Here is a 57,338-nt window from a genome sequence, read left to right as displayed (position 1 = left end):
ATCCAATGTGATACAGCTGGCAATACTGCTGTATTTTGCGATTATTTTTGCGATGACTGCTAAGTCGCCTTGTTGACCAGTTGATGCGATCGTCAACACATAGCTTCCTTGCTCAACACTCCATGACTGTGACAACATGTTCAACAAAGAACTGTGTGTCAAGATGCCATAAAATTGATTGTTTTCATCTAATACAGCAATATAAGGCAATTCTTTGATCGTAAAGAAAACGTTAAAGAAAGAAGAATTGACATAAATAAATTTGGTCGCATTTTTTAGTAGATAAGTGACTGGCAAAGTCATGTCGCCGCCGTTTGCTTTGTGGCGATAAATGTGCATTTTATAAATATTTCCTCTGAAAATCTTGCCTGATTCATCTAGGATAGGCACACAACGATAACCAGATTCTTCCAAAATTGCCAGCGCTTCTTCTAAAGTAGCTGTTTCTTTTACCGTTGTTAAATCGCGTTTTTTGTAAACCATTGTTTTTAATAACATAATTTTCCCTCCCAAATACCCATTTAACACCATTATCATACCACAAAATTAGAAGAAACTATATTTTTACGACAGAAAATCAAAAATTGACACATTCTTAAATAAATGGTATTTTTAGTGTTGGAAAACTTTATAAAAAGGGGGAGGACACTAAGATGGCAACAAAAAAAGCTGCTTTGGCTTGTTCTGTCTGCGGATCCCGCAACTATTCAAAATCAGTCAGTGAAGGTAAAAAAGGCGAACGCCTTGAAATCAACAAATTTTGCAAGTATTGTAATCAATATACGTTGCATCGTGAAACGAAGTAAGGAGGGAATCAAATGAAATTTTTGAAAAATGTTGTTGAAGAAATGAAAAACGTTTCTTGGCCATCGAAAAAGCAATTACGTAAAGATACCTTTGTGGTGATTCAAACAACCATTATTTTTGCATTGATGTTCTTTGTGATGGACACACTGATTCAAACAGTCTTCAATTGGATCCTAAAGTAAGACTTCTTACTGATAGCGCTAGTCATTTATCGCAAATCATGCTATAATCGCTTTGAGGAAAAACTTCGGTGCAGCTGAGGTTTTTTTATTTTACAAAAAGATGGGGAGTCCGAAAAAAATGGAATCTTTTGAAAAAAATTGGTATGTACTGCATACGTATTCTGGCTATGAAAACAAAGTAAAAGCGAACCTAGAGTCACGTGCACAAAGCATGGGTATGGGTGATTATATTTTCCGTGTCGTCGTTCCCGAAGAAGTAGAAACAGAAGAAAAAAACGGCAAAACCAAAGAAATCGTTCATAAAACATTTCCTGGCTATGTATTAGTTGAAATGGTCATGACGGATGAATCTTGGTACGTTGTACGTAATACTCCTGGGGTAACAGGTTTCGTTGGTTCCCATGGTGCAGGAAGCAAGCCAGCGCCTTTATTACAAGAAGAAATCAATTCAATTTTACGTTCGATCGGTATGAGCACTCGGACAGTTGAACTGGAAGTAGAAATTGGCGAAACCGTCAAAATCATCGAAGGTGCGTTTTCTGGTCTAGAAGGACAAGTAGCAGAAATCGATGAAGAAAAACAAAAACTAAAAGTGAACATCGATATGTTCGGTCGTGAAACGAGTACAGAACTTGATTTTGAGCAAGTAGATAAGATTTAACTACTGGACTCACTAGCAAGAATGACTCTTTTACGGTAAAATAACAGTAATGAGAATAAAGTGGACCAATTCGTTGGCCCACTTTTTTTCTCAAAATCAGTAAGCGCTTTATAAGAGGAAGGGGTCCTATGTCAAAACTAGTCACTTTTTTTAGAGTAAAGTTTCACAATGATTTTCATCCCCATGGTAAAGGGATGATCTCTGTACATAATGGATATAGCTTGTTATTTCTTTTCAATTTGCTGCTATTTTTCTTTGCTATGTTGTTTTTTGATCCAATGGTGGCAATCGAAGAGCTCAAGTTGATTTTGTTTTCGGAAAGTCATTTAGTCACCGATTATATTGCCATGACCTCGGTAGGGACGGCTTTGTTAAATAGCAGTCTGATGACCTTTGTAGGGATCTCGATTTGCTATCACTATCGGGTACCGATCACGGGCGGTGCCGTCTCTGCGATCTTCATGGTGACTGGCTATGGCTTTTTTGGGAAAAATCTCCTGAATTTTATCCCAATATTTTTAGGCGTTCGACTGTATTCGTATTTTATGAACGAACCATTGAAAAAATTTTTGTTGATCGCCCTCTATGGGTCATCGGTTTCCCCAATCGTCAGCTATTTTGCTTTCAATGATTCCTTGCCACCATATTTTAGTCTTGTGATGGGGTATGGCATTGGGATCTTCACCGGTTTTTTGATGGTTCCTATGGCTTTATACTTTCAAGCGCTGTTTCAAAGTGTCAGTCTATACAGTGCGGGATTTACTTCAGGGATGCTATGCACACTGGTCGCTGCCATCTGCCGAATGTTTGGCTTAACGATCGAGCTAAGAACATTAGTATCTCAAGAACAGCAACCTCGATTGATTTTTATGATGCTGGTTTTAGGAGGGGTATTCGTCGGCTATGGTTTGTTGATGGCGATTAAGAAAAAACGATTGAATATGCGAGCGATTTGGTCGCATAGTGGCAAAATCGAGCGCGATATTTTAAGGGATACCGGCGTTTACAATACCATGATCAATATGGGGTTAATGACATTCTTGTTAGTGGCTTACGTTGTCAGTATTGGTGCGGTTTTAAATGGACCAGTTATCGGTGCGATCTTTTGTGTCATCGGCTTTTCTGCTTGTGGCTCTCATGTGTTTAACTCGCTGCCTTTATTGGCAGGGGTGACGATCGCCAATCTATTGAGCGTATACACCATCAACGAGACGGTTACAGTCACGTCAGCGATTTTTGCGATGATGCTCTGTGCAGTAACAAATGCCTATGGCTGGAAAGGCGGCTTGGTGGTCGGTTTTGTCCACGCCTCAATGGTACTGAATATTGATTTCTTACATGGTGGCTTGAACTTGTATAACAATGGTTTTTCTGGCGGGCTCGTCGCCATGATGATCATTCCCTTATTGGATCTCAGCAAACAGCTCTGGCAAAAATCAGCCGATCAGGCACAAGCTACCCAGGAAGAAAAACCACAAATGGACTTGAAAGCACAAGAAAGCGAGCAGCCATTGGTCACGTTGGATCAAACAGAAGGGAAACCTAAATTTTCCGAGCCTGTGAAGGTATTAAAACCCGTTGCCCAAAAGAAACACTATGGAGTAGGCGAGTGGGAGTAGAAAAACCGCCAATGTCGTTTGTTACTTGTTTAACAAGTGTGGATTACTTGTCTTTTCGTCGCTGGAAATCATGGGAAAATGAAAACCAACCAAGAACAAGCAACGATTGGTTGTTCTTGGTTGGTTTTTATTCGTGTTCGTTTCTAAAAAAATCAACGATTGGCTTCTAAGATTTCTGCCTGCAAGCGTTGGGCAGTCGGTGTCATGGCTAGACCGCCTTCAGCCGTTTCCTTGAAAATGCTAGGCATTTGGCGACCGACTTGATACATCGCTAAGACCACTTCATCAGGTGGGATAACACTTTCGATTCCTGCCAGTGCCATGTCGGCAGAGATAAAGGCTTGGGAAGATCCCAGGGCATTGCGCTTCACGCATGGGACTTCGACTAAGCCCGCGACAGGGTCACAAATCAAGCCCATCATATTTTTGAGGGTGATCGCCACCGCTTGAGCCGCTTGGTGAGGGGTGCCACCTTTTGCACAAACCAAAGCTGCCGCTGCCATTGCGCTAGCAGAACCGATCTCCGCTTGACAACCGCCTTCGGCTCCAGAAATCGAGGCATTGTTGGCAATCACTAGACCAAAGGCGCCGGCTGTAAACAAAAAGTCGACTTGTTGCGCTCGAGTCAGTGCCAAACGTTCACGTACGGCCATCAAGACACCAGAAACAACACCCGCACTACCGGCGGTCGGTGTTGCACAGATCAAGCCCATTTTCGCATTGACTTCGTTGACTGCAATGGCATTTTGGACCGCTTGTAGAATGGTTTCTCCGCTTAAAAAATCACCGGCAGCAAGGTAGTCGTTCATGCGTGTCGCATCGCCGCCGGTCAATCCCGTCACCGATTTTACACCAGCGACACCTTCAGCGACTGATTGTTCCATAACAACTAAATTCTTTTCCATGATTGCAAGGATCTGTTCGCGACTACGGCCAGTATTTTCAGCTTCGATCGCAATCATCATCTCTGCAACGGAAGGATAATTTTTACTCTCTGTTACTAATTCTTCTATTGTATAGAACATGTGCCTTTTCTCCTTTAATCAAAATACGCAGCGCTGTAAACGTGTGGCAAAACTTTGATTTGTTGCGCCAGCTGATCATTGCGCTGATCGACTTCGATGATCATGATTGCTTTATCACCGACAGCTTCTCTTGTTACGGTCATCGTACCGATATTGATTTGAGCCTCTGATAGTAAATTGGTTACTTTTGCAATCATTCCTGGAACATCTTGATGAACGATCACATAAGTTGGCGTACCCAGCGTCAGAGAAATTTTGAAGCCGTTAAGCTCTGAGATTTGAATATTACCACCACCGATCGAGATACCAGTGACAGAAAGTTTGTGGCTACCTTTTGTCAAAATCATCTTGACCATATTTGGATGTTCCGCTTTTTCTTTTTTAGGAACGAATAGGACTTCGATCCCTTTCTCATAAGCGATTTTTAAAGAGTCTGCTAGGCGAGCATCATCTGGCTCCATGCCTAAAAGACCGCCAACTAACGCAATATCGGTTCCATGACCGCGATAGGTTTTGGCAAACGATTCATACAAAAGGATATCAACACTGTCTGGCTGTTCACCAAAAATACTGCGAACGATTTTTCCGATCCGAGCCGCACCGGCTGTATGAGAACTGCTGGGACCCACCATGATGGGACCGATTATATCAAATACACTGCGGTATTTTAATTGTTCCATTTTTTTCACCTCGATAGTAGTAAACGAATAGGGAAGAATTCCAGTAGTAGTGTAGCATAAAAAAATGAGAGAATGAAAAAAGCAGACCAAAAGCAAGAGATTTTTATTTATTTTTTTATCAAAGGAAGGATGAAAAGCGTTGGTGAGTATTTTTTCAAAAAAAAAACAGCTGAAAAACCTTGAATTATTCCTTAAAGATGCTATAATATTCCAGTGTGCTTTCGTCACACGTTTTTTGTGTGTGCACATGAATCACCAAAGTGGGAGGAGAAATTTGGATCTCCAATTAACCACATCACGGACTCAAGGAGGTATGTCTCGTGGCAAAAAAAGTAGAAAAAATCGTTAAATTGCAAATTCCTGCAGGTAAAGCAACACCAGCTCCGCCGGTAGGTCCTGCGCTAGGTCAAGCGGGTATCAACATCATGGGATTCACTAAAGAATTCAATGCTCGTACAGCTGATCAAGCAGGTTTGATCATTCCAGTAGTGATCTCTGTATACGAAGACCGTTCATTTACTTTCGTTACAAAAACACCACCAGCAGCAGTATTGTTGAAAAAAGCAGCAAACGTTGAAAAAGGTTCAGGCGAACCAAACAAAACAAAAGTTGCAAAAGTTTCACGCGATCAAGTAAAAGAAATCGCTGAATTGAAAATGGAAGACCTAAACGCAGCTGACGTTGAAGCAGCAATGCGCATGGTTGAAGGAACTGCACGAAGCATGGGGATCACTGTAGAATAATTACAGCCCTAAGGAAGTAGCTTCTCAGTCGGCTTCATATTGAAAAATATGGGACACGTGGGAGGTTCTACCGTTATAACCACATCAAGGAGGAAACAAAATGGCTAAAAAAAGCAAAAAAATGCAAGAAGCATTGAAAAAAGTTGATGCTACAAAAGCTTATTCAGTTGAAGAAGCAGTAGCTTTGGCAAAAGAAACAAATATTGCAAAATTCGACGCAACGGTTGAAGTTGCTTACAAATTAAACGTAGACCCTAAAAAAGCGGATCAACAAATCCGTGGCGCGGTTGTATTACCAAACGGTACTGGTAAAACACAAACAGTTTTAGTTTTTGCTAAAGGCGATAAAGCCAAAGAAGCAGAAGCAGCTGGTGCTGATTTCGTTGGTGACGACGATATGGTTCAAAAAATCCAAGGTGGCTGGTTCGATTTTGACGTTGTTGTTGCAACGCCTGACATGATGGCTACTGTTGGTAAATTAGGTCGTGTGTTAGGCCCTAAAGGTTTGATGCCTAACCCTAAAACTGGTACAGTAACAATGGACGTAACAAAAGCAGTTAACGAAGTTAAAGCTGGTAAAGTAACTTACCGTGTTGACAAAGCTGGAAACATCCACGTACCAATCGGAAAAGTTTCATTTGAAGATGACAAATTAATCGAAAACTTCAAAACAATCCATGAAACATTGTTGAAAGCTAAACCTTCAGCAGCAAAAGGTCAATACATGAAAAATATCTCAGTTACAACAACATTTGGACCTGGGATCCATGTAGAACAAGCTTCTTTCTAATCTAATACAAAAATTTAAAACTTTTATTGACTTGACTGCCTTATCTATGGTAAGGTAGTCAAGGTTAAAAGTTTAACTGTACCGAAGACAGTAGGTGGCATTTGCCTTAATTCCCTACCGAGGACGTTTATTGAGAACCTTCAATAGTCCCTCTATGTCTACGGTGGCATAGAGTTTTTTATTGTCTTTTTTTAAGACAAAGGAACCGTTCGTTTCGAAGAAACTCTTCCATCAAAATCAGGAGGTGAAATATAAATGAGTGAAGCAGCTATCGCAAAAAAATCCGCGATCGTTGATGAAGTGAGTGAAAAATTCTCTGCAGCCGCATCTGTAGTCGTTGTTGACTACCGTGGACTAACTGTTGATGAAGTAACTCGCTTACGTAAACAATTGCGTGATGCAAACGTTGAGATGAAAGTTATCAAAAACTCAATTCTTTCTCGTGCTGCTGAAAAAGCTGGTCTAGAAGGTTTAGGTGAAGTATTCACTGGTCCTACTGCCGTAGCATTCAGTAACGAAGACGTTGTTGCACCTGCAAAAATCATTAACGATTTCGCAAAAGACGCAAAAGCTTTAGAAATCAAAGGCGGTATCATCGAAGGCAAAGTTTCTTCATTGGAAGAAATTACTGCATTGGCGAAATTGCCAAACCGCGAAGGACTTCTTTCTATGTTGCTATCTGTGCTACAAGCACCTATCCGCAACGTGGCTTACGCTGTCAAAGCAGTGGCAGAAAAAGAAGAAGATGCAGCATAATTGCCGCATGATTTTTCAGTATTAAAAAACTAAACTACTTACTTAAATGGAGGAAAACAAAATGGCATTGAACATTGAAAACATTGTCGAAGAGCTAAAAGGCGCGACAATCTTAGAATTAAACGATTTAATTAAAGCTATCGAAGAAGAATTTGGCGTATCTGCTGCAGCTCCTGTAGCTGTAGCTGGTGGAGCTGGCGATGCTGGTGCTGCTGAAGAACAAACTGAATTCACTGTAGAATTGACTGCAGCTGGCGATCAAAAAGTTAAAGTTATCAAAGCAGTTCGTGAAGCAACTGGCTTAGGCTTGAAAGAAGCGAAAGCAGTCGTTGACGGAGCTCCTTCAGCAGTTAAAGAAGGCATCTCTAAAGACGAAGCTGAAGCATTGAAAGCAGCTTTAGAAGAAGTTGGCGCTTCAGTAACAGTTAAATAATTTTTCTTAGTGTCAAATCCTTTTGTATGAAGGGATTTGGCGCTTTTTTTTTGTAAATGAAATTCCTGCAAAAGGAATAAGCAGCAATCCCCGTTTCTTACTAGCGAGGATCACTGCTTATTTTTTTCGGAATTGTTGGAATAGGAACACAAAAATAAAAAAGAAAAATGCTTCCCACAATGTTGTGGTCCAGCTAAAGCTGCGGTTGATACCAAAAACGAGATTACCGATATTGGAAACCACCAAATACAATGCTGTTGCAAGCAAAGAATAGCCGAGTCGTTTACCCATCATTACGCCTCCCTTTGCTATGATTGTAACAAGTCGAAAGAGTTGTGGCAATCAATTCTCTCCTGATGGAAAGGAATTGGTTGGCGGAAAGAGAATAAAACGAACGATCACAGTGGACCGTTCGTTTTATGATGGTCTATGGGTGTGGCTATTTCAATGGGACATCAAAGATCCAACCTGTTGGGGCCGCAATATCTCCAAATTGAATGCCGGTCAATTGATCATACAATGCTTTTGTTTGTGGACCAACTTCCGTTTCACTATAGAACACATGAAAATCCTCACCGTTTTGGATCCCGCCGATTGGGGAGATAACAGCAGCTGTTCCGCAGGCACCCGCTTCGACAAACCGATCCAGCTCATTGAGATAAACATCGCCTTCAACAGGGGTCAATCCTAATGAGTGTTGCGCTAGATGCAGCAATGAATATTTTGTGATACTTGGCAAAATAGAAGGAGATTTTGGTGTCACAAATTCATTGTCAGCCGTGATTCCGAAAAAGTTAGCAGAACCGACTTCTTCGATTTTGGTATGCGTTTCTGGATCCAGATAGATGCAGTCGGAAAATTTCCGCTGATGGGCTTCGTATCCAGGCAACAAACTCGCAGCATAATTTCCACCAACTTTGGCTGCGCCAGTACCATTTGGTGCCGCGCGATCATAATCAGAAACAATGAAATTGGTCGGTGTCAATCCGCCCTTAAAGTAAGGACCGACAGGCATACAAAAAACCGTAAAAATATACTCTGGTGCTGGACTGACACCGATGTTTTCTCCGACCCCAATCAATAGAGGACGAATATACAAGGTGGCGCCGCTGCCATAAGGTGGAACATATTCCTGATTTGCTTTTACTACTTGTTTTACCGCATCTAAGAAAAAGTCCTCAGGAACCTCTGGCATGCGCAGGCGATAGGCACTGCGATTCATCCGTTTGCTATTTTCGTCTGGACGGAACAAATTGATGCCGCCATCTTTTCTTCGGTAGGCTTTTAGTCCTTCAAAACATTGTTGTCCATAATGAAGAGCGGTTGATCCCTCGTGGATATGCAGATAATTATCCTCGGTAAGTTCGCCTTCATTCCAAGAACCGTCTTTCCATGTTGCCAAAAAACGCCATGGCGTCTTCATATAAGAAAACCCTAAATTTGACCAATCGATTGTCATTCGTTCACACCCTTTTTTAATTTTTCTAAGTATAGCACTTCAGAAAAGAAATGTCATTATTTTCTGAAAATTCTTCTGTAAGAATAGTTGGTGACATTGACGTGTAAAGGATTGGGAAGTGCTCTTTGCTTGTACGAGTTCCCCAGTTTGTTTTTCTACAAGTTCTGTGCTTCAATGAGAGTATAAAAAAACAAAAAAGGGGGAACGTTTGTGATTGAGGAAGTGTTGACGGACAGTCTGGGGATCGCTGCTGCGTATCGACGATTGAAACCAATCATGATCCATACACCACTTGCACCAAGTAATATTTTAGGCAAAGAAAAAGAGGGCACGATATTTTTGAAATTAGAAAATCTACAGCGTACCGGCTCCTTTAAAGCGCGGGGGGCGTATAACAAGCTCGCTTCATTGACTGATGCAGAAAAACTTCGCGGTGTCATCGCCTGTTCTGCAGGAAATCATGCGCAAGGTGTTGCTCTCGCAGGATCGTTACTGGGGATCAATGTCCGAATCTTTATGCCATTAACGGCTGCTAAAACAAAAATAGAGGCGACAAGAAGCTATGGCGCACAAGTCGTTTTAGCAGGAGAGACGTTTGATGAAACCAAACAACTGACAGTAGACGCCATGAAAGACAGTGGCGAAGTTTTTGTCTCTCCCTTTGATGATCGTGCAGTAATGGAGGGGCAAGGAACGATTGCGATCGAACTGTTGGAGGATCTTCCAGATGTTGATAATGTCATTATTCCCATTGGCGGTGGTGGGTTGATCGCTGGGATGGCTTTAGCCTTAAAAGAACTTCGTCCAGAAGTCAAAATCATCGGCGTTCAATCCTATGGCGTTTATGGTATGATCGCATCGATCTGGCAGCAAAAGCTGGTAGCCAATCGCCGCAGTAGAACGATCGCCGATGGCTGTGATGTTGCTTTAGCAGGGGAGCTGACCTATGATGTTTTGAAGACCCGTATCGATGAAACGGTCTTAGTTGAAGAATCCGACATCGAACAAGCGATCCATTACTTGGCTTTGAAGGAAAAAGTCATTGCAGAAGGTGCTGGTGCATTAAGTACAGCGGCGATTTTAAGCGGACAGATCGATCATTTACTTCGAGGAAAGAAAACTGTGGCTTTGGTCTCCGGCGGCAATATTGATTTCTCTGTGTTTAAGGAAATGATTTGAATAAAAAGCATACTCAAGTAAAATCGATGAGGTGCATTTGAAATTATCAAAAGGATCTCTATATCTTTACCTGCGATAGGGTCAAAATCATTGTGACGATAGCTAAAGGATCTTGTCGATTCATGGTATGAATAGCAGCAAAAAAAAGAGTTCCCGTTTGAAGGAACTCTTTTTTACATTCAAAACAACTATTTAACGATTAGAAACTGCGTCCGCCGCCGCCGAAAGTACCGCCACCAGAAGAGTGGGTCGTACTGCCGCCGCCACCGCCGCCACCGCCATTATTCGAAGGACGGGGGATGCGTCTGGTTGTGACAAAGGAGTTGACTAAGCGATCTTCTTTTTGGGTCAGATCAATACTTGATTTTTCTAGATAGTTAAATTTGTAGCCGCCCATTTTTAATTGGTAACGGGATTTAACAATGATGAAAAAGGCGATACTGATCACTGCTGCGATTGCTAAGCAAATAGCAATTTCTAGTGGCGTCATCACTTTGTAATAAGTAATTTTTCCAGTATCACGATCGATACGATAGTGATCGGCAGGAACACCTGCTTCCACAAAACCAGCCGCTTTTTGCAGATAGACCAATGCCGCTTGGTAATAATTTCCCTCTGCCATCTGGTCAAATACTGCATCAAGTAGCTTGTCTAGACGTGAGTCAGTGAGGTAATCGATCATATTTCCAGAAGTCGAAACGTGAAATTTACGTTGCGACATATCGATCACCAAAGCGGATCCATTGTTGTCGTTGCCGATCCGTCTTGAAAGATATCGATTAGTATACAACTCGATATCTCCCGTGTTGCTGTTCGTTGTTTGAATAAACACTTCGCCTTTGATTTTCGCATTCAGCGCTTCTGCTTCTTCATTCAACTTCTGGATTTCTTGTTCGGTAAAAAGTCCAGCGTGGTCTGCGACTGTCTCTTCGGCTGCGAAGGCGGGCAGGGTGGTGAAGAAAAAGCCAACCAGCAGAAGCAACAAATAGGATAGTTTTTTCATAAGAAATACGCTCCAATCAATGCGAGGATGGTCGTTGCCGCGAAAATTGCGCCACTGACGATTCCCAAGCGTTTGTAACTGATTGGTAAAACACCGCTGACTTTTCCTGTTTGCCCATTCATCGCATAATAAAAGGCACTCTTGTTTTCATCATCGGCTCGATAGGTCACTAGCCATACAGGAAGCAAAACGTAATTGTTTTCTTCTTTTGTTAGATTGATGGATCGATTGTTGCGTTTAAAACTAGTATAGCCATTGACGGTACCTGCTAACAGGTTTTCAGCATACCCCGATAATTCGTTTTTGACTTCGTCGGAAAGATCAATGTATTCAATGTCTCTTTTTTCTGCTTGGAAGCCGGCTAAATACTGACTGCGAAAATTAACAGCTTTTTCAAGGGGAAACGGCTGAACGCCAGTTACCATTTTTTGTTGGACGTTTTTTGACAGCGCATGCTTGAGCAATTCATTCACCTTGATTTTTCCTCGTCGCAAGACATCGTATTGTTTGTGTTCAGTATATTCAATATCACCAACGCGCCAAATTCGCAAGGAGGTACCCATTCCTGAGAGGGAGCCGTTCATCTCGGCATCGACGACCCAATAAGGGAAGTATACGCCAGTCAATTTCTCTACTTGTGCTTGGTCGAAGAAATCCCGTGGGACGAATTTTTTCTTTTGCGCCCATTCTAAAAACTTTTGCGTTGCTTCTTCTTTTTCGATCGCAAAGGGAAGGACTTTGTTTGGCAAAAATTCTCCCGAAAGCCGTCCAGATAAAACGACCGGGTTATGGCAAAAGTAGCAATAGGTTGCAGCTGTAGTCGCATCCGTCACGATTTCAGCACCGCAGCTGGGGCAGGTGAAAAGGTCCATCTGTCCCGCTTGTGCATTGGCTTGTTGCTGCACTTCTTCTTCAAGGCTCGGCTCCGTCACTGAGGTAGCCGTGGCATCTACAGAAGAATCAGCGGCCATTTGCGCTTCTTTTTGCTTTTCTTCAAAGGCAGTGACTTCGTCTTCAGTAAAAATACTCAGACAAAATGGACAATGAAATTTTTGATCGCCAGGATCAAAGGTTAAAGCGCCCCCGCAATTGGGGCACTTATGTGTGATAACATCCATCAGCAATCCTCCTCAATTAGTCTACTGGGACACCTTTGAAAGGTTTGCCGCAATTCGGACAGAATTTTGGAATGCCGTTGGCTAAATCGATCACTTCACCACAATCGCTGCATTTCATTTTCAGACTTGGTCCATCGCTCGTTGGTTTAGGCGTGCCGCAATTGCTGCAGAATTTACCAGTATTAGATGTGCCGCATTGTGGGCAGTCCCAATGATCTGCGTTGCTTTGTGCAGGTGCTTGTTGCTGCTGCATCTGCTGTTGGTTATTTTGTGACGCTTGGTTCAAATAACCGCCACCAGCGTTCATCCCCATGCCCATGCCAACAAACCCAGTCGTAGCGCCAGCGGCATTGCTACCGGCAGATTCCATACCACGAGCTACCGAACCTTGAACATAGCCTTCACGAATCGAAGGGTCACCTAACATTGCCCCTTGGTTCCGCATGTTGATCAATTTTACGGAATCATCCGTATAAGAGATGCTTGCGACGGCAACCGAAACGATTTCCATTCCTCGGAGTTCTCGCCAGCTGTCATCAAGAACTGTTCCCATATATTTGCTTAATTCCATGCTCTTAGATGGAACGTAAGAAATTCGTTCGCCATCAGCGGACATTTTGTTGATCGCTGTTTGTAGGGCGGTCAAAAATTCAGCTAAGTACTGCTCGTTGATGTCGTTGATATCGACTTGACTTTTGTTTTTTGGGATCGCATTCGTATAGAACAAAATTGGATCGGTAATTCGTAAGGAATAGTTTCCGTGCGCCCGCAAGAAAAGTTCTGCGTTGTAAAAGTTGTCAAAATAATTCAAAGGCGAGGAAGTACCGAAGCGAATCCCTTTGATTTCTTGTAGATTGATATAAAAAACTTGTTGTTTTTGCGGTGTAACGCCACCAAACTTAAAGCGGTCAAACGTTTCAGAAATCGCATCTTTCAATGAACCGTTTAACATTGAAGGCGCTAATTCGTTTTTCACTGTATAGTAGCCTTCTTCGGCGGTATAATCGATGATTCGCCCGCCATCAACCAATAACATCATCATATTCGGATAGACATGGATCACTGAGCCATCAGTGATGACATCTTCCGTGCCTTTTCTGTTGGAACCGCGTTTGTCATTACGCCGCACTTTGACACCTTTTGTCATTACTGTCGAATCGCTCATATTGTCAGGCTCGATCACCTCTAGCCATTGATCTGCTAATCCGCCGCCAATTGCGCTTGTTGCCGCTTTGATAATACCCATTTTCAGTCCTCCTTTAAATTGTTTTCATCACAATAGATGAACATAGATTCATTATACCATAGGAGGTGAGATTTACGTTATCAGTCTAAAGTTGGAGAGGATTTTTTCGCAAAATCCATCAATAAACGGTTCGTTCGCAGGTGGATTTGAATAAAAGAGACAAATGGTAGGTTGCGGATTAAATTTCCATTTCTTTTGAGATTCCCCCACGCAAACGGTGGTTTTTTTGGCTGATATTACGTATAATAGAAGGTAGCGAATTTTGAAATGAGTGTGGAAAACTATGGCTTATCAAGCATTATATCGTGTTTGGCGTTCTCAGCGTTTTGATGATGTTGTCGGACAAAAAGCAATTACCCAAACCTTAAAAAATGCAATCGATCAAAACCAGATCTCGCATGCCTATTTATTTACGGGTCCTCGAGGAACCGGGAAAACAAGTGCAGCGAAAATTTTTGCCAAAGCCATCAATTGTCCGAACCAGGTCAACGGTGAGCCTTGCAATGAGTGCGACATGTGTCGCTCAATCACAGCAGGGACGCAAGAAGACGTGATCGAAATCGATGCGGCAAGCAACAACGGTGTAGAAGAAATTCGCTTTATTCGTGATCGTGCGAACTATGCACCGACTCAAGCTGAATACAAAGTTTATATCATTGATGAAGTGCACATGTTGTCAACAGGCGCATTCAACGCTTTACTAAAAACATTGGAAGAACCACGGAAAAATGTTGTCTTTATTTTGGCAACAACAGAGCCCCATAAGATTCCAGCAACGATCATTTCCCGAACCCAACGCTTTGATTTCAAACGGATCAATACGCAAGATATCGTGGGTCATTTAGAAACGGTCCTTACTACTAGTGAGATCAATTATGAAGCAGAAGCTTTACAGATCATTGCGCGAGCCGCAGAAGGCGGTATGCGGGATGCCTTGAGTATCACCGACCAGGCGATCGCTTTTAGTGATGGAACCGTAACGACCCAAGATGCTCTTGAAGTGACGGGCAGCTTGTCCTATGAAATGATGGACCGTCTGATGCAGGCTTGCGGGGAAAAAGAAGTTGCCGATGCGTTAGCGACCTTGCGGGAGTTATTAGACTCTGGTAAAGAAGCCCGACGTTTATTGGAAAACTTGTTGGTTTATTGTCGAGACTTGCTGATGTATCAACAAGCGCCGCAGCTGCTATCTGAAAAGTCGCTGCAGTTGACTGAAGCGTTTCAAACACTGGCAAAAAATACCCCGCCAGCAAAAATCTATCACTGGATCACGGTCTTAAACGATACGCAAAATGAAGTACGATTTACGAACAATCCTACGATTTATTTGGAAGTGGCTGTGGTCAAATTAGCCAATGATCCAGAAAGTGCTGCTGTTGCTAGCAATTCAGCTGATAATAGTCAAGAAGTGGCGCAGTTACGGCAAGCATTGCAAAAACTTCAGGCAGAGGTGCAACGACTGCAGGAGAATCGACCGGCAGGTGCCGTTGCGGAAACCACTGCGCCAGTGAAGAAAGCCAAGGCGACCACTACGTTCCGTTTACCAAAGGAACGCGTGTTCCAAGTACTGAAAAGTGCAACGAAGAAAGACTTGGCAAACGTTCGCAATGTTTGGGACGATCTTTTGATGTCTCTTTCCGTGACGCAAAGAGCGATGCTGCATTCCAGTGAAGCAAAAGCTGCCAGCGAATCGGGCGTCGTGATCGCTTTTGACTATGAGATCTTATGCCAGCGAGCAAGTAACGACCAAGAGTTTCAATTGATGATCCATAATCAATTGTCTCGCATGATCAAAGACTACGCCCCCCAGGCTGTCTTTATCACAAAAGAAAGTTGGCCAGCACTACGGCAAGAGTTTTTGGCCGGCGGTCAAGCAACGGCAGATACGGAAATTGAAGTAGACCAAGAAGAGACCGAAGCCGCTCCTGTCGAACCTGAAAATGACGACTTAGTAACAAAAGCGCAAGAGTTATTTGGTGAATTAACCAGCATTGAAGAAAATTAATGAAAATGGAGTGATTGATAATGATGCGAGGCATGGGAAATATGCAAGGCATGATGAAACAAATGCAAAAAATGCAAAAAGAAATGATGAAAGAACAAGAAGCGCTGAACAGCAAACAATTTATCGGCGAATCGACAAATGGCTATGTCAAAGCGACCTATACTGGCGATAAGACGTTACAAGACATTACTATCAATGAAGCGATCGTTGATGCTGACGATGTGGAAATGCTGCAAGATATGATCATTTTAGCTGTCAATGACGGATTGAAGAAAATTGAAAAAGAATCGGAACAAACGATGGGCAAATACACAAGAAACATTCCGGGTCTATAAAAGGAGAAATGACGGTGCAATATCCTGAACCGATCGCCCGATTGATCGACAGTTACATGAAACTGCCGGGAATCGGACAAAAAACCGCGACACGTTTGGCATTTTATACGATCGATATGAAAGAAGAAGTCGTCAATGAGTTTGCCAAATCGTTGCTTAGTGTCAAACGAGATTTGCACTTTTGCAGTATTTGCGGAAATATAACTGAAGAAGATCCTTGTGAGATCTGTAGTGATCCAACAAGAGACAAAGAAACGATTTTAGTGGTTGAAGAGCCTAAAGATGTCATGGCACTAGAAAAAGTCCGGGAGTATCATGGACTTTATCATGTGCTGCATGGCGTGTTATCCCCGATGGAAGGGACAGGTCCAGAAGATATCAACATTGCATCGCTGATACAGCGGCTGCATGATGATCAGGTCAAAGAAGTGATTATTGCGACCAATGCGACCACGGAAGGTGAAGCAACGGCGATGTATATGTCACGTTTGATCAAGCCTGCTGGTATTAAAGTCACGCGTTTGGCTCATGGCTTATCTGTGGGCAGCGATATTGAATACGCGGATGAAGTGACCTTGCTAAAAGCAGTAGAAGGTCGCCGAGAATTATAAAGATATTGGAGGCAATTAGGGTGAATGGATTGTTTATAACCATCGAAGGACCGGATGGTGCTGGAAAAACCAGTGTGATCGAAGAGTTGTATCCTCGGTTACAGCTTGAAGCAACAAGAAAAATCGTGAAAACAAGAGAACCTGGCGGAGTTAAAATCGCTGAAAAGATTCGTAAAATTATTTTAGATCCGCGAAATGAAGAAATGGATGAGCGGACGGAAGCCTTACTTTATGCAGCGGCCCGCCGCCAACACTTGATTGAGGTTGTCCTGCCGGCATTAAATGCTGGACACATCGTGATTTGTGACCGCTTTGTTGACAGTTCGCTTGCCTATCAAGGAGCTGGACGCCGCATCGGGATTCCTGAGATCGCACGGATCAACGAGTTTGCGACGGAAGGAACGACGCCTGATTTTACCTTGTATCTAGATGTTGACTCTGATACTGGCTTGCGTCGCATCCAAGAAAACCGCGCACATCAATATGACCGCTTAGATTCGGAAGGATTGGAGTTTCACCAACGGGTTCGTCATGCGTATCTTAAGCTGGCGGAAGAAAATCCTGTACGCATTCATAAGATTGATGCTAGAATGGGGTTACAAGAAGTTGTTGAATCCAGCTATTCAGCAATCGTTGAATCGTATCCTGCTTACTTCAAGTCAATCTAGAGTAGGTTGGATAACACAAAGGAGATGGTCCCATGAAATTAATTATGGCAATCGTACAAGACAAAGACAGTAATCGTTTGGCAAATGAGTTTATTGATGCCAATATCCGTGCTACAAAATTGTCCTCAACGGGTGGGTTTTTAAAGGCTGGCAACAGTACGTTTATCATTGGTATTGAAGACGATCGGGTACAAGATGCATTAGAATTGATCAAAAAAACCTGTCAATCAAGAAAACAATATGTCTCGACACCGATGTCTTTAGACATTTCCTTAGACGGTCAAGTTCCTTATCCAGTCGAAGTCGAAGTCGGCGGAGCAACTGTGTTCGTGCTACCGGTTGACGGATTCCATCAATATTAAAAAAGGAGCTTTTCATGGAGGAGTTATTTCTACAAGAATATCAGCCTCTTGTTTTTGCCCAACTAAAAAAAAGTATCAAGCATGGGCGCATTGCTCATGCTTATCTTTTTGAAGGGGACAAGGGGACTGGCAAGCACGAATTAAGTCTGTGGCTCGCAAAACGCCTTTTTTGTACCAATGTGCAAGAAGAAGCCCCGTGCGGCACATGCAGCAATTGTCTGCGGATCGCCCAAGGAGAGCATCCTGACGTCATCCAAATCGAGCCGGATGGGCAGATGATCAAAGTCGACCAGATTCGGCAGCTGCAAGAGGAGTTCTCAAAAAGCGGCTTTGAAAGTCGTCTGAAAATCTTTATTTTGTCTCAAGCAGACAAAATGAACAACAGCGCTGCCAACAGCCTATTAAAGTTTTTAGAAGAACCGGTGGGAAACTTTTTGGCGATTTTAGAAACCGAGAGTTTAGGACGTATTTTGCCGACGATTCAGTCTCGCTGTCAGATCATTCATTTTTCGCCGCTGTCAAAAGAAAAACTACAGGAGAAGCTGCAAGAAGAAGGACTTTCCAAAGAGACGAGTCGACTTCTGAGCCACTTGACTAATAGTTATCATAAAGCAGTTGAAATCTCGCAGGATGAATGGTTTAATGAAACTAAGGATGCTGTTAAGCGTTGGGTGAATTACCTTTTGAAGAAAGACCCGCAAGCATTTATTTTTGTTCAGAAAAAATTATTGGGTCTAGCAAAAGAAAAAAATCAGCAATCAGAAATCTTTTTGCTCTTGTTATTTTACTTTCAAGAGGAACGAGATCGATTGTTGGCACAAGGTTTATGGGGAAAAGAGATCAATCGTGCCATTGAAGCCGCATTGCAAGCACAAAAAAAATTGCAAGCCAATGTGTCTTTCCAAGGAGTGGCAGAACAATTTTCCGTGAAAATCATCTATGGATAAAACGCAGCAGCCGGAAAAGGAGACCAGAGATGATCGAAGTTGTCGGAGTGCGTTATCATGACGTAGGCCAGATTTATTTTTACACACCAAAAAAACAGACCTATACCATAAATGAACAAGTCATCGTGGAATCACAAGATGCCAAATGTCTTGCCACGGTGGTTACCAAAAGCAGAAAAATGAATGAGAGCGATTTGCCTCAAGCAGTCAAACCGATCCTGCGTCGAGCGACGAAAAAAGATTTGGAGCAAGCTGCCGCCAATCAAAAAGCAGCAGACGAAGCGTTGAAAATTGGGAAAGAAAAAATCCGAGCACACCAGCTGCCAATGAAGCTGATTCGGGTGGCATATACCTTTGAGCGCACAAAACTGATTTTTTCGTTCACGGCAGAAAGCCGCGTTGATTTTCGTGAGTTGGTCAAAGACTTGGCAAGTGAATTTCATACACGGATCGAACTGCGCCAAATTGGTGTCAGGGATGAAGCAAAGGCGCTAGGCGGAGTTGGACCCTGCGGTCGCAAACTATGCTGTGCGACGTTTTTAGGCGATTTTATCCCAGTGTCCATCAAGATGGCTAAGGATCAAGGACTCTCCTTAAATCCTGCAAAAATTTCAGGGTTATGTGGTCGTTTGATGTGTTGTCTTAAGTACGAAAGTGAAGAGTATGAGCGTGCAAAAAAAGAATTGCCGGATCGCGGCAAGGAAGTTGAAACGCCAGATGGCAAAGGACGTGTGGTTGGGCTGGATCTGTTGAGCCGAGTGATCAAAGTCCGTTTGCATGATCGGCAAACACCAATCGAGTATGATTATGAAGAACTAGTGACAAAATAAGTAGGTGACCATAATGAGCATGGACAAACGATCAATATATGACGGATTGAATCAGTTAGAAGTGGAGTTGCAAAATTCCTTGAATAATCTAGCGGAAATGAAGCAGTCTTTGCAAGAAATCGTCGAAAAAAATACGACATTAGAATTGGAAAATCAACGCTTACGTGAACACATTCGTGAGTTGAACCAAGTGGCAGATGCACCCGCTGAATCGGTCAAACAAGAGCTTTCTAAATCACGGATGAATTTAGAAAAGATTTACGAAGAAGGATTTCATGTTTGTTATGACTTATACGGTTCTCGCAGAGAACATGACGAACCTTGTGCGTTTTGTCTAGAAGTGATCTATCGTGAAAGCGGCAAATAGCTGACAGACGAAGCGGTTCGTTAGAAAAAAGATCAGTTTCTGCTGGTCTTTTTTTCGAAAGGAGCAGTACATGCAAAAGCAGCAAAGTTATAAACATGACACTGGAAAACTGTATCTTGTTCCAACACCGATCGGTAACTTGGAAGATATGACGTTCCGATGTGTCAAAATTTTAAAAGAAGCGGACCTGATCGCAAGTGAAGATACTCGAAATACCCAGAAATTGTTAAATCATTTTGAGATTGCGACACCGCAAAAAAGCTTACATGAACACAATTATAAAGAACGGGTGCCACAGCTGATAGAACAGCTGCAAATGGGCAAGACTATTGCCCAATGCAGTGATGCTGGTATGCCCTCCATTAGTGATCCAGGTCATGAATTAGTCAAGGCGTGCTTGGTCGAAGGAATCGCAGTGATTGCGCTCCCAGGACCTACGGCTGGTTTGACCGCGCTGATCGCTTCTGGCTTATCACCGCAGCCGAATCTTTTTTATGGCTTTTTACCTCGTAAGAAAAAAGAACAAAAGCAAGCGTTAAGTGAATTGGCAAGCCAAGAAGCTACGATGATTTTTTATGAGTCACCGTATCGAATCGCAGCGACGATCGAAACGATGAAAGAGGTATTGGGAGAACGTCAAGCAGTTATCTGCCGTGAATTGACGAAAATCCACGAAGAATACTTGCGAGGGACCTTTTCAGAATTGATTGAATACCTCGACCAACAACCAATCAAAGGGGAATGCTGTCTATTAGTGGAAGGCGCTTCTGAAATCCCTGAAGTCGTTTATGAAGGAAGCTATGCTGAACAGGTGGCAGCCTTGATGAAAGAGGCAGACTTGTCCTCAAAAGAAGCCATCAAAGAAGTGGCTAAACGCAATCAAGTGAAGAAACAGCTTGTTTATCAAGCCTACCATCAATTAGAAACGTAATCATACCGAGAATTCTCTCGGTATTTTTTTGTCTTTTTTCGGACTTGTGTTAAATTATCTGACATCGACAGTTAGCTATTTTCAGAAAATTCACGATTTTCTCAGAAAAATCTAGATTATTTGAAAATATGATGTTAGGATAGCTAACATAAAGAAAAGGAGGCGTCAAAAATGAACACAGGGAATATTGCATTTATTTTAATTTGTAGCGGCATGGTTTTTCTTATGACTCCAGCATTGGCATTTTTTTACGGAGGATTGGAACGTCGCAAAAACATCCTCAATACCATGATGATGGTGATTTGTACGATGGGCTTGGCGTCTGTGCTATGGGTCGCTTTAGGGTATACCTTATCTTTTAGCGGCACAGGCTCATTTATTGGGAATTTAGATAAAGTCTTTTTCAATCATGTCTCGATGACAGAAGGAGAAGGGATTCCTGAAGGGTTATTTGCGGCCTTTCAAATGATGTTTGCCTTGATCACAACGGCGATCATTACTGGATCTGTCGTGGGCAGAATGCGTTTCTCAGCTATTTTCCTATTTATCGGCTTCTGGCTAGTTCTCGTGTATTTTCCAATGGCACATATGGTATGGGGCGGCGGTTTTTTAGATGCGATCGGCTCGATCGATTTTGCAGGAGGCAATGTCGTTCATATCAGTTCGGGTATCAGTGGGTTAGTCTTAGCGATCGTTGTCGGTAAGCGGCGAGAATTTCATCAAACCGAATATCGTCCTCATAATATTCCCTTTGTTGTACTAGGTGCTGGCCTTTTATGGTTTGGCTGGTTTGGCTTTAATGCTGGCTCTGCGTTAGCAGCTGATGGTCTAGCGATCCACGCCCTAATGACCACGAATACGGCAGCAGCCAGTGCGATGCTTTCTTGGATGCTGATCGAAAAAATCGTGTTGGGCAAACCGACGGTCGTTGGTGCGTGTACTGGAGCCGTCGTGGGCTTAGTTGCCATCACACCAGGTGCGGGATTTGTCTCGCTTTGGTCTTCCTTTATCATTGGCGCTTTAGTCAGTCCGTTTTGCTACTTCTTTATTTCTGTCATCAAACATCGATTAGGCTTAGATGATGCGCTGGATGCCTTTGGCTGCCATGGGGTAGGCGGGATCTTCGGTGGTTTGATGACGGGGATCTTTGCGGATCCAGCAGTGGGTGGACGGTCAGGATTGCTCTATGGCGGCGTTGATCTTTTTCTCGCACAAGCCGAAAGTATCGTATTTACGATTCTATTTGCAGGTATCTTATCCTTTGTCATTATCACTTTGATCAAATGGGTAATGCCGATTCGCGTATCGCAACAAGAAGAAGCAGTGGGGATGGATCGGATCGAACATGACGAAACGGCCTATCCTACCTTTATGGGGTTAGACTCTTAAGAGTGGAGGAGCAGTCATGAAAAAAGTTGAAGCGATTATTCGCCAAGAAAAATTAGAAGAACTAAAGGCCGCTTTGGACCAGTCTGATTTAATCAGCGGCATGACAGTCAGTCAAGTACTGGGCTGCGGCAATCAAAAAGGGCTCAAAGAGTTTATTCGTGGCCAAGAAGTGATCACAACTCTTTTACCAAAAGTAAATGTCCGTTTTGTTTTAGCAGATGAAAAAGTCGATGAGGTGATTGAGCTGATTGTATCGATCTGTCGGACAGATGAAGTCGGTGACGGCAAAATATTCGTCTACCCGTTGGAAGAAGCGATTCGGATTCGCACTAATGAACGAGGGGAAGCTGCCTTATAGTAGAACTTCTTGGACCATGAAGAGGGCCGCAAAAGCAGTGAATGTAGAAGGAAGGACCAATGAAGGTTGGTCCTTTTTGCGTGCTTCCCTCGATTCCTTGCTTGATAGGGAACCTCTGTTCGTTTATAATAAGAAGTGAGGTGAACAACGATGTCGGAACTGCAATTTCCCTTAAAAAATGATACGAGCCGCAAAATTATTCATATTGATATGGATGCTTTTTTTGCTTCGGTGGAAGAACGGGATGATCCAGAGCTTGCCAAGCATCCCCTCGTCATTGCCCGTCACCCAAGTGATACTGGCGGCCGAGGAGTGGTCACGACCGCCAATTATCTGGCACGACAATATGGCATCCACTCGGCAATGAGTGCGCAAAAAGCCTATGAGCTTTGTCCGCAAGCGATTTTTAAACCGGGAAATCATCAAAAGTATCGTGAAGTGTCCCAGCAAGTCAGAGAAATTTTTCATCGGTACACCGACATCATCGAACCAGTTTCTATTGATGAAGCGTATCTAGATGTCACAGTCAACAAGATCAATTGTCCTTCAGCAATTAAGATCGCTCGTTTGATTCAACGAGACATCTGGCAAGAGACTCATCTGACCTGTTCGGCAGGAGTCAGTTACAACAAATTCTTGGCAAAACTGTCTTCGGATTATCATAAACCACGAGGATTGACGGTGGTGATGCCAGATGAGGCAGTGGCATTTTTGCAACAATTACCCATTGATAAATTTCACGGGATCGGGAAGAAAACTGTTCCGCGGATGCATGAGTTAGGTATTTTTACAGGAGCTGATCTGTATGGCTGGAGTGAGATGGCGCTGATTCGTGAATTTGGCAAAATGGGGTATTCCTTGTATCGGAAAGTTAGAGGTATCCATGATTCCCCAGTTAGTGTGACGAGAGAACGGAAATCAGTTGGAAAAGAGCATACATACGGCAATCCATTAACCAGTGAAGAACAAGTATTGAGCCAGTTACGGGCTATCGCAGAAGAAGTCGAAAGATCACTGAAGCGCACACAAAAACATGGCAAGACGGTCGTGTTGAAAGTTCGTTACAGTGATTACTCTACGATCACCAAGCGAGTGACCTTGCCAACCTATGTTCATAAAAAAGAACAGTTATTTTCCGAAGCAAGTCTGATTTGGGAAGAAATTTTAGGTCTGGAAAAAGGCATCCGTCTTTTGGGGATCACCGTCACAAATCTTGATCCACTGACCTATGAAAATATCGTACTGCCCTTATGGCAACTATCTGACGAGCAGTAGGCTGAAGAGGAGGAGCAAAATGACACTCTATCAAGTATATGACACGATGACAGGATTGGCTAATCAGGAGCGAAGTGAAAAAATGGCCGCCTACATGCGGCATCAGTTTGATTTTTTAGGCATTCCTACGCCGTTGCGCCGCCAGCAGGAGAAAGCGACCTTCAAAGCAGCAAAACAAACGAAAACGGTTGATTGGGACTTTATCGATCATTGTTGGCAAAGCAGCTATCGGGAACACCAATACCTTGCGATTGATTATTTAGTGGTGATGGAGCCGTTTCTAGCAGCCATCGATCTGGCAAAAATTGAACAGCTAGTCATAACAAAAGCTTGGTGGGATAGCGTGGACGCCCTAAGTGAGGTTGTCAGAAAACTAGTTCGCCGACTGCCAGCGTTAAAAGCTGAAATGCTTCGCTGGAGTCTTGAGGAAAATCTTTGGCTGCGGCGAGTGGCAATACTCCATCAACTGCTGCAAAAAGAACAGATGGATCGACCACTGCTTGAAGAGGTCCTCGTCAATAATTTGGGGAGTTCTGAATTCTTTATCAACAAAGCCATTGGCTGGAGCTTACGAGATTATGGCAAGACGAATCCTCAGTGGGTCCAAGACTTTCTGCTTCGCTATCAAACAAGTCTGGCGCCTTTGACGATTCGTGAAGCAAGTAAGTACCTGTAAAAAGCTTGGTCACTGAGTTGAGATAACATAAAAAAACACCGTGCATCATCTTTGAAGGAAGAGGAGGTGACCGCCAAAAGTTCGATTTTTTGGTCTAACTTTTGGGGTCACCTCAAGATGCACGGTGTTTTTAGTTTTTAAATTTGTTTTTTGATTTGTTCGTAGCTTGCTTCAGCATCTTTGCACTTTGCCCAGATAACCGCTTTTCCTTGTTCCCGAGATGCAGCAAGATCAATGATTCGTTGATTGCTGCTGCCGCGAAACTGCAAGTTTAAATTTCGTTTGCTCAGTTCAAAACGACCGTCGACTAAAATATCGATTTTGGATAAAAGTTCCAATTTATCGGGTGTTTCCAAAAGCAATTCTTCATAGGTGTAGCCTGACCAGCTCCAAATATCTTTGCTGTGCCCAAATTCAGCACGAACCCGATCAACGACTTTCAGACAGACTGTCGTGTTCAGGAAAGGTTCGCCGCCTAGGAGGGTCAGTCCTTGGACATACTCATGTCGCAGATCTTCGATGATTCGATCCTCTAGTTCTTGCGTAAAAGGTGTGCCATAGCGAAAGTTTTGGACTGCTTTGTTGAAACAGCCTTCGCAAGCAAAGAGACAGCCGCTCACGTATAAACTATTTCGAATGCCTTCACCATCAACAAAGTTGAAGGCTTTGTAATCAGCAATATAATTTTGGCTATATTCTTTGGCTTGCCATTCTTTAGGTTTCGGATTTCTCATAGGAAAACTTCTTTCTATCATGAATTACAGGGATTGGTCTTCAAGAAAAGGAGTGTAGAAGAATTCTAGCACTCCTTTTTCGTTTATTCTTGCAAATGTTTGACCCGGGCAGAAATTTCTTTGTGCCGTCCATTGACCATTGGACGAGCTTGAGGATTTCCAAGATACCCACAGGTTCTTTTGACGACGTCACAACTTTTTGGGTCATGATTGCCACATTGTGGACATTCAAAGCCCCGTTCGGTTGGGTTGAAGTCTCCTTCATACCCACACTCGTAACAGTGGTCGATAGGGGTATTTGTTCCAAGATAGGCGACCCGATCATAAGCGTAATCCCAAACCGCTTCTAACGCTTTTGGATTTTGCTGCAAGACTGGGTATTCGCAGTAATGAATAAACCCGCCAGAACAGTATTTTGGATACTCTTTTTCAAAATCAAGTTTTTCAAATGGTGTCGGATTTTTCCGCACATCATAGTGGAAGCTATTGGTGTAGTATTCTTTGTCGGTAATGTTTTCAACTTCACCGAATTTTTCGGTATCCAAGCGGCAGAAACGATCAGTCAGGCTTTCACTAGGCGTTGAGTACACGCTGAAATGATAGCCGTATTCATCGCCCCAGGCATCAGCATGAGCTTTCAATTCTTTCACGATCGCTAGGGTAAAGGCTTTTGCTTCTGGATCTTGTTCCCATGTTCCACCATAAAAAGCCGAAGCAGCTTCATACAAACCGATATATCCAAGAGAAACAGTAGCACGTTTGTTTTTGAATAGTTCATTTACATTGTCTTTGCGATCTAAACGTTCACCAAAGGCTCCGTACATGTAGAGGATCGGCGCATTCGCAGGGCTGGCTTCTTTACAGCGCTCCACCCGATAGACAAGAGCATCCTTGACGATTTGCAGACGATCTTCCAGCAGCGTCCAGAATTTTTCTTGATCACCATTTGCTTCTAAGGCGATCCGGGGAATATTCAATGTCACGACACCTAGATTCATCCGACCGACATTGATTTCTTCACCACGTTCGTTTTTCCAGCCTTGCAAGAAAGAACGACAGCCCATCGGCACTTTAAAGCTGCCGGTCAATTCAACCAATTTATCATAATTCAAAATATCAGGATACATCCGTTTGGTGGCACACTCTAAAGCCAGTTCTTTAATATCATAGTTCGGATCGGTAGGGGCCAAGTTGACGCCACGGCGAATACTAAAGATCAATTTTGGAAAAATAGCGGTACGCTTTTCACTGCCTAACCCGTTGATGCGAATTTGGAGAATCGCTCGTTGGATCTCCCGTTCGAACCAGTTGGTTCCTAAACCAAAGCCAAGGGAAGTAAACGGCGTTTGCCCGTTCGAGGTGAATAACGTATTGATTTCGTATTCTAGACTTTGCATTGCGTCGTAGATATCTTTGCGTGTTTTGCTCTTCGCGTAAGCTTCTCGACGTTCAGGTGCCTCGATCCATTCTTCGGCATCTTTTAGATGCTTTTGATAATTCAACTCAGCAAAAGGAGCCAATAATTCATCTGTTCGATCAGCAGAACAGCCGCCATATTGACTCGATGCTACGTTTGCAATGATTTGTGAGATTTGAGCGGTGGCCGTTTGGATCGATTTTGGCGATTCCACTTCGGCGTTCCCAATTTTAAACCCATTATTCAGCATGCCTTTAAAATCGATCAAGCAGCAGTTGGTCATTGGGGTGTAAGGATGATAATCCAAGTCATGGTAATGAATGTCGCCTTTTTGGTGAGCATTTGCCACGTGAGGAGGGAGCATTTTCAAACCGATCGATTTTCCTACGATCCCAGCGGTCAAATCACGTTGTGTATTGAACACATTGCTATCTTTATTGGCATTCTCATTGACGACCGATTGATCTTTATTCATCAATTTGTTGATCGTAAAGTTGATGTCTGTGGCTTTGCTGCGCTCGAAATCACGACGGGTCCGATAGTTGATATATTCTTCAGCCAAGGCATACTCGTTTTTTGCTAATAAGATATGCTCGACGATATTTTGGATCTCATAGATTTTTACATTCGTACGAAAACGTTCCGCGATCTCGTGATCGACACTGTCAACGATCTCGGTGATTTTTTCGTGGTCGATGGGAGAAAGCTCGCCGTTGATTTTTCTTAGGGCTTTCACTAACGCATCGTAAATTTTTTGATCATCAAAATCGACAAGCCGTCCATCACGTTTTACGATTTTTAACTGACGCAAAGCGGACTGTCTTTCCAACCCTTGCTCAGGATTTCTCTTAATGTTCATCATTTCTACCACTCCTTATCTTCCTCAATATAATAAAACAAATTGTAGAAATGAGCAACTATATATAGTGGTGAATAAGGGTTGGTAAATTGGATATGCACAATATATGGTGTATATTCATTGGGGTGTTTTCTGAGAAAACTGATAAGATTAAGGATTTGGTTGTTCCATGTTTCACATAATGAATAAAAAACTTTTTTAAATTTATTTTTTCTCTGTTTTGAAGCAGAAGTATTCAATGAAAAAGTATGCTACCATAAGGAGAGAATTTTATTAAAGGAGGGTTCTATGTGAAAAATATGATTGATGTGAAACATCTGACCAAAAGTTACGGCACTCGTTTCAATCAAACCAAAGTATTAGATAACCTTTCTTTTGCAGTGGATCAAGGAGAATTTGTCGGGGTCATGGGGCCCAGCGGCGCTGGGAAAACGACCTTGATGAATCTGTTGTCTTCAATCATGCGACCTAGCTTAGGCTCGATCTATATCGATGGCAAAGACATTACCCGAATGTCGGAAAAAGCCCTCAGTGATTTTCGTCGTCAGCAGATCGGTTTTATCTTTCAAGACTTTAATCTTTTAGAGACGTTGACTGCCAGAGACAATATCTTGCTTCCCCTTGCCATTGATCGCTTGCCCGTAAGTGAAACCCAAGAGCGCATTGAACAAACGGCCAATTTGTTAGGAATCGAGCACTTGTTAGATCGCTACCCAGAAGAATTGTCTGTAGGGCAAAAACAAAGGGTCGCTGCTGCTCGGGCGATCATCAGTCGTCCGGCGGTCCTTTTTGCTGATGAACCCACGGGAGCCCTTGATTCAAAAGCGGCAACAGAATTGTTACGGTATCTAGCGCAAATCAATCAACAAGAAAAAACGACGATCTTGATGGTCACGCATGATCCTTTCACCGCCAGCTACTGCAACCGAATTTTATTCATCCGAGACGGTGTCTTCTTTGCAGAAGTCGTCAAAAAAGGCGGGCGTCAGGAATTTTTTGAAAAAATCATCGATATGCAGGCAACGATTGGAGGCGGTCCGCGCCATGTTGTTTAAAATCGGCTGGCGGAGTTTTTTGCGGCAGTTTCGCAACTATATGGTGTACTTTATTTGTATGATGACCGCTGTGATGATTTTTTATTCCTTTAACGCCCTGATGAATGATCGTCTGCTGAATCAACGGGTCCAGCAAGATATCCGCATTGAAGGGGTTTTAGGATTCGGCAGCAGTGTGGTTGCCTTTGTCGTCTTGTTTTTTATGCTGAGTGCCAATCATTTTTTTCTTAGTCAGCGGCAAAAAGAAATCAGTGTTTACCAGCTTTTGGGGCTGCGGCAAGGTCGTCTGGCTTGGCTGTTGCTGCGGGAAACGTTTCTATTGAACTTTTTCTCTTTAGTGACCGGCATCTTTATGGGGATTATTTTTTCGAAATTTTTTTCTATGATTTTGATTCGAGCGATGGGCTTGAATTTAACGAGTCATTTCTTTAATTCGCCCCAATCGATTTTTTCAACGGTTTTTGTCTTTATCGCGGCGATGATTATTTTGAGTATTCAAGTGATCCTTTTTGTATGGCGTACCCCAATGAGTGAGCTGATTAAGACTGAATACCGCTTACCGATCAAGAAAATGAAAATGACCCCGTTTCGTTCATTAATGGGGGTTCTAGGTCTGATTCTACTGGGGGTAGGCTACTATTTGTCTTTGACCCTGCGGGAAACTTGGACCAACTATATCACGTACACACAAGATTTTTCAGCAATTTTATGGATTCCTTTATTGATTCTGTTTTGTTGTGTGACGGCAACCTATCTTTTTTTTGATTGCTCGTTACCGGCACTGTTATATTTTTTGAGCAAGCCGAAAAAACGTCTTATCAAAGGGGCGAAACTGATTGCTTACAATAACGTGCGGGCTTACTTGCAAAGAACGTGGAAAAGCTATGCGCTTTTGACGATCATCACAGCGATCGCAATCTCCCTGATCGGGGGAACGATGGGGGTCATCTCATTAAACTATCAAGCAACGAACCGCATTTATCCAACGTCCTTTCAAGTGTCAGAAGAGCAGGCAGATACCTTGCGGGACCTTTTAGAAAAAGCCGATACACCGATTATTGCCGAACAATCGATTCCCTATAAAATGACCAATATGACGGTTCAAACCCGTTACCTTGGAGAGTTGCAAGACGAAAATATTGAAAATATCATGGTGAATCTGGTCGCTTTTTCTGATTATCAGCGTCTGCGAAAACTGGTTCCCGATGCCCCGGAGATTCAACTGAGTACCGATAAACAAGCGGTGCTTTTTGACAGTCAATACGATGTGACTCGTTCGTTTATCACCTATCGCGATGAGGTCAAAATCGGCAGTCAACATACGTTCAAACTCATTCAAGCAGAACAGGATTATTTTGGGGATTCTGCCTTGCGCTATTCCTTGCCGAATGTCCTTGTCATCCAAGATGATGCGTACCAGCAAGTTGAGGGCTTCACCTATAGCGTTGCTTATTTACAAACAGACAAGGTGCAAACGGAGAGCTTGACTCAGCTGCTAGATGAAGAGCTGCCGATTGAGTGGACGCATCCTTTGACCTATGAGTTTAGCGATGACCAAAAAAGCGTGCGTTTTTATCCAGAGACTGCCCGAGATTCCACCAGTGAGAATAACCAGATGACCGCATATCGACTGACCTTAGCGAATCGTTTTACAACGATGCGCGGCGTGCGGCGGCAAGCAGGAATCGTTTTGTTTGTGTCATTATTTGTAGGTGTGATCGTTTTGATCACGACATCCAGCAGTTTGATCGTTCGGCAATTTTCAAATACCGAGCGGGAGAAACACAATTACCGATTATTGACCAAACTAGGTTACACCCGAAAAGAAGTACGCAAACTCGTTTACTGGCAAAACATCTGGATTTTTATGCCAGGTACGCTACTGGCGATCTTGCATGCCGTCTTTGCCATCAATACCTTCACCCAAATCATCGACAGTCCTGGGTATTGGGTCGCTCATTTGTTTGCGGCAGTTGCAGCAGTCGTCTATCTATTTGCCTATTTGATTACCGTCAAGCTGTGTCTGCGAATAATTGAAACTTGATTGAATTCTTGATAAAACGATCCTTAGAATTGAAGCGAACCTTACAAGTTAGACCAAAAAATCTAATCTTGAGGATCACTACAAAACGAGGATCGTTTTTTCATTTAACCAATCTTTTTGTATTTCCCTCTGGCACCAGATTAAGAGAATGGTATAATCATAATCAATGAGACAAAGGAGGAAGCAAGATGGAGAAAAAAGAAGAACAGCTTTTAATAGACCTAACGACTGCACGTGGGGTTCCTGGGAATGAGGAGGAAGTGCGTGAAGTCTTTAAAGAATATGCCAAAGACTTTGCTGAAGATATCTTTTTTGATGGTTTAGGAAGTGTCATTGCCAAACATGTTGGTGATGGCGGTGGACCGAAAATTTTTATATCGGGACATATGGATGAAGTCGGCTTTATGGTAACTAAAATCACAGAAAAAGGCTTTATTGAATTCCAGACCCTTGGTGGATGGTGGGGGCAAGTGATGCTGGCACAGCAAGTCGAGATCAAAACCAATGAAGGCAAATTGATCCACGGTGTCGTCGGTTCAAAACCACCCCATGTCTTGAGTCCAGAGACTCGAAATAAACCGTATGATATCAAAGATATGTTCATTGATATCGGCGCTTCAAGTGAAGAAGAAGCCAAAGGCTGGGGGATCCGTCCGGGAGATATGATCACCCCTTATATCCAATACAAACGGATGAACGACAGCAAATTTTTATTAGCCAAAGCATGGGACAATCGAATCGGTACGGCGGTATCACTGCGGGTATTAGAAACCTTGGCAGCAGAAGGACATCCCAACTGCTTGTTTGCTGGCAGTGACGTGATGGAAGAAGTTGGCCTAAGAGGGGCGCGAACAAGCACTCACTTAGTGAATCCCGATATCGCGATCGCACTAGATACTGGTACCGCTGGGGACACACCTGGAATGACACCAAAAGAAGCGGATTCTGTGTTAGGCAAAGGCCCACAAGTCCTGATTTTCGATGCTTCCATGATTCCTCACAAGAAATTATTGAATTTTGTGATCGATGTCGCAGAAGAGATGGAAATTCCTTTCCAATATACCGTGATCACTGGTGGAGGAACCGATGCTGGTCAAATGCATTTGACTCGTGATGGGGTCCCTTCGATCGCTATTACCGTGCCCGTTCGTTACCTGCATTCTCATACTTCTGTCATTCATGAGGATGACTACTTCAATACAGTCAAGCTTGTAACGGAAGTGGTTCGCCGCTTAGACGATAAGACCGTTAAAGCATTGCGCAGTTATTAAGGTGAGTCTATGAGATCAAATACAATGATTCGAGAGACCGCCAAAAACTCCTTGCGCGGATTCTGGGGAACGTTCGTCTTAAGTATTTTAGCGACGGTTGCGGTACAAGCGGTGGTCAGCTCGCTTTTTAGTAGTATTGGGACTTCTTTTGGTGCAAACAATGCAGGGAGCTGGATCGATCTGATCTTGGACAATTTTGTCTTCTTTGCGTTTTCGGTAGCGTTGAGTATCATGGCACTCTATCTGGTTCGTGGCAGAGGAATCAAGGTGGGGGATATTTTTCTAGTCTTTGATAAACGTCTGTATGTACCGTTTTTGCTACTAAATTTAGTGAGCGCGCTTTTAAATTATCTTTTGAGTTTTGCGATTTTCTTGCCGCAGTTTGTCTTATCAGGGCTCAATCAATATTTGGACTTGGTATTCAATTTTAATCGGGGAATCTCTGTTGATGTGGCGATGTTTAATGGCTCGGTCGCTTTTGTGATTGGGACTTTTCTCTCCATCATATTGTTTTTCTTTTTGTCACAAGTCGTTACTGGTGTGATCCAATTAGCAATCTATCTTCGCTATGATCAACCGGAATTAGGGGTACTCCAGTCTATCAAAGTGGCTTTTACTCTTTTGCGGCCGCATCTGGGGCAATACATTTGGCTGCAGTTATCACTGATTGGTTGGTTTATTCTCGGTTTCTTGGCGCTTTTGATCGGGATGTTGTGGGCAAACGCCTATGCCTATGCGGTCAACGCAGCATTCTATGAAGAATTGATCAATGAACAACGAGCGCTGATCAGATAAACAAAAAAGACGACGGCCCATTGGTCTGGCTCCCTGCAGATAGAGTAAAAAAACTCATTCCTAGGGTTCTACCAATAGACGTCGTTTTTTTCTCGTTTTCTCGCTCTTTTTTTGTAAAAAAATGGTCGGATTTTAGTCAAATCAGCTGAGATGTGATAGCATAAAAGAAGTAGAAAATCAGCTTGAGCCAAAGAGGAGGAAATACAAGTGAAAATAACTGTCTTAGGTTGTTTAGGTGCCTATCCGTATAATGGTGAAGGGACTACTGGCTATTTAGTTGAGTCAGAAGGCTTTCATTTGCTGCTTGATGCGGGAAGCACCACCTTGGTCCAACTAGAAAAAATCCTTGATCCTTTAGACTTAGATGCAGTAATTTTGACGCATTACCATCACGATCATATTGCGGATCTAGGGGTATTGCAATACTATTGGCAATTATATCCCGGAAACGAAGAACGCCAGGTTTTGCCGATCTACGGCCATGGGGAGGATACGGTTCATTTTGAAAGCCTGACGATGCCTGGAGTGACTCAAGGAATTGATTACCTCCAAACGGAGTCATTGGAATTGGGCCCGTTTACCATTACCTTTATGAAAACGATCCATCCAGTCACTTGCTATGCCATGCGATTTGTTGAGAAAAGCACAGGCAAGGTTTTTGTTTTTACTGGAGACTCTGGCTATTTAGAATCTTTTGTTCCGTTTGCACAAGGAGCTGACCTGTTTTTGGCAGATACCTATCTTTTTGCAGGCAATGAGCGGCACAAGGCTCATTTTACGTCAAAAGAAGCAGGCGAGATCGCCCATGCGGCGCAGGTAAAAAAACTAATGTTGACGCATTTGCCGCAACACGGTGACTTAGAACAGTTACGAGAAGAGGCTGCACTAGCTGCCAATGGGATCCCCGTTGAATTGGCGGCTGTTCAAAAAATAGTAGAAATCATCTAATTAGGAGGAACGAATAGTATGCTTTTTGTACCGAACGAACTGAATGACCCACGCATCAATTTAGCCATCGAGATTTTTCTTCTTCAAGAAATGAAAGTGGATGAACCCATCTTACTTTTTTACATTAATGAACCATCGATTATCATTGGACGCAATCAAAATACGATCGAAGAGATCAATAAGGAATATGTGGATGAACATGGGATCCATGTCGTTCGTCGTTTTAGCGGCGGCGGTGCAGTCTATCATGATTTCGGAAACTTGAATTTCAGCTTTATTATGCCTGACGATGGGAATTCTTTCAGAGATTTTGAAAAACTGACCAAACCAATCGTCCAAGCTTTACATGAGATGGGGGTTGAAGGGGCGCAACTAAAAGGCCGCAACGACCTTGTGATCAATGACATGAAATTTTCTGGGAATGCGATGTACGCAACAAATGGTCGGATGTTTGCTCACGGCACGATCATGTTTGACAGTGACATCAATGAAGTAGTCAACGCCTTGAAAGTCCGTAAAGACAAAATCGAATCAAAAGGCATCAAATCGATCCGTTCAAGAGTGACCAACATCAAACCATTCTTGCCAAAAGAGAAGCAAGACATGACGACTGAAGAGTTCCGTCAAGAAATCTTATTGAAGATTTTTGGTGTCGATTCCGTGGAAGACGTCAAAACCTATGAACTAACAGAAGAGGATTGGGTCAAGATCAATGAGATTTCCGATAAGTATTATCGTAACTGGGATTGGAATTACGGCAAATCACCAGCCTTTGATATCGAACGCCGTCATCGATTCCCGATCGGCTCCATCGAAGTTCGTTTAAATGTGGCGGAAGGAAAAATCACGGATGCCAAAATCTTTGGCGACTTTTTCGGCCTAGGGGACATTGCAGATGTAGAACAAGCCCTGATCGGTACTCGTTATGCCAAAGAAGATTTGGCACAAGTCATTGCCAACATTGATGTCAAAAAATATTTTGGCAATATCACGCCTGAAGATTTTCTTTCATTGATTTATTAATCAAAAAACGAAGCAGCCTTTTCAATCTGGCTGCTTCGTTTTTTATTAGTATGCGCGGGCGATCCAAACGGTGTGTTTGGCAGGTTTGCCGCTGACGATATCGACCGTTTTTTCCATTGGCGCTTCAAACGGAATGTTCCGAGTAGTAAAGCCAGTTTCTTCTTTGATTTTGGCTTCGGTTTCTTCCGAGCCGTCCCAACCGATCAAAACAAAACCAGTCACTTTGTCTTCTTGTTTGCACGTTTCGATATGGGCTTTTAGTTCATCCAATGTATCGATGTTGGTGTACTCATTATCTTTGTTACGTTCCTTCGCAGCTGCCAATAACCGTGGGGTCATTGCTTGTAATTCTTGGTCAACAAACGCTTCTAATTTCTCAAGCGCCACCGTTTGCTTGTCAGGTAGGTCACGGACTTTGACCATGACTTTGCCAGCTTCTAAATCTCTTGGGCCACATTCGATTCGCAAGCAAGCGCCTTTTAGTTCCCATTCATTGAATTTATAGCCAGGTGAGTTATCAGAATCATCCAAACGAACACGAATGCCCTTGGCTTTAAAGTTGGCATACAGTTCTTCTAATTTTTCTAAGATGGCTGGATTCTTTTTCCAAGGACCGACTGGTAATAACACAACTTGGGTTGGTGCAATGGTTGGTGGGAAAACTAAACCATTTTCATCGCCATGGGTCATGATCAAGGCACCTAACAAGCGGGTAGAGACACCCCAAGAGGTTGTGTGGGCATGGGTATGCTTGTTTTCTTTCGTTAAATACGTAATATCAAATGCTTCAGCAAATTTTGTCCCCATGTAGTGGCTGGTTCCTGCTTGGACTGCTTTGCCGTCTTTCATCATCGCTTCGATCGAATAAGTATCTACTGCCCCTGCAAAGCGCTCAGATAGGGTTTTTTGTCCGCGATAAACAGGGATCGCTAGGAATTCTTCGCAAAGGCGGGCATATTCATCTAAGACTTTCATGGTGCGTTGACGAGCATCTTCTTCATTTTCATGAGCGGTATGGCCTTCTTGCCATAAAAACTCTGAGGTACGCAAGAAAGGCAATGTTTTCTTTTCCCAACGAAAGACGTTTGCCCATTGATTGATTTCATAAGGCAGGTCACGGTAGGAGTTGATCCAATCAGAAAAGGCAGAGCCGATCATGGTTTCTGAGGTTGGACGCAATGCCAAAGGTTCTTCCAGTTTTTCGTTGCCGACTTCTGTGACCCAAGGTAATTCAGGGGCAAAGCCTTCGATATGATCCGCTTCCTTCATAAAGAAATTTTGCGGAATCAGCATTGGGAAGTATGCATTGCGAATGCCTTCTTTTTTCAAGAAACGATTGAACTCCTCTTGAATATGCTCCCAAAGTTCGAAGCCGTCAGGACGGAAAATAATGGAACCTTTCACTGGGGAGTAAGCCATCAATTCGGCTTTTTGGATCGTTTGGATATACCATTCTGTAAAATCATTTTTTTGTGTCATTGTTTTTCCTCCTTAAAAAAATAAAAAAGCATCTCGTCCTAAAAAAGGACGAAATGCTTGGATTTCGCGGTACCACCTTTGTTGATTATCGATCGGGATAATCCAACTCGTAAAGGATAAGGCCTTTCCACCGACCGTTTTGCGGTCATTGCCATTGGGTAGGTTCATTTTATCAGCGGGTGTCGATTTTTCAGCTGCCATCGACTCTCTAAGACCATCATAAAACTACTATTCCAATGCTTGTTGCTGTTCTTTATCATGCTAAAGCGAAAAAGCGAAAAAAGCAAGAGTTTTTTCGCTTTTTCTTAAAATAGACCGTTTAACGTATCGGAGAAAAGGCAGTCAGTCAAAAGACAGCAGATCCGCCTTAGCGGTAAGTGTCAAACGCAAAAAATGAAAACCATCTGAATCCTCGATACGCATATTTCCTTGATAGACAAGACAAATTTGTTCCAGCATTTGCACATCGGTATGGATCGCCTGTCGTTTTGCTTCATCAGTCTGTAGTTTTTCTGCCTCATCCTCTGTTAAAAGCGGCATTTGACAGTCGATATGCAGCTGTTCTTTTGTGTCAGTCACTTTCAACGAAAGCCTGCGATTTTGAGGATCTGTGACCGAACAGGTGTAGCGGATGGCGTACTCTAAGCAATGGGCGATCAAGGACAGACGATCATTTTCTTCCAATCGTTCCAGTGGTTCCGTGAGGTCATCGCAGGTAAGCGTGATCCTTTTTTGAGCGGCGGTGTGTTGATAATCAGCAAGCAGCATCGTCGTGATCGATTCTTTTTCAACCGCAGGGATCGTTAGCTGCTGCTTGATTTCTTCTTCAATCTCGCAAAGACCTTCATACGCAGCCGCTAGTTGTTCATCTTCTAACATGTCCTTAACGGTATGGGTTCTCTTTTTGATGGTTTGTAAAACTTGCTGCCATTGTGCCGTTTGATCTGGACCGATCGCTTGCTGATTTTCATACAATCGCACTTTGATGTCTGCCGTGTCGATCTGCTTATTTTTGCCTTCACTGGCAAAAAAGAGCTCGAGGAACCCATAACAAGTAAAAATAAGTATCAGTAAGAAAAAGATGATCGAGCGCCAATTGATGTCAGATTGCGGGAGGACTAAAATATCCTGGATATACAAGAACCCATGACCGATTGCCGCGACAACGATCCAAGGTGCACAAAGGACATAAAATTGATTCTTTTTTAACGCCTCATAAATCGCCGCAAACGAAGTCACAAAGGTGCTGGTGATGTTTAATAAAAACAGATAGTTCATGACGACTGGCAAACTTTGTTTTTGAAAAAGTGCCAGAAACATGGCAAAGATCCCGAAGGAGTAGTGAACAAACAACCATTTCTGATAATACTTACGTACGAAGTGCATGTTTGTGTAGTAAAACCCAATCAAAAACATGGGCGTAATAATGGAAAGAAAATTTAACATAAATGAATTCACGATGGGAGAAAAAAGCAGTCCGCCCAGCAGATCCCCGAAGCCGGCTTCTAAACCTGCACTTAAAGCAAAGGCGCTGAATAAGATGGAGGATACTTTCAGCTTTCTTTGGTTGATAAAAGAAACGAAGAGATAAAATAAGTTAAGAATACAAATAAATCCGGTAAATAGGAGGATATAGATATTCAAAATTGAAAGACTAAAAACATAACCGATCAATGCATTGGCAGGGCCGAAAAAGACCTCGGCTGGAAAGCCAGAATAAGTGTCGAAAGGACTAGTCACGTAGATCTTCAACGTCTTTCCAACGTAATCCTCTGGCAATGTGATAAAAGATAAGGTTTTGCCAGGATGGTTGAAGGTCAATGAATGTTCGGCAGCTTCATTGGTATAAATTTCTTGATCATCCAGATAGACGGTCATGTGTTGATGATCGCCAATCAGTAGCATCGTTGGATATTTGTATTCATTGGTCATTTTTCGCTTCATGACAAATCGATCATTCGCTTTTACGCTAGGTAAATATTTCACATAACGGCTAATAAAAGTAGAATCAGGATTGTCTTCCGCATAAAAAATCCAATCTTCCTTCTTCTCCACGGTATGGTTATCAGAAGTAGGAGATAGGAAGAGTATAAGAAAAAAACCGATGCTTCCTAGCAAAAATAGAACGAGTAGGATAAAGGGAATCCAACGTTTAAAAAAGAACTTGTTATTTAAAAAAGCATACTTTTTCTCCTATGTTTTTTAATCGCCTTTAGCATAATATAAATAGTAAAATAATGTCAAATAATAATCAGAAAAAATGCGCATAAAAATTCAATGATTCGTTTTTAAATATTTGAAAAAAATTTAATTATGTTATAGAATCGAAAAAGAAACTGAGGCTTAGAAGGAGAAAAGAAAATGAAACTTTTGCCAAAACAAAGTATCATGCTCTCGCTTTTTGTACTGCTGTTTATGCTGATTTCTGTTTTAGCGGTCGTGATTCCTCATGCGTTTGGTTTCACAATGGCCATCGTTAACAGCGATGCAATGGAACCTACCTATTCCGAAGGGACATTGCTTTTTGTTAAAAAGGCTTCAGAAGACAATTTGGTCGTTGGCAATGAAGTGACCTATTATGTCGATCACGGCAGGCAGATGCGCACACGGCGAATCGTTGCAGTGGGAGAAAACCAATCGGTGCTTTATGCGATCGGTGATAACCAAAGCCAGATGGAACCAAAAGAAATCCAAAAAAGCCAATTGATTGGGCAACCAATTTTTTATATCCCTAAAGTAGGGGCTTGGCTCAATCAAACGACGATCCAGCTTTTTAAAAACATGTATTTCCTTTTCGCAATGTATATTTTAGTGACCACCTTGTTTGTAACGCTCTATCAAATCAAATCTGGATCCATAAAAAAATCAATCATCTCTTAGACATAAGGAGGAAAAAGCCAAAGAAACACTGTGATATGCTCCCCCTATATAGGACACTGAAATATAAAGTGGCTTATATAGGGGGAGTTTGTATGTCTAGAGGAAAAATGAAATTAAGTTCAGAAGAACGGCTAGCTTTTGTAGAAAGAGCTTTAAAAAATGAAGCTAGCATAAACAGCCTGGCCAAAGAAGCACAAGTAAGTTTCAGTACGATAGAAAGGTGGATCACTCTTTATGAGAATGAAGGACCCACAGGTTTACTCCCTACAAAAAGGAATCAATCATACTCAACAGAGTTGAAACTGAATGCGGTCCATGATTATTTAGCTGGAACACATGGTAGCTTAAGAGCTGTCGCCAAGAAATACGGGCTTCGTAACAAAAAACAATTAGAAGACTGGTTAAAGATATATAATACTCATAGAAACTTCAAATCAGAAAGTGGTGGAAGTAGAATGAGTAAATCCAGAAAAACAACATTGAATGAACGAATTAAAATTGTGCATGACTGTATTATCAACGGTCGAGACTATGGGAAAACCGCAATTCAGTACCAAGTCTCTTACCAACAAGTTCGGAACTGGGTGTTGAAATACGACGAGATGGGAGAAAAAGGCTTAGAAGACCGTCGAGGGCAACGAGCGGGAAGTAAACCTGCCTGAACACCCGAAGAAGAAATGCGCGATAAACTGGCTCAACAAGAACGACGGATCAAGTTGCTTGAAATGGAAAATGACCTGTTAAAAAAAGTCAGCGAGTTAGAAAGGAGGCGGGATTTGAATTAGTTCGTCATACGTTTGAATACCAATCGATCAAAGAGCTGCACGAGACAAAAAGCTATCCAATTAACACCATGTGTACCCTGCTCCATGTCACAAGATCGGCCTATTATCGTTGGGTAAAAAATCCCAAACTGCCTGAAGTGGTATTGAATGAACAGTTGGCTGACCTTGTTCGTTATATTTATGAAGCAGACAACGATAAAGGATATCGCAGAATCTGTGAAGATCTCGTGAATGATTATGGCTTTCAAGTGAATGACAAGCGTATTCTTCGAATCTGTCGCAAACTTCAAATCCAATCAACCATCAAGCATTCAGGCAATAGTATCACTAAGGCATCCAAGACTCCGTATCATATTGCGAAAAATTATTTGAATCGAAAGTTCTATGCGGATCAACCGAATCAAAAATGGCTAACAGATGTGAGTGAATTCAAGTATTATGAAGGGGCCGAAGTGAAGAAAATCTATTTGAGCGCTATTCTCGATCTCGCCGATCGTCGCATTGTTTCATTTGTCATCAGCGACAAAAATGACAATAAATTAGTCTTTGATACCTTCGATCAAGCAGTCGCCGCCGAACCAACCGCTCATCCGCTATTTCATAGCGATCGCGGATTTCAATATACAAGTAAAGTTTTTTGCACAAAGCTAAAGAAAGCGAAAATGAAGCAGAGTATGTCTCGTGTCGCCCGTTGTACCGATAATGGTCCAATGGAAGGCTTCTGGGGAATGCTTAAGCGAGAAAAATATTATCGGCGAAAGTTTATCAGTAGAGAAAGTCTCGTTGAAATGATCGAGAAATACATGAACTATTACAACAATGGTCGCTATCAACGATGTTTGAAGAGCAAAACACCGATCCAAGTTCATCAAGAATTATTAATGGCAGCTTAATCACTCCCCCTCTTGGACAAGCGAATAGAATAAATCCGCTTAACCAAGAAGGAGGCTAGTCGAGCAAAGTTGAGGTTAAACAAAGTAAAAAACATAAAAACTGCCTACCGAATTTCGGTAGACAGTCGTCAAAATAATTTTATTCTATTTAATTGTCCACTTGACGGGGAGCCCAGCAACTGCCGTTTCTTTGGCTTTTTTTCTTTTTCCCCTTCATAAGATCAGGGTTCCAGCGAGGCCGATTATCAGACAAAAAGATAGAAAGAGCATATCGGCGAAAGTGATGCGAAATGACTTGGCGTAGGTTCGCTTTGCCTCGCTGTCAAATCCTCTTGAAAGCATCGCAGTCGCCAAGAGCTCAGACCAACGAATCGATTTGACCAGTAAAGGGATCAGCATCTTGAATGAAAATGGATTGACAGGGATTCCTCTAGAACGCATGCTATTACGGATATTCTGATACTCGGCTGGAATGATGGGCGCAATTTGAAACGCAGCGAGCAGACCATAGGCAAAAACGGCGGGGAGTCGCAGCTGTTGCTGAAGCGAATAAATCAGCTCATTGATCGTGGTCGATACACTGAAAGAACTGCCCAACATACCAAAGCAATAGATACGGCTCGCCATGTCAAGTCCATAGCGCATAGCTGCTGCTGAGGAGGAGCCACCTTGGTTGTCCTGGTAGTAAAGGAGTCCGGTGAAAAAGACCCCCACAGCTGCCAAGGTCAATGCAGAAACAAGCAAAAGGCTTTTTTTCAAAGAGCGTTCGTTTACAGAAACAGCAAAGAACAGGACACAGAGTAGCAGATTCAATCTGAAATTATTTTGAAAAGAAACCAGTAAGGCGAGTCCTAAAATGGCGAATAACTTGACTGTCGGGTTGAGGGTGCGCATCTATGTCCTCCTTTTCATAATGATTAAAATCAATGATTTGTGAACAAAATGCTTCCAATAATAAGACATCGTGACTGACGATCAACACTAAGGTGCCACTTGCGGCTTTTTCGGCTAACAGCTGCATGACCTGCCAAGCTTGCTTGACATCTTGGCCATAGGTCGGTTCATCCACCAACAGTAATTTGACTGGTCGCTGCAATAAAGCTGCTACTGCCAAGCGTCTTTGCTGGCCTTGGCTGAGTAGAAAAGGGGACTGAGTGCTCTTGTTTTGCAGTCGCAATTTTTCCAGCAATTTGTCACTCTCGGTCGCTGCACGTCCTTGGCTAAGCTCCTGTGCCACTGTAGCAGCCAAAAACTGATCCTGCGGATTTTGCATGATCCAGCTGATGGACCGAAAAGGGGAGGGATGCTTCTTGATCGGATCCCCGCACAGGCGAATGGTTCCTGAGTACGCCTGCTGCTGCAAGATCGCTTTTAAAAAAGAAGATTTACCGCTGCCGCTACGTCCGGTAAGCCCAATCATTGCCCCACTATCAAAGGTAAGATTCGGAAAAACAATCGCTTGGTTACGGATCGGCAGGCGAAAATCTTGAAAAGATAGCCGCTCTTTTGCAGAAAGTTTCTTATTCTCAACAGGCGGTAGTGACCTGCGCAGCTCCTGATCGAGTGTGCGCATCTTTTCTTGATCGACGGATCTGAACCCTTCTTCAATCAGCAGCCACTCAGCTACCCAGTCAGCAGTTTCTTTGATTTGATGGTCGATCAGTAAGATGCCAATGGCATGTTGCTTTTGGAGCTGTCGCAGTTTTCGAATGACTTTTTGACTTGTGTCGGCGTCCAAATTGGCAAATGGTTCATCCAAAAGCAAGTAGCGACTCTTTAAAATCAGACAACAAGCCAATGCTACTAACTGTTTTTCACCGCCAGACAGAGTCGTAAAGGGCTGATCGGCAAGATGGCTGATCTCGCAAAACGTCAAGGCTTCCGCTACTTTTATTGGCATGTCGGCTTGGGGAGTACATTGATTTTCAAGACAAAACAGTAGTTCTTCTCGAGGAGTAGCCATACAAAATTGCATATCAGGATTTTGAAACAGTAAGCTGATCGACGTGCTTCTTTCTCGAATGGAAAGCTGGTTTAGCGTTCGGTCATCGATCGTATAGGTTCCTTCCTCAAACCCTTTCTCGTTAAGCCCCGCTAAGAGGTGGAAAAGAGTGCTTTTTCCTGTTCCTGAAGCACCATAGATTCCTTTTGTTTCTCCGGGGGCTAAAGACAGTGTCAGATCAAGCCGTTTTTGATCCACGAAAAAGCAGCCGTTTTTCACGAGCAGACTCATGCCGCTTCTCGTTTGGCGCTAATGGTTTGGTCTTCAGCAATCGGGTAACTGTTGAGAACGCCCATGCGTGTCAGATGGTCACAGACGATCTTCACCAAAAAGGCGGAAAAGAATAAAGAAGAAAGCAAGCGAATAATAAAAATCACCACCAACAACTGCCATTGCAAGTCAACGAAATTTGACCGAATGATCCCCCAAAGAAAACTCGTGATCGTGGCGCCAATGGCACCAGTGAGCAAAGGGAACCAGCCATAGCGACGGTAGCCACCCAATGCAAAGCCAGCTTCTGTTCCAATCCCTTGTACAAACCCACTGATAAAAATAATCGGTCCATAAAAATTCCCCATAAACACTTCTAAAAGTGCGGCGATCATCTCAGTGATCGTCGCTGCGCCCGGTTTGCGCAGCACATAGCCAGCAAAAGCCGCTGCCATGAACCAAACCCCGAAAATAAACTCATTTGCTAAAACAGACAAACCAAAGGGGGTTAAAAGCGTACCTAACAACAGCCCAAAATGAACAGCGCCCAAATAGATCACGCCAAAAATCAACGAAGCGATCCCCACCATAATGACATCTTTTAAGACCCATTTAGTCATGCGACACCGCCTTCTTTTTGGAAGGACTGTTGACTGAGACCGTTGCTTCTAACACATAATGGGGAAGATGGTCATGGGCATACGCTAATGCCGCTTCAAAATACCCAAAGAGTTGGTTGGCCGTTCCCGTCAGCATCGTGACATAATGGGCGGAGCGAGGCGCCAGACCATAGGTTTCTGCCAGTTGGACGATGGTGGCGATTTCTTCCATATAATTGTTTTCCCCAAATACATAAAACGAATATTTGCAATCCACGTCAAACGTACCATTTACAAGATTGCTTGCTTTATTGGGTTGTGCCTGTTCTCCATTCAAAAACGCGTCACCTGCAGAATCGCCAGGACAGCCCTTGGAAAAAGTAAACTCACCCACGAGGTGTGTCTTGGATTCGTAAGCGTTGATAAATAGCCCAGCTGCCGCATCGACAACACTTGGGGCTTCCCCTCGGAAAAGGGTGCTGAACAGATCGGTTTGCTGCCAAACAGCTGTTGTATCCGTCCGCTCAATGCTCGTTACGATTTGTTGCGCAAAGTGGTCTTTCATGGGGTACAAACTTACTCGGCACCCAGTGATATCGATCCCGCCTGCGGTACAGGCGATTGGTTCATTTGTCATTTTCTCTTCTCCTCTCGATGGTTTTTCTGTCTACAAAAAAAGCGTTCCTCCTTTTTCTATCCACACGTAGACAGAAAAAATGGGAACGCGAAAAATCATGCGCTGCCACTTCCCTACGTTGGTACTAACCAAATCAGGTTCTAAGGGACCAGACTTACGTCTATCTCAGCATAAAGCGCCCCTAGTGGATAATCTTCTATTCAATTACCCCTCGAGTGTAGCACAGGACCCAGCAAAGGACAATAAAAAGAGATGTTCGACGATTGAAAGAAATCAGCAGAGCAAGTCTTTCAAGGAAATTTCTTCGCTGATATCTGTGGTGGTACATATGAAGGTTTTTACATATAAAAAAACAAGTGAAAAAGCGGTTGACAGGTTGCAAATAGTTGTGTAAAGTATAAAACCGATGGTAAAACGTAAACGTTACGTTTTGTTTTTATAAATCGTAATTGATTTATCAGTATTTTACCAAGGGAAAGAAAAAGAGGAAAAATAAAAGGAGTGTAGTTAGAAAATGAAGAAGTTTTTTAAAATAACGATGTTATCAGCAGTAGCCCTCGCTTTGGCTGCCTGTGGTCAAGGGGGATCTGACGCTACGGAGCAGTCAGGAAACGACTCTTCTGAGAATGAACAAATTCAGGTCATGGCCACGTTTTATCCGATGTATGATTTTACACGCCAAGTCGTAGGGGAGGAAGGGCAGGTCGAATTATTGATGCCCGCAGGCACTGATTCCCACGACTACGAACCTTCTGCAAAGGACATGGCAAAGATCCAAGATGCGGATGTCTTTGTCTACAACAATGAAAACATGGAAATGTGGGTTCCTTCGATTGAAGCTACGTTAAATGATGGAGATGTGACCGTGGTCAAAGCCACAGAAGGAATGGTCTTACTTCCGGGAGACGAGGATCATGATCATGACCACGATCATGGCGATGATGGTCATTCCCATGAATTGGATCCCCATGTTTGGTTAGCACCAAGCTTAGCCATGAAACAAGTAGAAGCGATCCGTGACCAACTAAGTGAGGCGTATCCTGCGAAAGCGACAGCCTTTGCTGAAAATGCTGCGAATTATTTAGCAAAATTACAAGAGCTTCATGCATCTTATGAAGAAGCGTTTAGCAATCCAGCGCAAAATCACTTCGTGACCCAGCACGCAGCTTTTGGTTACTTGGCGTTGGAATACGGGTTGACCCAAGTACCGATCTCTGGTCTTTCACCAAGCGAGGAACCTTCCGCTTCACGAATCGCAGAATTAAAAGAGTTCGTTCAAGAAACAGGCATTCAAACGATTTACTTTGAAGAAAATGCCAAAGACAGCATTGCCCGGACGTTAGCATCAGAAGCAGGAGTCGAATTGGCTGTTTTGAACCCATTAGAAGGCTTGACCCAAGAACAAATGGATAATGGGGAAGACTATATTTCGATTATGGAACAAAACCGTGATGCCTTGAGAAAAACGACCGATGTAGCAAATGACAAAGAAATAGCGGAAGCCGAAAAAGAAAAAACGGTTTATAACGGCTATTTCGAGGATGCAGATGTACAAGATCGTCCATTATCTGATTGGGCAGGAGAATGGCAATCCGTGTATCCATTTTTACAAGACGGAACATTAGACCAAGTGTTTGATTATAAAGCAAAAATGGACAAGAAAATGACGGCTGACGAATACAAAGAGTATTATACGACCGGTTATCAAACAGATGTTGCTCAGATTAAGATCACAGACAATACAATGACGTTTATCTTCGATGATGGCACAGAGAAAGAAGCCAATTATGTGTATACTGGCAAAGAGATTTTGAACTATTCCGCTGGTAATCGTGGCGTACGTTTCTTGTTTGAAAGCACTGACGAAGATGCGGCATTCAAATACATTCAATTCAGCGACCATATGATCGCACCAAGTGCGTCCCATCATTTCCATATCTACTTCGGCAATGATAGTCATGAAGCCTTATTAGAAGAAATGGATCATTGGCCTACCTATTACCCAACTGGGATGAGTGGATTAGAAATTGCACAGGAAATGCTTTCCCATTAAAAAAAAAGATTGACAATCCTCGCTCTTTTCGTCAAAGTAAACTTGATAGGAAGGAGCGAGAATTTTTTTGGAAAAAACATTGAAGAAATTAGCGAAAGTGATTGACCGCATGATGGATCACGTTGATTTGTATGGCGGACCAAGTGTGGTTAGTGACGACGATCTTGAACACTACTTAGATCCTGTTTTTTACTTGATCTTTTGCGCGGAAACAGATGGTGGCATGACTAAATTAAAAGACAAAGTCTTTGTCGAATCGGTGTATACCGAAATGCTGCCTCAAGAAGTACCGTACAGTTTAAATTTTCTTCCGTTTGCCAAAACAGCCATTGAAGACTTTTATTACTGCATGTATAAAGAAAAGCATATCACCAAATCACAATACCAAGAAATCGCCTTTGTATTGGCTGAAAAACAACCTATCTTTTTCGCACGGATGTCCAAACCCCAGTTTTGGTCAGCTGAAAAGAAAGAAGCGATGTTAGCGATGATTCAAGACACCGATCCTGAAGAACATGAACTATTGCCTGTTGATGACCCGCGTATTGCTGCAATCTCGCCAAAAATCGTCCCATTTCCAACGAAACATACGGCCTTTGATGAAACGGCGAATACACCAGTCGCCTATCAGATCCGTATTGATTTAGAAGGATACCGTCCGCCAATTTGGCGTCGTTTGATCATTCCTGCAGGGCTGACCTATGAGCAGCTGCATATGTTGATTCAGATTGCCTTTGAGTGGATGAATCAACATTTGTACTTGTTTATTGCCGGTTCGAAATCGATCGGCTTAGGCAATTCCGTACCAACGGATGCTTCCGGTATTGACCAAGATTTTCAGTATTGCAAGTCCATGACCTACATTTATGATATGGGGGCAGATTGGACGCATAAGATCAAAATTGAAAAAGTGTTGACCGCAGAAGATCACCCAGATCCCGTCGTTCCAGTTTGTATCAAAGCTGTTGGCGATGTTCCGATCGAAGATGCCTTTGATGATGATTTCCGAGAACCACTGGATCGTGAGATCATCAATGAAGTGTTACTCGATTATTGGGAAACAGGAGAATATGTTTAGCGATCAGCTAGAAGACTGTACCGTAATGTTGCAAGACTAACAGTGACAACCACCAGACCTTAGCGGCTCTGGTGGTTTTTTAATCTTCTGTCAAAGATGCTTCTTGATATATTCTGTCATCGGTTTTGTGTAGCTCGAGAAGTTTTTGGGTTGAGATCGTCCATCATTGATCCGATTGGCTAGGAGATAACCGATATAAGGCCCGGTCGTTAACCCAGAAGAACCAAGTCCACTGGCGGCGAACAAATTCGTTTCATCAGGTACTTCCCCAAAGAACGGCGCAAAATCAGAAGTATAGGCACGTGTGCCAACGCGCATGGTCACAGGCGTGGCAAAGAGTGCTTCGGGATCTTCAAGAAAAGCACCGATTCCTGTCATCAATTGCTGCTGGGCTGCTTCCGTTGGTGTTAAATCCCAACCCGCATCGTTTTCATGGGTGGCTCCTAATAAAATTTGCCCATCAGAGAAGGGAATCAAGTCACCCTCGCCCTCTAGCATGGCGACCGGCCAACTGTTTGTCGGCAGGCTGGTGGCAAAAGAGAGCAACTGGCCTTTTTGCGGACGGATATCAACCTGATACCCTAAAGGTGATAACAAGTCTAGCAATCCCGGTCCAGCTGTCAGGCAAAGAATCTCGGTTTCAAGAAAGTGATTCTTGGTTTTGATTTGCCAATGGTTGTCGTTTCTGACGATCTCAGCTTTTTCTTCAATAAAAGTCACTTGCTGCTGCTGAGCAGTTGCTTTTAAGTGGGCAAGATAAGCTTGGCCATCTAAGCGACCACCGCCTGAGATCCGTAAAGAGGGCATTTCTTTAAGTAATGGCAATACCTCTTTGGTTTGTGGGCCCGTCAGTAAGTCGATTTCACCGATTTCTGGTGCCGCTTTACGTCGATTTTCAGCTAATTCTGCCAGTTCTTGAAGCGCCTTTTCTGGTCGCACCACCAAAGTGCCACAGGGGGCATAGATGGATTCATCCAAAGCAAAATCCCGCACCAATTGTGGAAAAAACGCGGCACCGTCTTGTGCAAGCTGGTACCATTTTTTATTGCGGCGTTTGGAGAGCCAAGGGGAGATGATGCCAGCGCTAGCAGACGTTGCTTGCCCGATAAGGGAATCAATGACAGTCACGTCAAATTTGGTTTTATCAAGATAATTGGCGAGGGTCAAACCGATGATCCCACCGCCGATAATCACAACTTTTTTCATAGTAGAAGACTCCTTTGGTTGATTTCAATGAAAAGCGAATAAAAAGCGAAAGTTCTCTTAATGCCGTTTTCTTTGCGTACTTAATTGCGTATAATAAGGAAATGGAAAAGAGGGTATTATGCAAACTATTCAAACAGTCTTAAAAGAACATTTTGGCTATTCACAGTTTCGTGAAGGTCAAGAGACGATTATTCAATCTATTTTAACACAACAAAATGTTTTGGGAATCATGCCTACTGGTGGCGGGAAATCGATTTGTTATCAGTTGCCAGCGCTCTTGCTGGATGGGGTCACCTTGGTCATTTCCCCTCTGATTTCTTTAATGAAAGATCAAGTAGACAGCCTCGTTGATATGGGGATCCCCGCTGCTTACATCAATTCTTCCTTGACAGGAGCACAGATCAATCAACGCTTGCAAGAAGCTCGCCAAGGACGAATAAAGCTGCTGTACGTTTCTCCAGAACGTCTGGACTCAGAAGCTTTTCGCTATTCGCTGCGGCAGATGCCGATCGCTTTGTTAGCCGTTGATGAGGCCCACTGTATTTCCCAATGGGGGCACGATTTTCGCCCGAGCTATCTGCGGCTCGCCGAAACGATCGACAATTGGGAACAAAAGCCAACGATCGTAGCCCTTACCGCAACAGCTACGCCCAAAGTTGCCGAAGATATCGAAAATTTACTTTCGATTCCAGCTGAAAATCAAGTCAAGACCGGCTTTGCGCGGGAAAATTTGGCTTTTCAAGTCGTCAAGGATCAAAAAGATACCTACATAACGACGTATTTGAAAATGAACCAAGGACAATCAGGTATTATTTACGCCAGCACCCGCAAAGAAGTGGAACGAATCTATCACCTGTTGAAGCATGAACACGTGTCAGTCGGGTATTACCATGGCGGGCTTTCAGAAGAAGAGCGCTCCTTTTTCCAAGAAGAATTTCTCTATGACCGCCTACAAGTGATGGTAGCCACCAATGCATTCGGAATGGGAATCAACAAAAGCAACGTCCGCTTCGTGATCCATGCCCAGATACCAGGTAATTTGGAGTCTTATTATCAAGAAGCAGGACGTGCTGGACGAGATGGGGAACCTAGTGATGCGATCTTGCTTTATGCGCCGCAAGACATGCAGATCCAGCAATTCTTTATCGATCAATCCGAATCAGACATTCTTTATCGCCAAAACGAATACTTGAAGTTGCGGGAGATGAGCCAATACGGACATACCCAACTGTGTTTGCAGCGCTATATTTTGCGTTATTTCGGAGAAGATGGTCCCGATTGCGGTCGTTGCAGCAATTGTCTTGATGAAAGAGAACAAGTGGATATCACAGTGGATACACAAAAAGTGTTGTCATGTGTGAAACGAATGGGCGAACGCTTTGGGAAAGCCTTGGTGGGGAAAGTGCTAACTGGCTCAGGCGATCAAAAAGTCAAACAGTGGGGCTTTGAAAAGTTACCAACTTATGGATTAATGAAAGATTGGTCCCAAAAGGAAGTCAATCAGCTGATCGATTATTTAACAGCATCAGGGTATCTTTTGCCGTCTGAAGGGCAATACCCGTTGTTAAGTGTGACCAATGCGGGGATTGATGTGTTGCTTGGAAAAGCAAAAGTTTATAGAAAACAAACCAAAGTCAAACAGTTAGTGGTGGATGATGAGCTATTCGATCAACTGCGCACCTTACGATTGAATCTTGCACAAGAACAAAATTTGCCGCCGTATGTGGTTTTTTCTGATAAAACACTGCGAGAGCTGGCAGAAGTCCAGCCAAAAACACCGATCGAGTTTTTACAGATCAAAGGAGTTGGCCAAAATAAGTTGGATAAGTATGGCGACGCCTTTTTAGCATTGCTTTCTGAATACGAAAAGACGGAAAGTGACTAAAACAGATCATTTTTCTAAGATAAGACAAAAAAGACAGCATGAAGGGAGGAAACATCAGTGATTACGATTCGACCGGCAGTAGCTGCAGATCAAGCATTTTGGTTTTCTTTGGATACTCACTTACCAACGGAAGTCTTCGCCAAAAAGATAATGGAAAAAACTGCTTATGTTGTAGTTGCAGACGACCAGCCAGTAGGGTTGCTACGCTACAATTTTTTCTGGGACACGATTCCTTTTTGTACCATGTTAGTGATTGCAGAAGCGCATCAAGGCAAGGGACTCGGGAAACGGTTGGTTACTTATTGGGAACAACAGCAAAAAGCAGCTGGCCACGCTCTTTGCTTGACTTCCACACAAGTCGACGAGCAGGCACAGCATTTCTATCGCAAACTCGGTTACCAAGATGCCGGTGGGTTACTTTTGACAAGTCCTGGATTTGAACAGCCGATGGAATTGTTCCTTGTCAAACAGTTGTGATGTTTCTGCCGGCTTATGGTACATTGATAGGAGAACAAAATAATAGGAGCGTTTAACATGTCTTTTTTTGGAAAAATCGATTTCAATGAGTTATCAGAGACCGATCGTGCAATCTATCATTACATGTCCAGCCAAAGTGATAAAATTCCTTACATGCGTGTCCGGGAGATCGCGCTTGAATCCCACACTTCAGCTTCTTCGGTCATGCGCTTTATCCGTAAATTAGGGTACGAAAGCTTTACGGAGTTTCGTACCCAGTTTAAAGTCCCTGAATTAGATGCCGTTAGTTTTTATAGCAGCATGAATGTCCTGAATGCTGAACATTTTCCGCGAGATATTGAAGGAAAGATTCGTCGGATCGCAGAAAGAATGTTGGAATGCGACAACATCATTTTTTATGGCATCGGTGCCTCTGGTTCCATGTGTGAATACGCTGCCCGCCGTTTTGCTACGATTGGGTTTAATAGCTATGCATTAGTGGATAATACGTACCCCATTTTTGCTAAGTTGAAGCATACTTCGGATAATATGATCGTCGTCTTGTCCATCACGGGAATGACTACCGAGATCATTGAAGTCGTCAATGGGTTTCGTAACAATCCAGACTTCACCACGGTAGCGATCACCAGTGATGCCAATAGCACTCTGGGACGAATGTCCGATTATGTCTTGGACTATTCAGTTGATGTAAAACGCATCAACAAGTATGAAGATTTGACGACGCAAATTCCTTGTCTTTTCTTAGTGGAAGCGTTGTCGGAGACGGTTCGTCAGTTTTCTTTATCCGCAGGGGAATGAGAAACGTTTCTCCTTTAATAAATGAAAAAACAAACTGGTTCAATGGATCAAGATGCTTTTCTCTTGATGACTTTTGGACCAGTTTTTTTGCATTTTAACAAGCTAATTACGGTTCAGTCTTGTTTAAATAAAATGAGAGGGACGCCTGACATGAAGCATCGATTCAAGGTGTCGAGGATTACAAGAACAACGTAATCTAAGATCATTGAGCTTTTTGTTGTATAAAAGGGTGATGGCAAGTTTCTAAAGTAATTGCAACAATAACATAAGAATGAAACGTATGTTTTTTTAAACTCCATGCAGGATATTCATCGATCGAGGAATATCGTGAATTTTATTCTAAGTAGAACATCGATATAATTAGTATGACATGTTTGAAAACCATCGTTTTTGAGATATCAAATACGACTACGATCAAAATAGAATGAATCCCATTTAAACAGTACTATTTAGGCTTTTGTAAAGAGATTGGCCATAATAAAATAACACGTCTCAAAAACGATGGTTTTCGAAATGAACAACTCACAAGGAGGAGGGAGAATGGATATTAACGGTGCGTCAATTAGAGGAAGGGCTTTGAAAGTATGTTTGGTCTTATTGTTCGCTTTCGGGTATACAAGAACGAGTTTTGGCGATGAGAGACGTTCAACGGAAACGGAAGGGACAGTGATGTTTACCGGGATTTATGAGCCTGTGGATCAACCAGAACCATCTCCGCCAACCGGTCCTGTTCCGCGTCCACCGCAAGACACGGGTAAACCCGGCGGGCAGCTGCCCCAGACAAACTTCATTCAACGGTTGGATTGGATGATTCTTGGAAGTCTCTTGCTGATCACCGCACTTAACATATACGTAGTAAAACAACTTATCAAAAAAGGGAAATCAACATTCCCTAAGTGGGGCTAGATCCCATGGGAAAAATAAGAGAAATGACATTTAGGAGTGAATGCGATGAACTCATTTTTTCGCAAAAAAAATAAGTGGTTGCTGGTTCTACTTGCCTTACTCCCACTGATTACAACATTAACAATCATGAATGCCGAGACGATTTTTTCGTGGACACCAGAGGAAGAACACGAGGAGAAGGCCGACGATGAAGTGAGTGGAAAAATCTCCTTTGCGGAGGAATTGATCCAAGGCGAGGTCGAGCACATAATAGATTTTATTTTCTACTCAGAAGTTGCCCTCGAAACGGTGGACATCGCGTTGCCTCAGGAAGTAAGCATTGATCAGGAAGCTTTGAACGATGAACTAACGGTGGTAGCAACAGACCACGAAGGTGTGTGGCAGCTGAACAGCGAGACCCCACAAACGACTTTTGTCTTACCGATTCTTGTGGATACGATCGGAGAATATGAGATCATCGTTGCCGAGACTGCTACGCAGCGCCTGCTGATCTTAGATCATACGGATGCCGAAGACACTGATTCGACGGAAGAAGAGAATGACTCTGCGGAAGCAGATCAGGCTGCGGATGCGGAAGCGAGAGAGCCAGAAGTAGATGATAGAAGTGGACAGATGGTCGAAGTGACAATTAACAAAAGCAATTTTAGAGAACACTTTGATGTCCAAGGCACTGCTACTTACAATGATGAAACAGGGCTATTAGTACTAACAGAAGATATATCTGGGTCAGTCGGTTATGTTACCTTAAAAGACAGAATTAGTCTGGATCAGCCATTTACGCTTAAAGGTAAAGCCAATATTGGGTCTAAACCACTTGGTGCTGACGGTATGGCATTTGGCTTTCACAATTCTGAGACCAATAGAATAGGTTATGAGGGCAATGCGTTTGGAATCGGAGGTTTGAGGGATGCTTTTGCTTTTAAACTAGACAATAACTATAATGCTACTCGAGGTTTTTTTGACCAGAATAGGTTTATCGTTGAAAGAGACCCTATAGCTGTCAATGGAGCGCCCTTTGCTGGCTTTATCTATCATAGGACACCATTATTACTGGAAACATATATGGAAGGTGATGCTCCAGCAGCAACTACGGGTGCTAGAAATGGAGCAGATGACCCGATCCTAATTGAATATCAGCCAAATAATGAAGGTCGCTGGTTTAAAGTTACTTATAGAGATATGATTTGGGAACGTGACATCAGTGATTGGCAGCCATCAGATATTTCTGCAATGGCATTTATTATATCCGGTAGTACTGGTGCGAGAAGTGATCGCCATACCTTTTATTTTGAAGAGATGAATTATTACATTGGTACCGGAACCGTCCATGTGAATTATCGAGATCGAGAGACAGGGGAGGATATTCTACCAACTGAAACATTAGAACTACCATTACGTTTCCTTCATACCCTTGACCCCAAGAACCGAGAGAGCGATGAACCCTATCAGTTAGGGTATGACTATTACGGGGTTGAGTTTGACACAGAACACTTTGACCCAGGTACATTTGATATTATGCCGCAGCCTTTCCATCAGGAGGTGACTTTTTTATTTGATCGCGTGCCATCGAACATCAAGATCAATCACATAGATGAAGAAGGGGTAGCATTGAGGGAACCAACCTATCAAGGAGAATTCGTAAATGAATCGGTTGATATCCTGCCTGTGGAGATTCCTTATTATCAATATCTTTACGAGCGGGACGGTCAGCCGCTGGAAACAAGAGTCACCCGAGCTGAACAAGAATACTGGCTGGTTTATGGTTTAGAAAGTACTCCGCAACCAGTAGATCCTCTTGACCCGGATACGCAGGTAAACCCTGAGAATCCGCCTGAGATTGATGAAGAACAAGGGTTTGTCAGCTTGGATTTTGTTTCCCAATTCCAGTTTGGGACAGTTGGCATTCGGTCAGAAACGACGACCTACGATGCCCTGCCGCAGAAACTGCTTCAGCCGGCTGATCCAAATGATAATCTATGCCCTAATTATGTGCAGGTTTCAGATCGGAGGCGGGAAAATTCCGGTTGGACTCTCCGTGCAACCTTACGAGAGCCTTTTGAAAGTGATGAAGGGCATCAACTGACTGGTGCTAGAATTTTATTAGATAATATCGATGTAGTAACGAGTCGAGAAAACGTGTCTGATCCACCTACTCATAAAAAGCAAGCAGCACTGACTGTTGGAAATGCGGAGATAATCGCACAAGCAGGTGCCAATCAAGGCAGAGGCACTTGGGTCCAGCGCTTTGGCGATCGAGACACAATGGATCAAAGTGTCAAACTTGAGGTGCCAATTAGTGCGACTCCTCAAGCCACGAGATATTCAGCAACCATTCTTTGGGAACTATCATTTGTTCCTTAACAATAAACAAAAAGAAGCTGCAGCGAATTGCAGCTTCTTTTTTGCTCAAAGGACTAGAGGTACTATTAGCTATTGGTTTTTCTTGGATAAGTAAAAGATTATATTCTTCCTTGTCTTTTATCGCCCCTTAGCCACAAGATAATACACGTCATTTTTTCAGGGAGGGATTGATCAACCGTGATATTGCATTTTTTTATGTACTTTGTCATGGATGAAACACGTTCCAATCTTTGAAACGCATTGAATTGAAAACGTTTGCTATTCTATTAGTAACAAATGTTTCCTATAATGAACCTACAAATCAACTACAAAGGAGTTTCCTCAATGAAAGAAAAAGTGATGGATGCGATGCAGAAATTCTCCAAGGCAATGTTTGTGCCCGTTTTGATTTTGCCGATCGCAGGGATATTGATTGCCGTTGGGAATGTGTTTACAAATGTCCGCTTGCTTGAGCAGTTTCCTTTTTTGGATAATCCGATAACCACCGATTTTGGTAGTATCTTATCCGCTTCCTTATTACCGATTTTAACCAATTTAGGCATTATTTTTTGTGTTGGGATCGCTCTAGGGCTAGCCAATAAGAAAAAGGCTGAAGCGGGATTTACCGCGTTGTTGGGATATTTCGTCTTCTTAAATGCCATGAACAAATTCATGGAGCTTCGAGGGATGTTGGTTCCAGCCGATGCCCTTCAAGGTTCAGGACAAGCGATCGTTTTAGGAATCCAAGTGTTGGATATGGGGGTCTTTCTGGGTATCATTTTAGGGATCGTCGTAGCATTGATCCATAATCGTTTTATCGATACGACCTTTAACAACGCCTTTCAAGTTTATGGCGGCGCGCGCTTCGTCTTTATTGTCTTGATTCCGGTCGTCGTGTTATTAGCCATCGTTTCCACGTTTATATGGCCAGTAATACAAACTGGCATCGACGGTTTAGGCGGCATCATTCAACAAACGGGCAACTTTGGTATCTTCTTGTATGGTACGCTAGAACGCTTATTGATTCCAACTGGCTTGCATCACTTGATCTACACGCCGTTTTTGTATACTTCATTAGGCGGTGTCGCAGAAGTCGGTGGCCAAGTCTTTGAAGGGGCACGGAATATTTATTTTGCGGAAATTGCTGACCCAGCAGTCCGCGTATTATCGCAAAGTGTCATTTGGGACGCTCGTGGGATCTCAAAAATGTTTGGACTGATTGGTGCCTGTTTGGCGATGTATCAAACGGCAAAACCAGAAAATAAAGTCAAAGTCAAAGCCATTTTGATTCCCGCAGTTGTGACTTCCTTTATCGCAGGTGTGACTGAACCGATCGAATTTTCTTTTATGTTCGTGGCACCTGTTTTGTTCGTCATTCATTCTGCCCTTAGCGGCTTGAGCATGGTGGCGTTAAATCTCTTTGGTTCTCGCGCCATCGGACCGAATGGCTTCATCGACTTTCTTTTGTACAACTTGCCCTTAGGGATCGAGAAAACTCGCTGGCCAGTGTACTTGATCGTCGGAGTCGTCTTCTTCTTTCTTTATTACTTCTTGTTCCGCTTTTTGATCACGAAACTGAATTTGAAAACGGTCGGGCGTGAAGAAGAAGGGGCAGAGACCAAACTGTACTCGAAGAAAGAGTACAAAGAAAAACAACTTGCTGGAGCAGGTGTCGGGGTCATGGCGAGTGATCAAGCCGCCCCTAGTCCAACTAGTGAAACAAGTATCTCAGCAATCATCACCAAAGCGCTAGGTGGCGATGACAATATCAAAACCATCGACAACTGCTATACCCGCTTACGTTTAAAACTAAAGGATCCTGAACTCGTGGATGAAGCGCTGCTAAAAGACGAAACACAAGCCAAAGGCGTGATCAAAAATGGTGAAAATGTCCATGTCGTTTACGGGTTGACCGTGCCGAAAGTGCGGGAAGAGTTAGAAAATTATCTTGGAAGAGAAGGAGAGATTGAATGATGAAAAATTTTTCAGTAGTGATCGCAGGGGGCGGCAGTACTTTTACCCCGGGAATCGTTATGATGCTGCTTGACAATCAAGAACGCTTTCCTTTAAGAAAGCTGAAACTATACGACAATGATGAGGCACGCCAAGCGATCCTCGGCGAAGCCCTAGCGATTTTATTAAAAGAACAAGCACCGCAAATCGAATTTTCATTTACGACGGATCCTGAGGAAGCCTTCAGCGATGTCGATTTCTGTATGGCGCATATCCGAGTAGGAAAGTATGACATGCGGGAAAAAGATGAAAAAGTCCCTTTGCGCCATGGCGTCTTTGGCCAAGAAACCTGTGGACCAGGAGGGATCGCTTATGGGATGCGCAGCATTACTGGTATGCTGGAGATCATTGATTACATGGAAAAATATTCCCCCGATTGTTGGATGCTGAATTATTCCAATCCAGCTGCAATCGTAGCTGAAGCGTGTCGGGTCTTGCGTCCGAAATCAAAGGTTCTGAATATCTGTGACATGCCCGTGGGCACGTTGCGTCGCAT

Annotated in this window: 57 protein-coding genes, 1 pseudogene, 1 riboswitch and 2 other annotated features (2 of these 61 cut by a window edge); of the genes and pseudogenes, 41 read left to right on the top strand and 17 right to left on the bottom strand. The window is 43.1% G+C overall.

Annotation, left to right across the window (positions count from 1 at the left end; all coding sequences use genetic code 11):
* Window positions 1-498, bottom strand: partial view of a cyclic di-AMP binding protein CbpA gene (gene cbpA, locus A5878_RS10335; RefSeq protein ID WP_005229762.1) — the 5' portion only. The gene continues 141 nt to the left of window position 1, outside the view; 498 of the gene's 639 nt are visible here — the first part of the coding sequence; its start codon is at window positions 496-498; its stop codon lies beyond the left edge, outside the window.
* A gap of 155 nt (window positions 499-653) precedes the next feature.
* Here cbpA and rpmG point away from each other — a divergent pair, with 155 nt between their 5' ends.
* From rpmG to A5878_RS17515, 5 genes are all read left to right on the top strand, one after another.
* On the top strand, window positions 654-806 hold the full coding sequence (gene rpmG, locus A5878_RS10330) for a 50S ribosomal protein L33 (RefSeq protein ID WP_005229764.1): 153 nt from the start codon (window positions 654-656) through the stop codon (window positions 804-806).
* A 12-nt stretch (window positions 807-818) separates the two neighbouring features.
* Complete coding sequence (secE, locus tag A5878_RS10325) at window positions 819-989, top strand: preprotein translocase subunit SecE (RefSeq protein WP_005229766.1); 171 nt, start codon at window positions 819-821, stop codon at window positions 987-989.
* 118 nt (window positions 990-1,107) lie between these two features.
* Complete coding sequence (gene nusG, locus A5878_RS10320; RefSeq protein ID WP_005229769.1) at window positions 1,108-1,650, top strand: transcription termination/antitermination protein NusG; 543 nt, start codon at window positions 1,108-1,110, stop codon at window positions 1,648-1,650.
* 128 nt (window positions 1,651-1,778) lie between these two features.
* A complete protein-coding gene (locus A5878_RS10315) occupies window positions 1,779-3,269 on the top strand; it encodes a DUF1576 domain-containing protein (protein ID WP_086295530.1) in 1,491 nt (496 codons plus the stop codon).
* Entirely contained in the window at window positions 3,260-3,439 is a 180-nt protein-coding gene (locus tag A5878_RS17515) for a hypothetical protein (RefSeq protein ID WP_153883781.1), read from the top strand. The genes A5878_RS10315 and A5878_RS17515 overlap by 10 nt, the downstream gene beginning before the upstream one ends.
* Here the strand turns inward: A5878_RS17515 and sdaAA are convergent.
* Together sdaAA and sdaAB are read right to left on the bottom strand one after the other, a co-directional pair.
* Window positions 3,422-4,294, bottom strand: coding sequence for an L-serine ammonia-lyase, iron-sulfur-dependent, subunit alpha (gene sdaAA, locus A5878_RS10310; protein WP_010749448.1), 873 nt, complete (start codon window positions 4,292-4,294; stop codon window positions 3,422-3,424). The genes A5878_RS17515 and sdaAA overlap by 18 nt on opposite strands.
* A 14-nt stretch (window positions 4,295-4,308) precedes the next feature.
* On the bottom strand, window positions 4,309-4,974 hold the full coding sequence (gene sdaAB / locus A5878_RS10305; RefSeq protein ID WP_005229781.1) for an L-serine ammonia-lyase, iron-sulfur-dependent subunit beta: 666 nt from the start codon (window positions 4,972-4,974) through the stop codon (window positions 4,309-4,311).
* 320 nt (window positions 4,975-5,294) lie between these two features.
* Between sdaAB and rplK the strand changes: the two genes are divergently transcribed.
* The 4 genes from rplK to rplL all read left to right on the top strand — a co-directional run bounded on the left by rplK (window position 5,295) and on the right by rplL (window position 7,696).
* Complete coding sequence (gene rplK / locus A5878_RS10295) at window positions 5,295-5,717, top strand: 50S ribosomal protein L11 (protein ID WP_005229787.1); 423 nt, start codon at window positions 5,295-5,297, stop codon at window positions 5,715-5,717.
* A gap of 100 nt (window positions 5,718-5,817) precedes the next feature.
* A complete protein-coding gene (rplA, locus tag A5878_RS10290) occupies window positions 5,818-6,507 on the top strand; it encodes a 50S ribosomal protein L1 (protein WP_005229790.1) in 690 nt (229 codons plus the stop codon).
* 63 nt (window positions 6,508-6,570) lie between these two features.
* Window positions 6,571-6,697, top strand: a sequence feature (ribosomal protein L10 leader region).
* 65 nt (window positions 6,698-6,762) lie between these two features.
* Complete coding sequence (rplJ, locus tag A5878_RS10285) at window positions 6,763-7,263, top strand: 50S ribosomal protein L10 (RefSeq protein WP_016610861.1); 501 nt, start codon at window positions 6,763-6,765, stop codon at window positions 7,261-7,263.
* Window positions 7,264-7,324: 61 nt separating this feature from the next.
* Window positions 7,325-7,696, top strand: a complete 372-nt coding sequence (rplL, locus tag A5878_RS10280; RefSeq protein ID WP_003127081.1) for a 50S ribosomal protein L7/L12 — start codon at window positions 7,325-7,327, stop codon at window positions 7,694-7,696.
* 117 nt (window positions 7,697-7,813) lie between these two features.
* On the opposite strand, the gene A5878_RS17510 is transcribed toward rplL, so the two are convergent.
* Together A5878_RS17510 and A5878_RS10275 are read right to left on the bottom strand one after the other, a co-directional pair.
* Window positions 7,814-7,987 (bottom strand): hypothetical protein, encoded by a 174-nt coding sequence (locus A5878_RS17510; RefSeq protein ID WP_005231922.1) that lies wholly within the window; start codon window positions 7,985-7,987, stop codon window positions 7,814-7,816.
* Between the two features lie 148 nt (window positions 7,988-8,135).
* Window positions 8,136-9,155: a branched-chain amino acid aminotransferase gene (locus A5878_RS10275; RefSeq protein WP_060792257.1), complete on the bottom strand. Its 1,020-nt coding sequence runs from the start codon at window positions 9,153-9,155 to the stop codon at window positions 8,136-8,138.
* A gap of 210 nt (window positions 9,156-9,365) precedes the next feature.
* Here A5878_RS10275 and A5878_RS10270 point away from each other — a divergent pair, with 210 nt between their 5' ends.
* Window positions 9,366-10,334, top strand: coding sequence for a pyridoxal-phosphate dependent enzyme (locus A5878_RS10270; protein WP_010749511.1), 969 nt, complete (start codon window positions 9,366-9,368; stop codon window positions 10,332-10,334).
* A gap of 199 nt (window positions 10,335-10,533) precedes the next feature.
* On the opposite strand, the gene A5878_RS10265 is transcribed toward A5878_RS10270, so the two are convergent.
* Genes A5878_RS10265 through A5878_RS10255 form a run of 3 tightly spaced genes read right to left on the bottom strand, consistent with a single transcriptional unit; the run spans window position 10,534 to window position 13,701 of the window.
* Window positions 10,534-11,337 carry a TPM domain-containing protein gene (locus A5878_RS10265; protein WP_086295528.1) on the bottom strand — a complete coding sequence of 268 codons (804 nt, stop codon included), beginning with the start codon at window positions 11,335-11,337 and terminating at the stop codon, window positions 10,534-10,536.
* On the bottom strand, window positions 11,334-12,455 hold the full coding sequence (locus A5878_RS10260) for a hypothetical protein (RefSeq protein WP_060792259.1): 1,122 nt from the start codon (window positions 12,453-12,455) through the stop codon (window positions 11,334-11,336). The genes A5878_RS10265 and A5878_RS10260 overlap by 4 nt, the downstream gene beginning before the upstream one ends.
* Before the next feature lie 16 nt (window positions 12,456-12,471).
* On the bottom strand, window positions 12,472-13,701 hold the full coding sequence (locus tag A5878_RS10255; protein ID WP_010749514.1) for an SPFH domain-containing protein: 1,230 nt from the start codon (window positions 13,699-13,701) through the stop codon (window positions 12,472-12,474).
* 283 nt (window positions 13,702-13,984) lie between these two features.
* On the opposite strand from A5878_RS10255, the gene dnaX reads away from it, so the two are divergent.
* The 13 genes from dnaX to A5878_RS10190 all read left to right on the top strand — a co-directional run bounded on the left by dnaX (window position 13,985) and on the right by A5878_RS10190 (window position 24,455).
* Window positions 13,985-15,706, top strand: a complete 1,722-nt coding sequence (dnaX, locus tag A5878_RS10250; RefSeq protein WP_074535173.1) for a DNA polymerase III subunit gamma/tau — start codon at window positions 13,985-13,987, stop codon at window positions 15,704-15,706.
* Between the two features lie 20 nt (window positions 15,707-15,726).
* Complete coding sequence (locus A5878_RS10245) at window positions 15,727-16,041, top strand: YbaB/EbfC family nucleoid-associated protein (protein ID WP_086295526.1); 315 nt, start codon at window positions 15,727-15,729, stop codon at window positions 16,039-16,041.
* 14 nt (window positions 16,042-16,055) lie between these two features.
* Window positions 16,056-16,652 carry a recombination mediator RecR gene (gene recR, locus A5878_RS10240; RefSeq protein ID WP_005229813.1) on the top strand — a complete coding sequence of 199 codons (597 nt, stop codon included), beginning with the start codon at window positions 16,056-16,058 and terminating at the stop codon, window positions 16,650-16,652.
* 20 nt (window positions 16,653-16,672) lie between these two features.
* Window positions 16,673-17,320: a dTMP kinase gene (tmk, locus tag A5878_RS10235; protein ID WP_005229815.1), complete on the top strand. Its 648-nt coding sequence runs from the start codon at window positions 16,673-16,675 to the stop codon at window positions 17,318-17,320.
* A gap of 32 nt (window positions 17,321-17,352) precedes the next feature.
* A complete protein-coding gene (locus A5878_RS10230) occupies window positions 17,353-17,682 on the top strand; it encodes a cyclic-di-AMP receptor (protein WP_005229817.1) in 330 nt (109 codons plus the stop codon).
* Between the two features lie 14 nt (window positions 17,683-17,696).
* Window positions 17,697-18,629 (top strand): DNA polymerase III subunit delta', encoded by a 933-nt coding sequence (gene holB / locus A5878_RS10225; protein ID WP_005231923.1) that lies wholly within the window; start codon window positions 17,697-17,699, stop codon window positions 18,627-18,629.
* Window positions 18,630-18,658: 29 nt separating this feature from the next.
* On the top strand, window positions 18,659-19,459 hold the full coding sequence (locus A5878_RS10220; RefSeq protein ID WP_005229821.1) for a stage 0 sporulation family protein: 801 nt from the start codon (window positions 18,659-18,661) through the stop codon (window positions 19,457-19,459).
* A 19-nt stretch (window positions 19,460-19,478) separates the two neighbouring features.
* Window positions 19,479-19,826 carry a DNA replication initiation control protein YabA gene (locus A5878_RS10215; RefSeq protein WP_026008088.1) on the top strand — a complete coding sequence of 116 codons (348 nt, stop codon included), beginning with the start codon at window positions 19,479-19,481 and terminating at the stop codon, window positions 19,824-19,826.
* 70 nt (window positions 19,827-19,896) lie between these two features.
* Window positions 19,897-20,757, top strand: a complete 861-nt coding sequence (gene rsmI / locus A5878_RS10210) for a 16S rRNA (cytidine(1402)-2'-O)-methyltransferase (RefSeq protein WP_005229825.1) — start codon at window positions 19,897-19,899, stop codon at window positions 20,755-20,757.
* A 171-nt stretch (window positions 20,758-20,928) separates the two neighbouring features.
* Window positions 20,929-22,146: an ammonium transporter gene (locus A5878_RS10205; RefSeq protein WP_074535174.1), complete on the top strand. Its 1,218-nt coding sequence runs from the start codon at window positions 20,929-20,931 to the stop codon at window positions 22,144-22,146.
* A gap of 16 nt (window positions 22,147-22,162) precedes the next feature.
* Complete coding sequence (locus tag A5878_RS10200) at window positions 22,163-22,504, top strand: P-II family nitrogen regulator (RefSeq protein WP_074535175.1); 342 nt, start codon at window positions 22,163-22,165, stop codon at window positions 22,502-22,504.
* Window positions 22,505-22,654: 150 nt separating this feature from the next.
* On the top strand, window positions 22,655-23,779 hold the full coding sequence (gene dinB / locus A5878_RS10195) for a DNA polymerase IV (protein WP_005229832.1): 1,125 nt from the start codon (window positions 22,655-22,657) through the stop codon (window positions 23,777-23,779).
* A gap of 19 nt (window positions 23,780-23,798) precedes the next feature.
* Window positions 23,799-24,455, top strand: coding sequence for a DNA alkylation repair protein (locus A5878_RS10190; RefSeq protein WP_074535176.1), 657 nt, complete (start codon window positions 23,799-23,801; stop codon window positions 24,453-24,455).
* 137 nt (window positions 24,456-24,592) lie between these two features.
* Here A5878_RS10190 and nrdG read toward each other — a convergent pair whose 3' ends face one another.
* Window positions 24,593-25,189: an anaerobic ribonucleoside-triphosphate reductase activating protein gene (gene nrdG, locus A5878_RS10185; RefSeq protein WP_074535177.1), complete on the bottom strand. Its 597-nt coding sequence runs from the start codon at window positions 25,187-25,189 to the stop codon at window positions 24,593-24,595.
* Window positions 25,190-25,272: 83 nt separating this feature from the next.
* Entirely contained in the window at window positions 25,273-27,468 is a 2,196-nt protein-coding gene (nrdD, locus tag A5878_RS10180; RefSeq protein ID WP_081116412.1) for an anaerobic ribonucleoside-triphosphate reductase, read from the bottom strand.
* Between the two features lie 287 nt (window positions 27,469-27,755).
* Here nrdD and A5878_RS10170 point away from each other — a divergent pair, with 287 nt between their 5' ends.
* The 6 genes from A5878_RS10170 to A5878_RS10145 all read left to right on the top strand — a co-directional run bounded on the left by A5878_RS10170 (window position 27,756) and on the right by A5878_RS10145 (window position 34,601).
* Window positions 27,756-28,520 carry an ABC transporter ATP-binding protein gene (locus A5878_RS10170; RefSeq protein WP_005229848.1) on the top strand — a complete coding sequence of 255 codons (765 nt, stop codon included), beginning with the start codon at window positions 27,756-27,758 and terminating at the stop codon, window positions 28,518-28,520.
* Window positions 28,510-30,564, top strand: a complete 2,055-nt coding sequence (locus A5878_RS10165; protein WP_060793061.1) for an FtsX-like permease family protein — start codon at window positions 28,510-28,512, stop codon at window positions 30,562-30,564. Before A5878_RS10170 ends, A5878_RS10165 begins: the two co-directional genes overlap by 11 nt.
* A gap of 188 nt (window positions 30,565-30,752) precedes the next feature.
* Complete coding sequence (locus A5878_RS10160; protein WP_010749523.1) at window positions 30,753-31,835, top strand: M42 family metallopeptidase; 1,083 nt, start codon at window positions 30,753-30,755, stop codon at window positions 31,833-31,835.
* Between the two features lie 9 nt (window positions 31,836-31,844).
* Window positions 31,845-32,630: a DUF975 family protein gene (locus A5878_RS10155; RefSeq protein ID WP_228077397.1), complete on the top strand. Its 786-nt coding sequence runs from the start codon at window positions 31,845-31,847 to the stop codon at window positions 32,628-32,630.
* 207 nt (window positions 32,631-32,837) lie between these two features.
* The gene (locus A5878_RS10150) at window positions 32,838-33,578 is read left to right on the top strand and encodes an MBL fold metallo-hydrolase (protein ID WP_081116415.1); all 741 of its coding nucleotides are present in this window, start codon (window positions 32,838-32,840) and stop codon (window positions 33,576-33,578) included.
* A gap of 18 nt (window positions 33,579-33,596) precedes the next feature.
* On the top strand, window positions 33,597-34,601 hold the full coding sequence (locus tag A5878_RS10145) for a lipoate--protein ligase (RefSeq protein WP_015509943.1): 1,005 nt from the start codon (window positions 33,597-33,599) through the stop codon (window positions 34,599-34,601).
* A 45-nt stretch (window positions 34,602-34,646) separates the two neighbouring features.
* On the opposite strand, the gene proS is transcribed toward A5878_RS10145, so the two are convergent.
* On the bottom strand, window positions 34,647-36,080 hold the full coding sequence (gene proS, locus A5878_RS10140; protein WP_081116416.1) for a proline--tRNA ligase: 1,434 nt from the start codon (window positions 36,078-36,080) through the stop codon (window positions 34,647-34,649).
* Window positions 36,081-36,121: 41 nt separating this feature from the next.
* Window positions 36,122-36,326, bottom strand: a binding site (T-box leader).
* A 96-nt stretch (window positions 36,327-36,422) separates the two neighbouring features.
* On the bottom strand, window positions 36,423-38,135 hold the full coding sequence (locus A5878_RS10130; RefSeq protein WP_256925786.1) for an SNG1 family protein: 1,713 nt from the start codon (window positions 38,133-38,135) through the stop codon (window positions 36,423-36,425).
* 306 nt (window positions 38,136-38,441) lie between these two features.
* On the opposite strand from A5878_RS10130, the gene A5878_RS10125 reads away from it, so the two are divergent.
* The 3 genes and pseudogenes from A5878_RS10125 to A5878_RS17625 all read left to right on the top strand — a co-directional run.
* Complete coding sequence (locus A5878_RS10125) at window positions 38,442-38,960, top strand: S24/S26 family peptidase (protein WP_010749528.1); 519 nt, start codon at window positions 38,442-38,444, stop codon at window positions 38,958-38,960.
* A gap of 92 nt (window positions 38,961-39,052) precedes the next feature.
* Window positions 39,053-39,622 (top strand): helix-turn-helix domain-containing protein, encoded by a 570-nt coding sequence (locus A5878_RS17630; RefSeq protein ID WP_194195772.1) that lies wholly within the window; start codon window positions 39,053-39,055, stop codon window positions 39,620-39,622.
* A 113-nt stretch (window positions 39,623-39,735) separates the two neighbouring features.
* Window positions 39,736-40,638, top strand: a pseudogene (locus tag A5878_RS17625) (IS3 family transposase); the annotation flags it as partial.
* A gap of 213 nt (window positions 40,639-40,851) precedes the next feature.
* Here A5878_RS17625 and A5878_RS10110 read toward each other — a convergent pair.
* Genes A5878_RS10110 through A5878_RS10095 form a run of 4 tightly spaced genes read right to left on the bottom strand, consistent with a single transcriptional unit; the run spans window position 40,852 to window position 44,086 of the window.
* The gene (locus A5878_RS10110) at window positions 40,852-41,532 is read right to left on the bottom strand and encodes an energy-coupling factor transporter transmembrane component T (protein WP_081116613.1); all 681 of its coding nucleotides are present in this window, start codon (window positions 41,530-41,532) and stop codon (window positions 40,852-40,854) included.
* Window positions 41,459-42,871 (bottom strand): ABC transporter ATP-binding protein, encoded by a 1,413-nt coding sequence (locus tag A5878_RS10105; protein ID WP_081116614.1) that lies wholly within the window; start codon window positions 42,869-42,871, stop codon window positions 41,459-41,461. Before A5878_RS10105 ends, A5878_RS10110 begins: the two co-directional genes overlap by 74 nt.
* Entirely contained in the window at window positions 42,868-43,470 is a 603-nt protein-coding gene (locus tag A5878_RS10100) for an ECF transporter S component (RefSeq protein ID WP_081116615.1), read from the bottom strand. Before A5878_RS10100 ends, A5878_RS10105 begins: the two co-directional genes overlap by 4 nt.
* Window positions 43,463-44,086 (bottom strand): YkoF family thiamine/hydroxymethylpyrimidine-binding protein, encoded by a 624-nt coding sequence (locus A5878_RS10095; RefSeq protein ID WP_081116616.1) that lies wholly within the window; start codon window positions 44,084-44,086, stop codon window positions 43,463-43,465. The genes A5878_RS10100 and A5878_RS10095 overlap by 8 nt, the downstream gene beginning before the upstream one ends.
* 93 nt (window positions 44,087-44,179) lie before the next feature.
* Window positions 44,180-44,279, bottom strand: a riboswitch (TPP riboswitch).
* A 321-nt stretch (window positions 44,280-44,600) separates the two neighbouring features.
* Between A5878_RS10095 and A5878_RS10090 the strand changes: the two genes are divergently transcribed.
* Together A5878_RS10090 and A5878_RS10085 are read left to right on the top strand one after the other, a co-directional pair.
* Window positions 44,601-46,139 carry a zinc ABC transporter substrate-binding protein AdcA gene (locus A5878_RS10090; RefSeq protein WP_081116617.1) on the top strand — a complete coding sequence of 513 codons (1,539 nt, stop codon included), beginning with the start codon at window positions 44,601-44,603 and terminating at the stop codon, window positions 46,137-46,139.
* A gap of 67 nt (window positions 46,140-46,206) precedes the next feature.
* Window positions 46,207-47,217, top strand: a complete 1,011-nt coding sequence (locus A5878_RS10085; protein ID WP_034869351.1) for a plasmid pRiA4b ORF-3 family protein — start codon at window positions 46,207-46,209, stop codon at window positions 47,215-47,217.
* 90 nt (window positions 47,218-47,307) lie between these two features.
* Here the strand turns inward: A5878_RS10085 and A5878_RS10080 are convergent, their stop codons facing one another.
* Entirely contained in the window at window positions 47,308-48,423 is a 1,116-nt protein-coding gene (locus A5878_RS10080; RefSeq protein ID WP_081116618.1) for an FAD-binding oxidoreductase, read from the bottom strand.
* A 118-nt stretch (window positions 48,424-48,541) separates the two neighbouring features.
* Between A5878_RS10080 and recQ the strand changes: the two genes are divergently transcribed.
* From recQ to A5878_RS10045, 7 genes are all read left to right on the top strand, one after another.
* Window positions 48,542-50,308, top strand: a complete 1,767-nt coding sequence (recQ, locus tag A5878_RS10075; protein ID WP_010749536.1) for a DNA helicase RecQ — start codon at window positions 48,542-48,544, stop codon at window positions 50,306-50,308.
* Between the two features lie 57 nt (window positions 50,309-50,365).
* Window positions 50,366-50,785: a GNAT family N-acetyltransferase gene (locus A5878_RS10070; protein WP_081116619.1), complete on the top strand. Its 420-nt coding sequence runs from the start codon at window positions 50,366-50,368 to the stop codon at window positions 50,783-50,785.
* A 57-nt stretch (window positions 50,786-50,842) separates the two neighbouring features.
* On the top strand, window positions 50,843-51,583 hold the full coding sequence (locus A5878_RS10065; protein WP_005229889.1) for a MurR/RpiR family transcriptional regulator: 741 nt from the start codon (window positions 50,843-50,845) through the stop codon (window positions 51,581-51,583).
* 540 nt (window positions 51,584-52,123) lie between these two features.
* Window positions 52,124-52,489: a hypothetical protein gene (locus A5878_RS10060; protein WP_179190641.1), complete on the top strand. Its 366-nt coding sequence runs from the start codon at window positions 52,124-52,126 to the stop codon at window positions 52,487-52,489.
* 45 nt (window positions 52,490-52,534) lie between these two features.
* Window positions 52,535-54,850, top strand: coding sequence for a WxL domain-containing protein (locus tag A5878_RS10055; RefSeq protein WP_086295519.1), 2,316 nt, complete (start codon window positions 52,535-52,537; stop codon window positions 54,848-54,850).
* A gap of 324 nt (window positions 54,851-55,174) precedes the next feature.
* Window positions 55,175-56,803 (top strand): PTS transporter subunit EIIC, encoded by a 1,629-nt coding sequence (locus A5878_RS10050; RefSeq protein WP_081116621.1) that lies wholly within the window; start codon window positions 55,175-55,177, stop codon window positions 56,801-56,803.
* Window positions 56,803-57,338, top strand: partial view of a 6-phospho-alpha-glucosidase gene (locus A5878_RS10045; protein WP_034858513.1) — the start only. 796 nt of this gene lie beyond the right edge of the window; only the first 536 of its 1,332 coding nucleotides appear in the window; the start codon lies at window positions 56,803-56,805; its stop codon lies off the right edge, out of view. The genes A5878_RS10050 and A5878_RS10045 overlap by 1 nt, the downstream gene beginning before the upstream one ends.

It is taken from the genome of Enterococcus sp. 3G6_DIV0642 (assembly GCF_002140635.1).
GTDB classification, from domain to species: domain Bacteria; phylum Bacillota; class Bacilli; order Lactobacillales; family Enterococcaceae; genus Enterococcus_D; species Enterococcus_D casseliflavus.
This window is presented reverse-complemented; position numbering and strand designations above follow the sequence as displayed.

What these genes read in the sequence shown, in the direction of transcription:
- A5878_RS17510 (WP_005231922.1), bottom strand. Translation starts at nt 7,987, where the DNA reads ATGGGTAAACGACTCGGCTATTCTTTGCTTGCAACAGCATTGTATTTG.
- A5878_RS10315 (WP_086295530.1), top strand. Translation starts at nt 1,779, where the DNA reads ATGTCAAAACTAGTCACTTTTTTTAGAGTAAAGTTTCACAATGATTTT.
- A5878_RS10105 (WP_081116614.1), bottom strand. Translation starts at nt 42,871, where the DNA reads ATGAGTCTGCTCGTGAAAAACGGCTGCTTTTTCGTGGATCAAAAACGG.
- proS (WP_081116416.1), bottom strand. Translation starts at nt 36,080, where the DNA reads ATGACACAAAAAAATGATTTTACAGAATGGTATATCCAAACGATCCAA.
- secE (WP_005229766.1), top strand. Translation starts at nt 819, where the DNA reads ATGAAATTTTTGAAAAATGTTGTTGAAGAAATGAAAAACGTTTCTTGG.
- A5878_RS10095 (WP_081116616.1), bottom strand. Translation starts at nt 44,086, where the DNA reads ATGACAAATGAACCAATCGCCTGTACCGCAGGCGGGATCGATATCACT.
- sdaAA (WP_010749448.1), bottom strand. Translation starts at nt 4,294, where the DNA reads ATGTTCTATACAATAGAAGAATTAGTAACAGAGAGTAAAAATTATCCT.
- A5878_RS10125 (WP_010749528.1), top strand. Translation starts at nt 38,442, where the DNA reads ATGAAACTTTTGCCAAAACAAAGTATCATGCTCTCGCTTTTTGTACTG.
- sdaAB (WP_005229781.1), bottom strand. Translation starts at nt 4,974, where the DNA reads ATGGAACAATTAAAATACCGCAGTGTATTTGATATAATCGGTCCCATC.
- A5878_RS10060 (WP_179190641.1), top strand. Translation starts at nt 52,124, where the DNA reads ATGGATATTAACGGTGCGTCAATTAGAGGAAGGGCTTTGAAAGTATGT.
- A5878_RS10260 (WP_060792259.1), bottom strand. Translation starts at nt 12,455, where the DNA reads ATGGATGTTATCACACATAAGTGCCCCAATTGCGGGGGCGCTTTAACC.
- A5878_RS10165 (WP_060793061.1), top strand. Translation starts at nt 28,510, where the DNA reads ATGTTGTTTAAAATCGGCTGGCGGAGTTTTTTGCGGCAGTTTCGCAAC.
- rsmI (WP_005229825.1), top strand. Translation starts at nt 19,897, where the DNA reads ATGCAAAAGCAGCAAAGTTATAAACATGACACTGGAAAACTGTATCTT.
- A5878_RS10200 (WP_074535175.1), top strand. Translation starts at nt 22,163, where the DNA reads ATGAAAAAAGTTGAAGCGATTATTCGCCAAGAAAAATTAGAAGAACTA.
- A5878_RS10100 (WP_081116615.1), bottom strand. Translation starts at nt 43,470, where the DNA reads ATGACTAAATGGGTCTTAAAAGATGTCATTATGGTGGGGATCGCTTCG.
- A5878_RS10190 (WP_074535176.1), top strand. Translation starts at nt 23,799, where the DNA reads ATGACACTCTATCAAGTATATGACACGATGACAGGATTGGCTAATCAG.
- A5878_RS10230 (WP_005229817.1), top strand. Translation starts at nt 17,353, where the DNA reads ATGAAATTAATTATGGCAATCGTACAAGACAAAGACAGTAATCGTTTG.
- holB (WP_005231923.1), top strand. Translation starts at nt 17,697, where the DNA reads ATGGAGGAGTTATTTCTACAAGAATATCAGCCTCTTGTTTTTGCCCAA.
- A5878_RS10050 (WP_081116621.1), top strand. Translation starts at nt 55,175, where the DNA reads ATGAAAGAAAAAGTGATGGATGCGATGCAGAAATTCTCCAAGGCAATG.
- rplJ (WP_016610861.1), top strand. Translation starts at nt 6,763, where the DNA reads ATGAGTGAAGCAGCTATCGCAAAAAAATCCGCGATCGTTGATGAAGTG.
- A5878_RS17630 (WP_194195772.1), top strand. Translation starts at nt 39,053, where the DNA reads ATGTCTAGAGGAAAAATGAAATTAAGTTCAGAAGAACGGCTAGCTTTT.
- rplA (WP_005229790.1), top strand. Translation starts at nt 5,818, where the DNA reads ATGGCTAAAAAAAGCAAAAAAATGCAAGAAGCATTGAAAAAAGTTGAT.
- A5878_RS10145 (WP_015509943.1), top strand. Translation starts at nt 33,597, where the DNA reads ATGCTTTTTGTACCGAACGAACTGAATGACCCACGCATCAATTTAGCC.
- dinB (WP_005229832.1), top strand. Translation starts at nt 22,655, where the DNA reads ATGTCGGAACTGCAATTTCCCTTAAAAAATGATACGAGCCGCAAAATT.
- A5878_RS10245 (WP_086295526.1), top strand. Translation starts at nt 15,727, where the DNA reads ATGATGCGAGGCATGGGAAATATGCAAGGCATGATGAAACAAATGCAA.
- recQ (WP_010749536.1), top strand. Translation starts at nt 48,542, where the DNA reads ATGCAAACTATTCAAACAGTCTTAAAAGAACATTTTGGCTATTCACAG.
- A5878_RS10160 (WP_010749523.1), top strand. Translation starts at nt 30,753, where the DNA reads ATGGAGAAAAAAGAAGAACAGCTTTTAATAGACCTAACGACTGCACGT.
- nusG (WP_005229769.1), top strand. Translation starts at nt 1,108, where the DNA reads ATGGAATCTTTTGAAAAAAATTGGTATGTACTGCATACGTATTCTGGC.
- A5878_RS10220 (WP_005229821.1), top strand. Translation starts at nt 18,659, where the DNA reads ATGATCGAAGTTGTCGGAGTGCGTTATCATGACGTAGGCCAGATTTAT.
- A5878_RS10090 (WP_081116617.1), top strand. Translation starts at nt 44,601, where the DNA reads ATGAAGAAGTTTTTTAAAATAACGATGTTATCAGCAGTAGCCCTCGCT.
- A5878_RS10275 (WP_060792257.1), bottom strand. Translation starts at nt 9,155, where the DNA reads ATGACAATCGATTGGTCAAATTTAGGGTTTTCTTATATGAAGACGCCA.
- dnaX (WP_074535173.1), top strand. Translation starts at nt 13,985, where the DNA reads ATGGCTTATCAAGCATTATATCGTGTTTGGCGTTCTCAGCGTTTTGAT.
- A5878_RS10215 (WP_026008088.1), top strand. Translation starts at nt 19,479, where the DNA reads ATGGACAAACGATCAATATATGACGGATTGAATCAGTTAGAAGTGGAG.
- A5878_RS10155 (WP_228077397.1), top strand. Translation starts at nt 31,845, where the DNA reads ATGAGATCAAATACAATGATTCGAGAGACCGCCAAAAACTCCTTGCGC.
- A5878_RS10080 (WP_081116618.1), bottom strand. Translation starts at nt 48,423, where the DNA reads ATGAAAAAAGTTGTGATTATCGGCGGTGGGATCATCGGTTTGACCCTC.
- A5878_RS10255 (WP_010749514.1), bottom strand. Translation starts at nt 13,701, where the DNA reads ATGGGTATTATCAAAGCGGCAACAAGCGCAATTGGCGGCGGATTAGCA.
- rpmG (WP_005229764.1), top strand. Translation starts at nt 654, where the DNA reads ATGGCAACAAAAAAAGCTGCTTTGGCTTGTTCTGTCTGCGGATCCCGC.
- nrdG (WP_074535177.1), bottom strand. Translation starts at nt 25,189, where the DNA reads ATGAGAAATCCGAAACCTAAAGAATGGCAAGCCAAAGAATATAGCCAA.
- A5878_RS10065 (WP_005229889.1), top strand. Translation starts at nt 50,843, where the DNA reads ATGTCTTTTTTTGGAAAAATCGATTTCAATGAGTTATCAGAGACCGAT.
- A5878_RS10110 (WP_081116613.1), bottom strand. Translation starts at nt 41,532, where the DNA reads ATGCGCACCCTCAACCCGACAGTCAAGTTATTCGCCATTTTAGGACTC.
- A5878_RS10205 (WP_074535174.1), top strand. Translation starts at nt 20,929, where the DNA reads ATGAACACAGGGAATATTGCATTTATTTTAATTTGTAGCGGCATGGTT.
- A5878_RS10055 (WP_086295519.1), top strand. Translation starts at nt 52,535, where the DNA reads ATGAACTCATTTTTTCGCAAAAAAAATAAGTGGTTGCTGGTTCTACTT.
- rplL (WP_003127081.1), top strand. Translation starts at nt 7,325, where the DNA reads ATGGCATTGAACATTGAAAACATTGTCGAAGAGCTAAAAGGCGCGACA.
- nrdD (WP_081116412.1), bottom strand. Translation starts at nt 27,468, where the DNA reads ATGATGAACATTAAGAGAAATCCTGAGCAAGGGTTGGAAAGACAGTCC.
- A5878_RS10265 (WP_086295528.1), bottom strand. Translation starts at nt 11,337, where the DNA reads ATGAAAAAACTATCCTATTTGTTGCTTCTGCTGGTTGGCTTTTTCTTC.